Origin of the sequence: Pantoea sp. FN0305, assembly GCF_050113845.1 — a bacterium.
Lineage (GTDB): Bacteria > Pseudomonadota > Gammaproteobacteria > Enterobacterales > Enterobacteriaceae > Mixta > Mixta alhagi.
Genome location: NZ_JBNJSN010000002.1, coordinates 337412 through 395082 on the forward strand (window position 1 = coordinate 337412; position 57671 = coordinate 395082).

The following is a 57671-nucleotide window of genomic DNA, read 5'->3' on the forward strand; positions in this document are numbered from 1 at the left end:
CCGGCGAAGAGATCCGTAGCTTTAACCCGCAAACGCTGCGACGACGAATGGGGTATGCCATTCAGTCGATAGGGCTGTTTCCGCACTGGACGGTTGAAAAAAATATCGCCACCGTACCGGGATTGCTGAGGTGGCCGCAGGCGAAGAAACAGGCGCGAATAAGTGAGCTGCTGACGCTGCTTAACCTGGATGAGGGCTTGCGTCAGCGCTATCCGCATCAGCTTTCCGGTGGGCAGCAGCAGCGGGTGGGTGTAGCGCGGGCGCTGGCGGCCGATCCTGAGGTGTTACTGATGGATGAGCCGTTCGGCGCGCTTGATCCGGTCACGCGCGGCGCGCTGCAGCAGGAGATGCTGCGTATTCATCGGCTCTCCGGACGTACCATTGTGCTGGTAACGCATGATATTGATGAGGCGCTGGCGCTGGCGGATAACATTGTGCTGATGGATAACGGACGCATCGTACAGCAGGGCAGGCCGGTGGAGCTGTTAACCCGTCCCGCCAACGATTTTGTCCGTGACTTTTTTGGCCGCAGCGAGCTGGGCGTGCGCCTGCTCTCGTTGGGCAGCGCGGGCAGCGCGGCCAGGCGCGGCGAATGGCTGGAGGAGGAGTCGGTGTCGGCGGCGATCTCGTTACGTGAGGCACTCTCGCTGTTTATCGCCCGACAAACCGATAAGCTGCCGGTAACCGATGCGCAGGGCGTGCCGCTGGGCGTGCTGCACTTCAGCGATCTGTTGCGTCAGCGGGAGGGTGCATGAAACGACTAACGCGCGATCCGCTGCTGTGGCTGATTGCGCTTTTTATCGCGCTGCTGTTGCTGATGCCCTGGAGCGGGCCGCTTTTCGCCCACTGGTTCCCTGAGCTGGAGCGTCCGGTCTATCAGCAAGAGCGTTTTTTCCAGCTGGCGCTGGCGCATCTGCAACTGGTGGCGATCTCCAGCCTGGGCGCGGCGTTGACAGGGCTGGGCGCAGGCATTGCCGTGACGCGCCGTGGCGGACAGGAGTTTCGTCCGCTGGTGGAGACGCTGGCTGCCGCCGGGCAAACCTTTCCGCCAGTAGCGGTGCTGGCGGTGGCCGTGCCGGTAATCGGCTTTGGCGAGCAGCCAGCGATTATCGCGCTGATGCTGTATGGAATTTTACCCGTGCTGCAAGGCACCCTGGCCGGGATCGAATCGGTGCCCTCCAGCGTTAAAGAAGTGGCGCAGGGGGTCGGGATGAGCAACTGGCAGCGTTTAACCCGTGTAGAGCTGCCGCTGGCTGCGCCGGTAATTATCTCCGGGATGCGCACCTCGGTGATCATCAATATTGGCACCGCCGCCATCGCCTCTACGGTAGGCGCGAAAAGCCTGGGATCGCCGATTATTATCGGCCTGAGCGGGTTTAATACGGCGTATGTGATTCAGGGAGCGTTGCTGGTGGCGCTACTGGCGTTGGTGGTGGACCGGCTGTTTGAGCGCCTGCAGCGCTGCTTTAGCGGGAATGTAAGATAATGGTATAGCCCACCAGCATCAGGCCGCCGGTACCGCCGACTGCCATAATGAAAAAGAGGGTGCCAACCAGAAATTTTTGCCAGTTCATAATACTGCCTGTAACGATCAAACAAGAGAGCGGATCATAACCCGATCCGTGCCTGGCGACCAGGCAATTTACGCCATTTTTAACTCGGCCCGTGCAGGCTGATTGAGAAGCCCTGCTCATGCCAGTGAGTAAACTGCTCTGCTTGTCGGCGGGTCAGTTTTTTACCCGTCCAGACAAAAATTTGCTGACCCGGAAAGAGTTCCGGGCGGGGGTTATCCAGCGGTTCTGCCAGCACGTCGACACGCCAGCCCTGCTGACACAAACGCCAGGCTTCCAGCCAGATACGGGTACGGTCTTCCACCCCCCAACCGAGCAGCAGCGCATCCTTTCCTGCCTTTTTACGTACGCTGCTCAGGTAAAAGGCGACATAATCGATCAGGGCGCCATCCAGCAGACTGCACATGGTTTTCGCCGTGTTTTGATCAAGCCCAAGCCGCTGACGAACCGGCACAAACACATGATCAATTAACGCATCTACAGAATGCTCACGACCGATATTGGCGATTTTAGCCCGTAGTTTCGCCGGACGAACGTGGCGTAGCACGCTCATTACCTCTTCCTGCAACGCCAGCCAGCCGTCGTGCGTATCAATATTTTCGCCTTCCAGCAGCGATTTGACTTTGCCTACCGGTACGCCGCTCTCTATCCAGCGCTTGATCTCTTCGATACGCTGAACATCTTCCTCATCAAACTGTCGATGCCCGCCTTCGGTGCGCTGTGGCTTAAGCAGCCCATAGCGACGCTGCCATGCGCGTAACGTTACAGGGTTTATACCACAGCGTTCGGCGACATCACCGATGCTGTACAGGGCCATTGACTGCCTCAACTTGCATTTTAAATACATTATCTGCGTTAACCTTAGCGGAGCTGAGTTAACGTGTACATAGTTTTTTTAGTTGTACAACTTGATCCAGACCGCAAAGCCGGTAACTCTCAGAGACACATTTCCTGTTTCTGAACGTTACGCGCCAGAGGCCAAACAGGCGCATCATTTACTGGTGGAGCAAAGATGATTGAATATCAAATTATTAATCGGCAGCAGGCGATAAACGAGCTGGAAGCATTAACCGATGTTCTGCAGGGGTGCGTCAACGCAGGTGCCAGCGTGGGATTTATCGATCCTGACGATCGACAAGTGATGAGAAATTTCTGGCAGGATAATTTTAATGGCCTCGAACAGGGCGATCGGCTGCTGCTGGTGGCGCGTCAGCAACAGCAGATTGTCGCCACGGTGATGGTGTTATGGAATATGATGCCCAACGGACGCCATCGCGCTGAAATCAGCAAGCTGCTGGTACATCCGGCGGCGCGGCGGCAGGGCATTGCGCGTGAGTTGATGGAGCGGGCGGAGCAACTGGTTAAACAGGCAGGGCGCAGCCTGATGGTGCTGGATACTCGCAGCGGCGATATCGCCAGTCTGCTTTACCTGTCGCTGGGCTGGGAAGTTGCCGGAGCTATTCCTTATTACGCGCAGTCAACGGAAGGCGCGATGGATGCCACCACCGTGATGTATAAGCGGCTGGCCTGATTTTACGCTTGGCGGCTGAACGCAACGCCGCTGCTGTGCAGCTATAAATGCCGGAAGCGCTCTTCCATATTCGCTGATAAGCGGCTGACGCCAGCGTCATACTGTGTAAAAATACAGGTTATCAACGCAGGAAGAGAGCAAGATGGCATTAACCGCAGCGTTAAAAGCGCAGATTGGCGAATGGTATAAAGCGCTGCAGCAGCAGGTTCCCGATTTTATTCCACGCGCGCCGCAGCGGCAGATGATTGCCGAAGTGGCAAAAACCCTGGCCGGTGACGATGGGCGTCATCTGGCGATCGAAGCGCCGACCGGGGTGGGCAAAACCCTTTCCTATTTGATCCCGGGCATTGCCGTTGGCCGTGCCGAAGAGAAACCGCTGGTGATCAGCACCGCGAACGTCGCGCTGCAGGATCAGATTTTTAGTAAAGATCTGCCGCTGCTGCGAAAAATAATCCCCGATCTAAAATTCACCGCCGCCTTTGGGCGCGGGCGCTATGTTTGCCCGCGTAACCTGAACGCGCTGGCGACCGACAGCGAAAAGCAGGGCGATCTGCTGCTGTTTCTCGATGACAATCTGGTGGCCAACAAAGATGAGCGCAAGCTCTGTACCAAACTGGAAAAGTCGCTGGATCGGCATCAGTGGGACGGCCTGCGCGATCACTGCGAAGAGGCGATCGACGATACGCTCTGGCAGCGCTTAAGCACCGATAAGGCTAACTGCCTGGCGCGCAACTGCCACTGGTATCGCGAATGTCCCTTTTTTGTCGCCCGGCGGGAGATCGAGCAGGCGGACGTGGTGGTGGCTAACCATGCGCTGGTGATGGCGGCGCTGGAGAGCGAATCGGTGCTGCCACCAGCGAAGCATTTGCTGCTGGTGCTGGATGAAGGCCACCATCTGCCGGAAGTAGCGCGCGATGCGCTGGAAACCAGCGCTGACATCACCGCCGCCTGGACCAGCCTGCAACTTGATCTGTTTGTGCGCCTGGTGGAAACCTGTATGGCGCAGTTTCGGCCAAAATCACCGCCGCCGCTGGCGAATCCCGAGCGGTTAAAAACCCACTGTGACGAATGGCGCGAACATCTCGCCAGCCTGACGCGTATTCTGGCGCTGTGGCTGCCGCCAGAGCCGCAGGAAGGTGAACATCGCTTTGAAATGGGGCAACTGCCGGAAGAGATGCAAACCTTATGCGCCCGCCTTTTCAAACTGAGCGACGGGCTGCGCGGGCTGGCGGAAGGGCTGTTAAACGATCTCAGCGAAAAGAGCGGACAATACGATGTGGTGCGCCTGCACCGTACGATGCTGCAGATGAACCGCGCTTTCGGCTGGTTTGAAAGCATCAGCAAACTGTGGCGGCTGGCGTCGATGGAGCAGGCCTCCGGCGCGCCGGTTTCGAAATGGGTCAGCCGCGAACTGCGGGAAGGCCAGCCACACCTCTTTTTCCACTGCGCCGGTATTCGCGTGAGTGAACAGCTGGAGAAGCTACTGTGGCGAAAAGTGCCGCATGTGGTGCTGACTTCGGCAACGCTGCAATCGCTGAACAGCTTTAACCGATTACAGGAACTTTCCGGGCTTAACGAAAAGGTGGGAGATCGCTTTGTGGCGCTCGGCTCGCCGTTTAATCATGTTGAGCAAGGCAAGCTGATTATCCCCCAGATGCGCTTTGAGCCGCTGATGGCAAATGAGGCGCAGCATATCGCTGAAATGGCTCATTTCTTTCGCCATCAGGTGAAAGCGGGCCAGCACAAAGGCATGCTGGTGCTGTTTGCCAGCAACCGCGCCATGCAGCAGTTTTTGACGCACCTGAGCGATCTGCGGCTGATGCTGCTGGTGCAGGGCGATCAGCCGCGCTACCGGCTGGTAGAGCTGCATCGCAAGCGGGTAGAGCAGGGCGAGGCGAGCGTGCTGGTGGGCCTGCAATCTTTTGCTGAAGGGCTGGATTTAAAAGGCGAGCTGCTTTCTCAGGTACATATTCACAAAATCGCTTTTCCACCGGTGGACAGTCCGGTAATTTTAACCGAAGGGGAGTGGCTGAAGAGCCTGAAGCGCTACCCGTTTGAGGTGCAAAGTCTGCCCAGCGCCTCATTTAGTCTGATCCAGCAGGTGGGGAGATTGATCCGAAGCCATCAGTGCTTTGGTGAAATTGTGATTTACGATCGGCGGCTGATCACCAAAGCATACGGTGCACGCCTGTTAAAAGCCCTGCCGGTTTTTCCCATAGAGCAGCCGCCGATGCCTGAAGGCACCATAGCACCGGTAAGCACCAGCAAACCCAGGCCCGTACCGGCGGCGCGGCGTCGAAAAAAGGAAAAGCATTAAATGTTGCAGTACAACAAACTGATTAAAGAAGTGGGCCGTGGCAAAAACCATGCGCGCGATCTGGATGAAGAGAGCGCGTATCAGCTTTATCGCGCCATGCTTAACGACGAAGTGCCGGATCTGGAGCTGGGTTCGCTGCTGATTGCGATGCGTATCAAAGGGGAAGGCGAGGCGGAAATGACCGGTTTCTATCGCGCCGTACAGGAGCGAGTGCTTTCGCTGACGCCACCGGCGGGCAAGCCGCTGCCCATCGTGATCCCCAGCTACAATGGCGCACGCCGTCAGGGCAATCTGACGCCGCTGCTGGCGCTGCTGCTCTCTCGTCTTGGCTTCCCGGTGGTGGTACATGGCGTCAGCGACGATGCCACGCGCGTGACCAGCGAGACCGTTTTCCAGGCGCTTGGCATTGCTGCCGTCAGCGATGCGCAAAACGCGCAGGCGAAACTGGAGCAGGGCGAGCCGGTGTTTATCACCGTAGACAATCTTTGTGCGCCGCTGGCCAAACAGCTGGGGCTGCGCTGGCGTCTGGGCGTGCGTAACAGCGCGCACACGCTGGCTAAGCTGATTACCCCTTTTGACGAGGCCGCAGCGCTGCGTTTCGCCAGCGTTTCCCATCCCGAATATATTCCACGCGTGGCAAAATTTTTCAGCGCGCAGGGCGGCAGGGCATTACTACTGAACGGCACGGAAGGGGAAGTTTACGCCAATCCGCTGCGCTGCCCCGCTATTAACCTGATCCACGGTGCGGCGGCGGAACCGCAAGAGCTGGTGGCGCGTCAGCCGGAGTGCACCTGCGATCTGCCGGAAAGCAAAGAGGCGACAGTCACTGCCGCCTGGATCCAGCAGGTGCTGGAAAAATCTCGTCCGGTACCGCAATCATTACGGCTGCAGATCGCCTGCTGCTATCTGGCCAGCGGTCGCAGCGCCTCGCTGGATGAGGGCCTGGCGGCGCTGGCAGCGGCGGGCTACTGAGCCGACGCTAGCGTTGATTTACCGGCAGCGGCAAATGGCTCTCAACCAGCCGCTGCCAGAAGGCGATAGCCGGTTCAATCAGCGCATCGTTAAAGTCATAGCTGGCGTTATGTAGCGCACGGGACGGCGTATCGCCATCGGCACCGATCCAGAAATAGGCGCCGGGGCAGGCTTCCAGCATGCAGGCGAAATCTTCTGACGCCATTGAGGGATCCACCTGCCAGCGTACCTGTTCCGCGCCGAACAACCCGATAGCCGCCTCGCGCACGCGTGCGGCGGGCAGAGCATGATTTTGTGTCACCGGATAGCCGGGATACCAGCAAATCGTTCCCTCAACTCCCAGCGGCTGCGGCAGAACCTCCACAAACGACCCGATAAGCCCGCGTACTTTCTCCCTGACCTCGCTTTGTAAACAGCGCACGGTACCGCGCAGCGTCACCGCCTCCGGGATCACATTAATGGCTTCTCCGCCCTGGATCTGGGTAACGCTGACCACGGACGAGGCCAGCGGTGACAGCCGGCGCGCAGGAATCGTTTGCAATGCCAGAATCAGCTGGGCCGCCGCTACAATGGGGTCGGCACCGCACTCCGGCATGGCGGCGTGACAGCTTTTGCCGGTAAGGGTTATTTCAAACGAATCGAGGGAGGCCATCATTGCGCCATCGTTGACCGCCAACGTGCCTAACGGCAGGCCAGGCCAGTTGTGCAACGCATAAACGGCGTCCATCGGAAAGCGCTGGAACAGCCCTTCCTCCACCATTTGACGTGCGCCGCCCAGATTCTCTTCGGCAGGCTGAAAAATAAAATGCACCGTGCCGCTGAAGCGGCGCGTCTGCGCCAGCCACCTCGCGCTGGCCAGCAAAATAGCGGTATGACCATCGTGACCGCAGGCGTGCATAGCGCCGGGGCGCTGCGATCGCCAGGGCTGCTCTCCTCGTTCCGTAATGGGTAAAGCATCCATATCGGCGCGCAGGCCAATCGTAGGGCCAGGACCACACTCCAGGGTGCCAATAACGCCGGTTTTGGCGATGCCGGTCGCCACTTGTAAGCCAAAACTGCGTAGCTGTTCGGCAACAAAATGGGCAGTATGCTGTTCCTGGTAGCCCAGCTCTGGCTGAGCGTGCAGCTGACGGCGCCATTGCACCGCCTCTTCAATTAACGCTGCGGGTAAACTCATAACGGTCCTCTCTTCGAGCCGCGCCTGTTTGCGCAGCGGAATAACTTCACTCTAGAAGAGAGAACCGGTGCAGTCTATCGGTTGCGACGTAAAACAGTCGTGGTTATTTAATGGCTAAATCGCGGCGCTGGGTAGTTACTTTTTGCGCGCGTCCGGGCGTTGCAGCTCAAAGCGCTGGGCTTCGCTGATGCCGTACCAGGCGCTGGGGCCACCGGCGCGCAGAACCGGTTGCGCTTTGCTGGTCTGATAAATGCCCTCTTCCAGCAGCGCATCATCAATATGTACCGCAACCACCTCGCCGAGGATCAGCCAGCTATCCAGCGGCGCGCCGTCGGCATTCTGTAACTGCAGATGCTGCGTCAGGCGGCATTCAAAGTTAACCGGACTTTCCGCCACCATCGGCGCCCTGACCAGATCGCCGCTGATGGGCGTCACGCCTGCTAACATAAACTCATCTACCTCCTGCGCCACCGAAGCGGAGCTTTCATTGGCCGCTTCCGCCAGCGGGCGCGTGACCAGATTCCAGACAAACTCTTTGGTTTCCAGAATATTGCGCAAGCTGTCTTTTTTACCGAGACTGGCGAAACCAATAATCGGCGGCTGATAGTTAAAGCTGTTAAAAAAGCTGTAGGGAGCCAGGTTGCGCACGCCAGAAGCGCTGAGTGAACTGATCCAGCCAATAGGACGCGGCGCAACGATCGCATTAAAGGGATCGTGCGGCAGACCGTGGCCCGCACGGGGTTGATAGGAGTAACGTTGACGAGACATAATTATCCTTAGAGTTAAGCGACAGCTTCATCTTAGCCGCTTCGGCGTGAAAAAATGCACGTCAATTGTTTACGGTTTTTTCCGGAGCGGGTATCTTACGCGCCGTTACCCAAGAGAGAGCCTGATGAAACAGCCCGCCACTAAAAACCAACTGCATCCCCGAAACCGTCATCGCGAGCGCTATGATTTTGCTGCGCTGAGCGCGGCCCATCCGCCGCTGCAGCCCTTTATTATCACCACGCCGCGCGGCGACAGCTCGATCGATTTTGCCGATCCGCAGGCGGTGAAAACGCTGAATCAGGCGCTGCTAAAACATTTTTATCAGATCCACAGCTGGGATATCCCGGATGGCTTTTTGTGTCCGCCGGTGCCGGGACGTGCAGATTATCTGCACTGGCTGGCCGATCTGCTGGCCCAGGATAATGCACAGCAGGTGCCGCGCGATATTAACGTGCTGGATATTGGTTGCGGCGCGAACTGCATCTATCCGCTGATTGGTTTCCGTGAATATGGCTGGCGCTTTACCGGTTCTGAAGTGAACGCGCAGGCGATGAAGGCCGCTGGGGCGATCCTGGAAGCTAACCCAGCACTGCGTCGCGCCATTCGCCTGCGTCGTCAGCCAAACAGCGATCGGATGTTCCAGGGCATTATTCATAAAAATGAGTTCTATCACGCCGTGGTCTGTAATCCGCCGTTCCACGCCTCCAGCGAGCAGGCTGCGGAAGGCAGCGCCCGCAAGGTGCGTAATCTGGGCCTGGCGAAAGATGCGCCGCTCAATTTTGGCGGCCAGCAGGCGGAGCTGTGGTGCGAAGGCGGTGAAAAAGCCTTTATCGGTCAGATGATCAGCGAAAGCGTGAGTTATGCGCGCCAGGTAATATGGTTCACCTCACTGGTGTCACGCCGCGAGCATCTGCCTGCGCTGCGCCAGGCGTTAACCGACGCAGGCGCGCACGAGGTACGAATTGTTGATATGGCGCAGGGGCAGAAGCAGAGCCGCTTTATCGCCTGGACCTTTCAGGAGAGCGCGGCGCGGACGCGACTGATGAAGCCGCGTCCCTGAGGCACTTAGTCCGGCGCCGGCAGGCTTTTTATTGCCGCCGCGTCGGTGCTGTCGCCGCCGGATGGGACAACCTGTACCGTCTGGCGCGGCGCCTTAATGCCTGCCGCATCAAAATGTTTTTTCACCAGTTCATCCAGCGCAAAGCGCACCGTCCACTGCTTTAACGGCTGAGTGGTAATTGATACGCGCACGGTAAAGGCGCGCTCGGTTAGACCAACCAGCCCGGCAAAATTTGGCTCGCCAATAATAAAGGCGTGGATATCTTCACGCGCCATCAGTTCATTCACGGCGGAGCGCAGCGCGGCATTAGCGCGATCGCTATCTTCGCTGCGATCGACATCGTAATTCGCCACAAAGGAACCAATGCCACGGACAAAGTTGGCGAAGGTGGTGATCGAAGACCAGGGAATAATATGATACGCCCCGGTATCCTGGCGCACCCCAACCGAGCGGATCGACATACGTTCCACGGTGCCGGTTAGCGGCCCGATGGTAACCAGATCGCCGGTATTCATACCATTTTCAAACTGAATAAAAATCCCGGTAATAATATCTTTGACCAGCGTTTGCGAGCCAAAAGAGACCGCCAAACCCAGCGCGCCGGCCCCCGCCAGCAGCGGCGCGATATTAACGCCGATTTCCGATAACAATATCATGATGGTAATGGTGCTGATGACCACCGCCAGCGCGTTGCGAAACAGCGTGAGCAGCGTACGCGTGCGTGCGCTGGGCATCGGACGACCGTGAATATCAGAAGAGAGACGGCTTTCTATCAGGCTGGCCAGTAAGGTCCAGCCTACGGCAGAGAAGAGCAGGATCATAAATACCCGGATCAGCACATCCACCAGCTGTTCACCCGCGCCCACGGTAAGCCAGTACCAGAGGTCGAACAGCTGCCAGGCATTCAGCAGCAGCAACAGCACGGCGAAGACCGTGAGAATACGCGCGGCTTTCAGCATAAAGGAGATCCAGCTATTGACCCGTTTTTGTAGCTCTGGATAGTTGCGGCGCAGCTCAGGCGAAAGGGTAATGGTTTTACTGATCCAGCGCGTCAGCATGCCGGACACCACGGCACCCAGGCCGATAATTACCAGGCTGCGCAGCGTCGCCGACATCATGAATTTCAGGCTGCCGCCGGGGTTAAAGATGGAGAAGAAGAACAGCACAATAAAGTAGGCGCTGGCGATCCAGTGCCAGACAAAGGCGAAGGCGCGAATAAACAGCGTAAAAAAGGATAACGAGCGTTCGGAAAGCGCAATGAGTTCGCGCTGTATGCTGCGGCGGTTATGAAATATCAGCCACAGCGCCCAGCCGGTCATTAACCCCATAATAATGACGTTGACCAGCGCGCCGGTTTGCACATTGACCCGATTAGAGACAATCGGCACTACCACCAGTAAGCCATAGCCAATCACGCCGCTGAGCCAGCTAAGGCGGGTATGCCAGTAGCGTGCCCGCATATCGTTAAATGAAAACGGGCGTAGTTCAGGAAAGCGCGGACAGAAGATCATGCGCAGCACTGTCTTAAAGAATTCAATTAACGCAAAGGCATTCAGAAACAGGCCCTGCTGATAGGCAATGGTGCGGCTGCCCGCATTCAGATTGTTGCTAAGGATTTGTCCAACAAACAGCGCCAGCGCCAGCAGCAGCAGGTCAATCGCAAAGGCGCCGATAATGGTTAACGGCAGATGCAGCCAGCTGTCTGGCTGATTGCTTTTTTTGCGGCCCCAGCGGCCCATCTGGCGGTAAAGCGGCGTGACCAGCATGCGTATCGCCCAGTAAAAGGCGAACAGCGCCACGGCCAGCATCAGGAAGTGGTTAAACGCGTTAAAGAAGGTGGCCTTGTTAAAGGCTTTCTGCGGCGCGGAGAGGATATTGTTATAAAGACGAATAAAACTGCCGGCGAACTGTCCGCCATATTCGCGCGTGACGTCGGTAATGCTTTGCAGAACGGTTTTATCTTCCTGCTCTTCGGCGGCGTTCGGCGGCGTTAGCGCTGGCTCGTTAGTGGTGGAGGGGCTGGCGGCGGCTTCGCGCAGCTGTTTAATCAGCGCCTGACGCGACTCATCGTTTTCCAGAATGGTTGCCAGAGCAAGCCAGGCCGCTTTTTTCTCTTCGATGGTTGGTTCATGCGTTGCCGCTTCGCTGGCGGGTTTCTGAGCCTGCTGGCTGGCAACGGCGGCAGCGGGCAGCGACACGGCCTGTGCTGCCGATATCAGGCATAGCAGTAATACACACAGAACCCCCTGACGCAGACGACACCACACGACGTTTATTCCCAACATCTTTCTCCCCAATAGCAACCGGTACGGCAGAAGCCTCTGAAAAGTATAGACGCTGATGCTGAGGCAATAGTCTGAATCCTGAGGTCAGACTGGCGGAGAAAATGACTTTTATGGTTGCAGGGGAAGGGCATGCAGAGGGTTAATTCTCCCCTTTACACGGCTTAGTAGCCAGGGCAGAACCATCAGCAGATGAGTTATGTAGGGTAATAACATCGTGCCTGCGCAGAGAGCCCAGGCCGATCGTAAAGACGCAAAAAACGTCATCCCTGACAGCTCGGCCCGCGCCATCCATGGCGCGGGACGCTTTACTCTTCTGCTCGGGCTCCCCGCGCCTCAGCTGCTCAGTTGTCTGACAGGCCAGACCCAGGGGGCGATTAAGAAACGTGCTGTAAAAACTCGCGCAGACGTTCGCTGGGTGGATTAGAGATCAGCGTATCGGGCGGGCCATCTTCCGCAATGCGACCCTTATCAATAAAGATCAGTCGTGAAGCCACCTGTTGTGCAAAGCCCACTTCATGCGTCACGATAACCATCGTCATCCCTTCCTCAGCCAGATTCTGCATGACCTTTAACACCTCATGACGCAGCTCTGGATCGAGCGCTGAAGTCGGCTCATCAAACAGCATCATCTTGGGCTTAACCGCCAGCGCACGCGCAATAGCGACGCGCTGCTGCTGACCGCCCGATAGCTCGGAAGGATAGTGGTGAGCGCGCTCCGCCAGGCCAACCTTCGCCAGCAGCGTTTTCGCCAGCTGATGCGCCGCCTCTTTTTTGGTGCCGCGTACCCGGATTGGGCCGAAAGCGACATTTTCCAGTGCGGTCATCTGCGGAAACAGATGAAACTGCTGGAAAACCATGCCCGCTTCCTGACGAATCAGACGCTCATCCACTTTGGGATCGTTAACCTTTAAACCATCGACGATCAGCTCGCCGCTGGTGATCTCTTCCAGCTTGTTGATACAACGCAGCAGGGTAGACTTACCCGAGCCGGATGGGCCAATAATCACCACCACTTCGCCCTGATTAATCTTCAGATCGATATTGTGCAGCACCTGAGTTTGTCCAAAGTGCTTGGAAACGTTTTTAAATTCAATCACAGGATTTTCATCCTTTTTTCAAGGCGACGCAGCACGAAGCTCAACACCAGCGTAATAACCAAATAGATAATCGCCACCGCGCTCCAGATTTCCAGCGCGCGGAAGTTACCGGCAATAATTTCCTGCCCCTGACGGGTCAGCTCGGCAACGCCGATAACGATAAACAGCGAGGTATCCTTGATACTGACAATCCACTGATTGCCCAGCGGCGGCAGCATACGGCGCAGCGCCAGCGGCATAATCACATAGCGCAGGGTTTCCCGGCGCGACAGGCCAAGCGCCAGACCCGCTTCACGGAATCCTTTGTTAATCGACAGCACCGCGCCACGGGTAATTTCCGCAATATAGGCGCCGGAGTTGATGATAATCGTCACTACCGCCGCAGTGAAGGGATCAATACGCAGGTCAGGTATGGCCATTGGCAGGGCGAAATAGATAAACATCACCTGCACCACAATCGGCGTACCGCGAATCAGCTCAATGAAAACCAGCGCGATATTATTGGTCAGCCAGCCGCCGTAAGCGCGGGCGAAACCGGCGATAACGCCGATAACCAGGCCGCCAATCAGGCCAAGCACTGAGATCAGCAGGGTCATTTTGGCCCCTTCCAGCAGAAGGGGAATGGCTGGCCAGATCACGCTCCAGTCAAATTCCATGGTGTTTTCTCCGGAAAAAATCCGTCATTGTTGCAATAAAGAAACGCAGGGATGCGTAGGCATCCCTGACGTGGCTAACGCTTTCAGGCTTCAGGTTTATTTCGGCTCGCTGCCGAACCATTTTTTATAGATGGTATTGTAGGTGCCGTTGTCACGCAGCGTTTTCAGCGCGCCGTTAATCTTCTCGCGCAGTTCATCGCTTCCTTTCGGCAGGGCGATGCCATATTGCTGTGCTTCAAGAGAGTCGCCTACTGCTTTAAACTGTCCACGGCCTGCGGTGTTGATAAAATAGAGGATGTTTGGCGTATCGTGCAGCACGGCATCCGCACGGTTGGTGCCCAACTCCATGTAGGCGTTATCAATGTTCGGGAACTGGCGCAGATCTTTGGTTTTAATATGCTTTTTCGCATAGTCAACCGAGCCGGTACCGCTCTTCACGGCAACCACTTTGCCGTTAAGATCGTTGATGCCTTTTACTTCATCATTGTTGGCTTTCACCATCACCAGCAGACCGCTTTTGTAGTAGCCATCAGAAAAATCGATCGCTTTTTTACGCTCGTCGGTAATGGTAATGCCCGCCAGTGCGAGATCGACATTACGCGTCTGCAGGGCAGGAATAATACCGCTGAAATCCATCGGCTTCAGGCTATAGGAAAGGTTGAGCTGTTTTGCGATGGCATCCCACAAATCAATGTCGAAACCGACATACTTGTCGCCCTGCTTAAACTCAAACGGGACGAACGCTGTATCGGTTGCGACAACCAGTTTTTTCTCCGCCGCGGTGGCGGAAACGGCAAACGTTAACGCTAAAGCAGCAAGGGAAAGCTTAAAAACAGACTTCATCATTTTATCCTTATTACCGATGCGGTACCTGTTGCACCGCTGTTGCTGATGGTCATATGAAAAATCTATGCCAACTTTACATAACTGGAAGAAACCAGTGCTTAACGGACAGGATAAGCCCAAAGATTCAGATAATTCTGCCAATGCACTAAAGTTGTGACCCTTTTTGGTGCATTGCCGTAATTTGGTGCAATGCCCTCAGGGATTGAGCCAGAAAAAGAGCGGAAGGTGAACCTTGAAGTGTTTATATTGTTAAATATGTCATAAATATATGTTAAAAATGCAAAAAAAAAGCGGATGGCAACCATCCGCTTCTTTGCTAAATCAATGTCAGATTATTCGATGTTTGATTCGATAAACCACAGGAATTTGTCCAGATCGCGTGACGCTGCGGTAAGAATATCCGCTGTGTCTTCATCTTTAACTTCGCCGATGGCTTTACGCACGTCGTTAGCTACCAGACCGTAGCGATCTGCCAGCGCTTTCAGATGATCCTGTACGCTATGAATATTCAGCGGGTAGCTCTGCAGCGGCGTCTTATCTACCACTACCTGTGCGGTACCCAACGCCACGCCGCCCAGCTGTACCACACGTTCTGCCATGGTATCCTGGTGGTCGGTGATCGTAGTACGGAAGCCGTCCAGCATCTCGTGTACGCCAATAAAGTTAGCGCCACGCATATTCCAGTGCGCCTGCTTAGTGATCAGCGACAGGTCGATGAATTCAACAACCAGACGATTAAGTACCTCGATGGTGGCTTTTTTCTCACTCTCTGCCACGTCATTACGGGTGTAGATCAGATCGGAAGATGTGTTTTTTACCAGTTTTGCGGTACTCATCATTAATATCCTCTAATGTCGTATGTCCTAATTAAGCACGGAATTAAGTATAGCACCGGATTTAGAGGCTGCAGGAAAGTTACTGCCTATTGAACAGATAGCGCTTATCAAACTGTTGGGTAAAGAAATTTTTTAGCGCTTTCGTCAGAGAACCAGCAAAGAAAATGGCGGGCACAAAAAGTTAATTATTTAAATTTATGAATTTAAATATTTATTTTTCATTACTGTACAGATGGAAAATATTGATAATAAATTTTATGAAATATAACAAAATATAAACAAGCCAATATCATTACGGCGTTAAGAATATTACAAAATAATAAAAAAGCGCTTATTCAGCCTGTTAAGTCAGGCTGAATAAGAATATTCGTAATCACACTACTCTGTTATTTTTCCGCTTTCCGTTACCACGGCATGACGCGGGCGGCTGGTAATAGTAGAACCCGCCGAGGCAATGATAATTGCCAGTAACCCCATCCACTGCATCAGCGTCAGTAATTCGTTAAGAAACAGCATGCCGGAGATTGCTGCCATTGCTGGCTCCAGGCTCATCAGAGTACCGAAAGTGCGCGCAGGCAACCTTGTCAGCGCCACCATCTCCAGGGAATAGGGCAGGGCGCTGGAAAGTACCGCTACCGCAAACGCCATCGGCAGGATAGAGAGTTGCCAAATGGTGTCGGCGGCAAAGGTTAATCCCAGCGGAACAAAAATCAGCGAGCCAATAATCGATCCCATCGCCACCGTTGCCGGACCGTGATCTGCGCCAGCGCGCTGGCCAGCCAGAATATAAACTGCCCAGCAGGCGCCGGCAGCGATGGCCAGCGCTGCGCCGAGCGGATCAACATGGCTAAAGCTATGGCCCAGCGGCAGCAGCCACCAGAGCCCGAGCACTGCCAGCAAAATCCAGATAAAATCAGTCGCCCGGCGCGAACCAAACAGCGCCAGCGTCAGCGGACCGGTAAACTCCAGCGCAACCGCCACGCCAAGCGGAACAGTACGAATAGAGAGATAGAACAGATAGTTCATGGCACCCAGCGCAACGCCATACAAAATCAGCGCCTTGCGCTGCTGTGGGGAAAAGCGTAAACGCCAGGGTTTAAAGATCAGGCTAAGAATAAGCGTGCCGATACCCAGACGCAGCGCGGTAATACCGGTTGCGCCCGCGGTGGGAAACAGCGTCTTTGCCAGCGCCGCACCGCACTGTATAGAGATCATGGCGATCAGAATCACCATTATCGGCATGATAGTTTGTGAAGAAACAAGGTTTTTTTGCAAAGCGCGCAAAGACATCCTGTAATCCGCCTTAAATATCCATCAGATGTTAAAAGTCCACAGTGTACAGTCAGGCTAAAAAAAGTCATCGACGAGAGGAAATTTTGCGCTTTACGTCTAAAAGTAAGCGTGCGAAGCGGGTGATTGTTAACCAGAAAGGGCGTTTTTACGTAAAGAAACGTCAGGTTTATTTAAGAACAATCTTAATGAACCTTTTTTTGATCAGAGAATTCAGAGGGTTTTAAAGGTAAAATTCATAAGAAAAAAGAATGACATACGAAATTTCATTAACTTTCTGTTACACCAAACTATCGGTTAGACAACCATTTCGAGGCAGAGTTTCCCGCTAAGTTTTGTTATATTTTCAGCGTTGTCAGGAGAGAAGTACTATCACATTTGAGGTGGTTATGAAAAAAATTGCATGTCTTTCAGCACTGGCTTGTGTACTGGCTGTATCTGCCGGTTCCGCAATGGCTCAAAGCACCGTTACTGGCGGTTACGCTCAGAGCGATATGCAGGGCGTTGCTAATAAAGCTAACGGCTTCAACCTGAAATATCGTTACGAAGATGGCTCTAACCCGCTGGGTTGGATCGGTTCTTTCACCTACACCGAGAAAGACCGTAGCGAAGATGGCTTTTACAACAAAGGCCAGTACTACGGCATCACCGGTGGTCCGGCTTACCGTCTGAACGACTGGGCCAGCATCTACGGCGTAGTAGGTATCGGCTACGGTAAATTCCAGCAGAACGAACAGGCTGTACGTAACAAGTCCGACACCAGCGATGTTGGCTTCTCTTACGGTGCTGGTCTGCAGTTCAACCCGTATGAAAACTTCGCTATCGACGTAGGCTACGAGCAGAGCCGTATCCGCAACGTTGACGTTGGCACCTGGATCGCAGGCGTTGGCTACAGCTTCTAATCTTGCCGCTGGCAGGATAACAAAAACGGCCCTCTGAAGGGCCGTTTTTTTATGGCTGTTACCTACAGAAATATTCTTTTCAGATAAAGCCGGTATGTACAGCGAACCGCCGCGCGTTTAACCGCGCCAGATTAAACGTGGACAGTTAGCGCTTTGCGCGCATTCGCCTGTGAGACGTTCCAGCAGCATCAGGCGCAGACGAAAAGGCGATTGCGTCAGCAAGCAGAGAATACCTCTCCAGCTTATATTCGCCTGGTGCGTGCGCTGAACACATCTGCCACAGTCCAGACAGTGTTTTGTTGTGTTCATGGGAACCTCCCGATTAACGTCTGACAATTAAGAGACACAGCCCTGCGATAAACAGCAGAAAAATTAACAGCAACAGGTAAGGCTCGTTCATTTTGGCTCCTCCGCTGTTAATACTGGCTGACTACTTTATCTACAAATATAGCACTGGCTATATCCTTTAGCCAATGCTAATCAGCTAAAATTTGTGCTTCTTTGCTGATGGTTTACAATGATGCGCCAACACGCCGGCAGGGCCTGATAATGACCGGTTGAAGAATAAGAGGAAGCTGAATGAGTCGTCGCGCAAAGCCCGCTCCTGCCAGGATAAATGGGCCGTTAAAAGAAATTGAAGAACATGTCGAAGGGTTTCGACAGGTTCGCGAGGCGCATCGCCGTGAGTTGATTGATGACTATGTTGAGCTGATTTCAGATTTGATTCGCGAATTTGGCGAAGCGCGTCAGGTTGATATGGCGGCACGCCTGGGCGTATCGCAGCCTACCGTGGCGAAAATGCTGAAACGCCTCGGAAGCGTAGGCCTGGTAGAGCAGGTGCCCTATCGCGGCGTCTTTTTAACCAGCGAAGGGGAGAAGCTGGCTGAAGAGAGTCGGGCGCGTCATCATGTGGTTGAGACGTTTCTGCTGGCGTTGGGCATTAGCCCCGATACCGCACGACGCGACGCCGAAGGAATTGAACACCACGTCAGCGATGAAACCCTGACTATTTTTCGTGAGTTCTACGAGAGCCGTCAGTAACTTTCCTGCCAATACGACCAGCCAGGCGGCAATTTTCGTTGGTATCGCCTTATCCAGGGCCACCCTGACCGTATGCTTTTCTGCGGCGCGTTTTCAGCGCCGCGCTTGATTAGACGCTCCGCTACCTGTTTTTCTGCCGATCACTAATGCGGCTTCTTTCCTTTATCCCTGCCCATTTCCCGCTACACTCAATTTGTCAATTAATCCTGGCATTTGTAATTTTTACTTCTACGGCTAATCTCAAATCGTAAGTTCAGGATTGGTACTGCAGGAAAATGGAACCTATGACTCATTCAAACGATACGCCGGGCAGTGATGATAAAACGCATCAGGACCCTGACGAAGGCCAGCAGGAACAAGAACAACCGCGTAAACGCCCTGGTAAAAAACCGCTGATTGTTTTAGGCGTGGTGGTCGTGGTGATGATTATCGTTGCGCTTTTCTTCTGGCTATCCACGCGAAATGAAGAGACCACAGACGATGCCTTTACCGAAGGCAATGCGGTCACCATTGCGGCCAAAACCTCCGGTTATGCGGTGAAACTGCTGGTTAACGATAACCAGCGGGTTAAAAAAGGCGATCTGCTGTTGTTGATTGACCCGCGTGATACGCAGGCGCAGCGCGATCAGGCAAAAGCACAGCTGGGACTGGCGCAGGCGCAGTTGCATCAGGCTGAAGCACAGCTGGCGCTGGCAAAAGTACAGTATCCGGCGCAGCGCGATCAGGCGCTGGCGCAGCAGGCGCAGGCCGAAGCCAATCTGCTCAATGCTCAGTCAGACTATCGTCGGTTGCGCGGCGTTGATCCACGGGCGACGTCACAACGTAATATTGATACCGCCAGCGCTCAGCTACGTTCTGCTCAGGCGCAGCTGCAAAGTGCGAAGGCACAGGTCGAAGTGGCTTCGCAGGTGGCATTACAGATTCGTCAGCAGGAGACCAATGTTGAAGCGCGACGTCGTCAGGTTGAGCAGGCACAGGCACAGCTCAATGTTGCCGAGCTGAATCTCTCTTATAGCGAAGTACGGGCGCCTTATGATGGCTTTGTGACCAAACGTAATGTACAGTCCGGATCGTTAGTGCAGGCGGGTAGCGCGCTCTTTTCACTGGTTTCGCCGGATATCTGGATAACCGCTAACTTTAAAGAGTCACAGCTTGAGCGCATGAAACCTGGTGACAGGGTCACTATTAGCGTGGATGCCTGGCCAGACATGGAGCTGGAAGGGCACGTAGACAGTATTCAGATGGGCTCCGGATCACGTTTCTCTACCTTCCCGGCGGAGAACGCCACCGGCAACTTCGTGAAAATCGTACAGCGCGTGCCGGTTAAGATTGTCATTGATAAAGGGCTTGATCCAAACAGGCCTCTGCCGCTGGGACTCTCCGTGGTGCCTAAGGTTACGGTGGAATGAGCCAGAGCCAAAGCTGGCAGCCGGCCAGTAATCCCTGGCTGGTGGCGGTAACGGTAACGCTGGCGGTATTCATGGAAATCCTGGATACCACCATCGTTAACGTGGCGCTGCCGCATATTGCCGGCACGCTCTCCTCCAGCTACGACGAATCAACCTGGGTACTCACCTCCTATCTGGTGGCCAACGGCATCGTGCTACCGATTTCCGCATTCTTTTCCCGCCTGTTTGGACGCAAACAATACTTTCTGATCTGTATTGTGATGTTCACCGTTTGCTCGTTTCTGTGCGGCATCGCCACGGAGCTGTGGCAAATTATTCTGTTCCGTATTCTGCAGGGCTTTTTTGGTGGCGGACTGCAGCCGGTACAGCAGTCGGTGCTGCTCGATTACTTTAAGGCGGAAGATCGCGGTAAGGCGTTCGGCCTCTCCTCCATTGCGATTATTGTGGCGCCGGTGATAGGGCCGACGCTGGGCGGCTGGATTACGGATAACTACAGCTGGCGCTGGGTCTTCTTTATTAACGTGCCGGTGGGCATCCTCGCTACGCTGGCGATCTATCAGCTGCTGGAAGATCCGCCGTGGGAGCGGCGCTGGGCCAAAGGTAAATTAACCATCGATTATATCGGCATCAGCCTGATTACATTGGGTCTCGGCTGCTTACAGGTCATGCTGGATCGCGGCGAGGATGAAGACTGGTTCGCCTCGCATTTTATTCAGTTTTTCGGCGTGATGACCCTGATTGGCCTGACCGGCGCGATTTACTGGCTGATGTATGCGCGTAAGCCGGTGGTGGAAATCGGTGTGTTACGCGATCGTAACTTCTGGGTTTCCGGCCTGCTGATGGCGGGTATGGCGATGATCCTGTATGGCAGCTCCGTGGTGCTGCCGCAGCTGGCGCAGCAGGATCTGGGCTATACCGCGACCTGGTCCGGTCTGGTGCTGTCGCCGGGCGCGATCCTGATCGTGCTCACCATTCCGCTGGTACTAAAGCTGATGCCGATAGTGCAAACGCGCTGGATTATCGCTTTCGGCTTTACCTGTCTGGCGGTGTCGATGTTCTACTCTTCTGGTTTAACGCCGCAGGTTGACTTCGCGACGCTGGTGCTGATGCGCAGCGCCCAGTCTATCGGCCTGGGGTTCCTGTTTGTGCCATTAACCACTATCGCCTTTGCCACCATTCCGCAGCGGCTGAATGCCGACGCCTCGGCGCTGTTCACCATGTTCCGCAACGTCGCTGGATCGATTGGCATCTCGCTCTCTACCGCAGCGATAACCGAGCGCGAACAGGTACGTAGCGCGCATCTGGTGCATAACATGACGCCACTGAATGAGCAGTTCAATATCACCGTTGAACGCTGGGCGCAGAGTATCCGCGACTTTACCTCGGCCGCTGGCGATCCGCTGACGCTGGCTACCGGTCAGCTCTATCAGGAAATGATTGTGCAGGCGCGTATCCTGGCCTATGTCGATGTATTTGTCGGGTTGGGTATTGTCGCGTTTATTTTGATTCCTTTATGTTTCCTGCTTTCGCCGGTCAAGAGCGAAGGCAGCGCAGGAGCACACTGACATGAACGTTACTCAGGGGATAATGCGTTCGCGCCCTGGCCTGCTGGCTTTATCATTGCTACTGGCGGGCTGCGCTGTGGGGCCTGATTACCAGCCGCCCCGGCCTCAAATGCCTGTGAGCTGGCGCGATCTCTCTTCAACGGCAGCGTCAAAGCCGCAGCCCCGCGCCATCGATCTCAGCTGGTGGCGCAGCTTTAACGACCCGCAGCTAAATAGCCTGATCGACCGCGCCATTGCCGGTAATCTCTCATTGCAGCAGGCGGTACTGCGCATTGCCGGCGCGCGGGAGCAGCTGGCGCAGGCGCGCGGCGCACTGTTGCCTGCTGTTAACGGCAATCTATCCGCAAGACGTCAGCAGCTGGGCGCAAAAGGCGTGCTGGAAGCCAACGGCGCATATGATCAGCTGGATGCGAACGCACCGGAGTTGCGCTCCTCGCTGGATAGCCTGACGCAGCCGATTAATCTCTACCAGGGCAGTTTTGACGCCTCCTGGGAGCTGGATCTGTGGGGCAAAGTACGCCGACAGGCAGAAGCCGCCCGTGCGCAGCAGCAGGAGTCGATAGAGAGCCGCAACGATGCGCTGGTTTCGCTGCAGGCTGAAGTCGCGCGCGCTTATCTGCAGCTGCGCGGCGCGCAGTCGGTAACGCGCACGCTGCAAACCCAAATCGATGTGGCGCAGCAGACGCTGGAGCTGACGCAAAGCCAGCAGCGTAACGGCCTTGCGCCGCAGCTGGATGTGGAAAACGCCCGCGCGCAGCTTAGCTCGCTACGCGCTCAGCTGCCGCAGTATCAGGCGCAGGCGCGTCAGGCGATGAACGGGCTGGCGGTGCTGATGGGCAAACCGCCCGGCGCGCTGGATAGCGAGCTGAGCGCCGAAAAAGCGCTGCCCGCGCTGCCTGCTGCCGTGCCGGTAGGCATTCCCTCAACGCTGGCGCGTCGTCGTCCCGATATTCGTCAGGCGGAAGCTAACCTGCATGCCGCAACGGCAAATATCGGCGTGTCGGTTGCGCAGCTTTTCCCCAGCCTCTCATTAACCGGCCAGCTGGGCGTGCGCAATACGGACGCCAGCTATCTGGATAACTGGAGTAGCCACTTTTACAGCTATGGTCCGGCGCTGTCGATTCCCATTTTTCAGGGGGGCAGGCTGGTCTCCAGCGTGAAGCTTACCCGTGCCCAGCAGGCCAGCTCTGCATTAAATTATCGGCAAACGGTGCTAACCGCGCTGCAGGATGTGGAAAATGCGCTGGTCAGCTACCGTACCGATCAGGAGCGGGCAACGCAGATGGATGAAACCGTTAGCGCCCTGCAGAGCAGCTTTGATCTGGCCAGCGACAGCTATAAAAAAGGTCTCTCTACCTTCCTTGAGGTGCTGGATGCGCAGCGTCAGCTGGCGCAGGCAAAACAGCAGGCGGAGCAGGCGCGCGTACAAAGCAGCCTGGATTTGGTCGCGCTCTATAAAGCGCTTGGCGGCGGCTGGGAAAATTATCAAAACGTCGCCTTGCCGCAATTTAACCTGTTTGGTCCGGCGACGCCCGCCGGTTAACCGCTTAACGCGCAGGGATAAAAACAAAGGGGTGTCGTCGCCTGCGTTATGCATCTCAAGCCGTCAGTACGCTACTGGCGGCTTTTTTTTTGCGCGGTTTGTACCTGGCCCGCCGCACAGCATAATTTAAAATAAAAATTTCCTTTTATTCTGAAAACGAAACGTATGCCGTTAACGCCTGTAACGGGTTTTGTGGCGATTTAACAACCCTGCAAACGGAATAGTGTGACCAGGATCAGCCTTCAGACCGAAGATTATGACTCTCTCCACAAAATTGATATTTCACTATTATTTTAAATGAAAAAAATAATCTATGTTGTGCTGTGAAAGGTTTGTGTTCTGTCAGCAGGGCGCAGATCGGATTTCCACTTCAACCAGGTTGCTGGAGTCACTATGCCAAAAGAACAATACATTACGCTGAGCAAAGCCTCCGGGCCAAACAGCAGCACGCCCGCTGAACCCTTCGTTAAAGTGATCGCGGTGGTCGCAACGCTGGGCGGATTGCTGTTTGGCTACGATACCGGGGTTATTTCGGGTGCGCTGCTGTTTATGGGCGACGAACTGCATCTCACGCCTTTCACCACCGGGCTGGTGACCAGTTCGCTGCTGTTCGGCGCCGCCTTTGGCGCGCTGCTGGCCGGGCATTTTGCCTCTGCCGCCGGACGCCGGAAAATCATTCTGGTGCTGGCCGTGATCTTCGCCATTGGCGCTCTGGGAACCTCGCTGGCACCAGACGTTAACTGGATGATCTTCTTCCGTCTGGTGCTGGGCGTAGCGGTCGGTGGCGCGGCGGCGACGGTGCCGGTTTATATTGCTGAAATCGCTCCGGCGAATAAGCGCGGTCAACTGGTAACCTTACAGGAACTGATGATCGTTTCCGGTCAGATGCTGGCCTATATCTCTAACGCCTCCTTTGACGCTATCTGGGGCGGGGCGGATACCTGGCGCTGGATGCTGGCTGTGGCTACCTTACCGGCGGTACTGCTGTGGTTCGGCATGATGTTTATGCCCGATACGCCGCGCTGGTATGCCATGAAAGGTCGCCTGGCGGAAGCGCGCCACGTGCTGGAGCGTACCCGTGCCAAAGAGGATGTTGAATGGGAACTCACCGAAATCGAGGAGACGCTACAGGAGCAGGAGAATCAGGGAAAACCACGGCTGCGCGAGCTTAAACAGCCCTGGCTGTTTAAGCTGTTTCTGATCGGTATCGGCGTGGCGGTGATCCAGCAGCTGACCGGCGTCAATACCATTATGTACTATGCGCCGACGGTATTAACCAGCGTCGGCATGAGCAACAGCGCCGCGCTGTTTGCCACTATCGCCAATGGCGTGATTTCGGTGTTGATGACTTTTGTCGGCATCTGGCTGCTGGGGAAAATCGGCCGTCGCACCATGACCATGATCGGACAGTTTGGCTGTACCGCCTGCCTGTTCTTTATCGGCGCGGTAAGCTGGCTGATGCCGGAAACCCTTAACGGCCAGCCCGATATGCTGCGTAGCTATATGGTGCTGCTGGGCATGCTGATGTTTCTTTGTTTCCAGCAGGGAGCGCTGTCGCCGGTGACCTGGCTGCTGCTGTCAGAAATTTTCCCGACGCGCCTGCGCGGTATTTTTATGGGCGGCGCGGTATTCGCCATGTGGATCGCCAATTTCCTTATCTCGCTGATGTTCCCGGTGATGCTGGCATCGGTGGGGCTGGCAGGCGCTTTCTTTATCTTCGGCGCTATCGGCATCGGCGGTGCGATCTTTGTGCTTAACTGTATCCCGGAAACGCGCAACCGCAGCCTGGAGCAGATTGAGCACTATCTGCGCGACTGGCTTTCACCCGATCGTGAAACGCCTCCACTGCCTGCGCCGCTCAAACACAAGACGGAACAGCACGGTAGCTGATGGGGTTACGCAAGGCTGGCGGTATTCGCCAGCCTTTTTTTATGGCACAATGCCCGCCAAATTTCGTTATTCCCTGAAATAATTCAACAGCAGGCAGGCGACGAACCGGCGCATCTCAGGCACGGCCCGAGTCAGCGCATAGCGTTAACGCCCCTGTTATGTGAACTATAACGGGACTCTTCCCCGCATAAGTAAGGCAATCCCTGTGCTAGTTTCCAGCAATGTTACCATGCAGTTTGGCAGCAAACCGCTGTTTGAAAATATCTCCGTTAAGTTTGGCGGCGGCAACCGTTACGGTCTGATCGGCGCGAACGGTAGCGGTAAATCAACCTTTATGAAGATTCTGGGCGGCGACTTAATGCCGTCCGCCGGCAACGTCTCTTGTGACCCGAATGAGCGTATCGGTAAGCTGCGCCAGGACCAGTTCGCGTTTGAAAAATTCAGCGTGCTGGATACTGTGATTATGGGACACGATGAGCTGTGGCAGGTAAAGCAGGAGCGCGATCGTATCTATGCGCTGCCGGAAATGAGCGAAGAGGATGGCTATAAAGTCGCCGATCTGGAAGTGCTGTATGGCGAAATGGACGGATACACCGCCGAAGCGCGCGCCGGTGAGTTGCTGCTGGGCGTGGGGATCCCGCTTGAGCAGCATTACGGTCTGATGAGCGAAGTGGCACCGGGCTGGAAGCTGCGCGTACTGCTGGCGCAGGCGCTGTTCTCGAACCCGGATATTCTGCTGCTGGATGAGCCAACCAACAACCTGGATATCGATACTATCCGCTGGCTGGAGCAGGTGCTGAACGACCGCAACAGCACGATGATCATCATTTCGCATGACCGTCACTTCCTGAACATGGTCTGCACCCATATGGCGGATCTCGATTACGGCGAGCTGCGTATCTATCCTGGCAACTACGATGAATATATGACCGCCGCCACCCAGGCGCGTGAGCGTCTGCTGTCTGATAACGCCAAGAAAAAGGCGCAGATCGCCGAGCTGCAGTCATTTGTCAGCCGCTTTAGCGCCAACGCCTCTAAATCGCGTCAGGCCACTTCACGCGCCAAACAGATCGATAAAATCAAGCTGGACGAGGTCAAAGCCTCCAGCCGTCAGAACCCGTTTATCCGTTTTGAGCAGGATAAAAAGCTGTTCCGCAACGCGCTGGAAGTGGAAGCATTGACCAAAGGCTTCGACAACGGCCCGCTGTTCCGCGATCTGAATCTGCTGCTGGAAGTCGGCGAAAAGCTGGCGGTACTGGGCACCAACGGTGTGGGTAAAACCACGCTGCTGAAAACCCTGGTGGGCGATTTGCAGCCTGACAGCGGTACGGTGAAATGGTCTGAGAACGTGCGCATTGGTTATTACGCGCAGGATCACGCGGAAGAGTTTGATACCGATCTGAATGTATTTGACTGGATGAGCCAGTGGAAGCAGGAAGGCGACGATGAGCAGGCGGTGCGCAGCGTGCTGGGCCGTTTGCTCTTCGGTCAGGATGAGATCAAAAAGCCGGTGAAAGTGCTGTCGGGTGGTGAAAAGGGCCGTATGCTGTTTGGCAAGCTGATGATGGAACGCCCCAATATCCTGATTATGGATGAGCCGACTAACCACCTGGATATGGAATCGATCGAGTCGCTGAACATGGCGCTGGAGATCTATCCGGGCACGCTGATCTTTGTTTCTCACGACCGTGAATTTGTTAGCTCGCTGGCGACACGCGTGCTGGAAATTACACCGGAGAAAGTCATCGACTTCAGCGGCAGCTATGAAGATTATCTGCGCAGCAAAGGCGTTCAGTAAGCGCTGACGCGCCAGCTGGTGTCAAAATGCCAACCCAGGGCCGCCGTATGGCGGCCTTACTTTTATCCTGCCGTCGGCGGCATATTGCTCATCCAGACCCGGTTTTTCCCCCGACGTTTCGCCTGATAAAGGGCTTCGTCTGCCTTGTCGATAAATTCCGCAGGTAAAACCCCGGCGAACACCCGTGGCTGCCAGTGCATGCCAATGCTGATGGTGACGACCTTCTCCTCCACGCTGCTTGCCTGATGCGGCATCCTGAGCGACGCTACCGCACGCACCGCCTGCATTGCAATAAGGTGCGCTTCCGGCTGTGTTTTATCCGTCAGTACCAGCATGAATTCTTCGCCACCGTAGCGGGCAATCAGCTCATCATGACGCAGCGGCAGGCGGTTTAAACAATCGGCTACGTTACGCAGGCATGCATCGCCCGCCTGATGACCATAGGTATCGTTATAGGCCTTAAACGAATCGACATCGATAAGCACAATCGTTAACGGCGTATGCAGCTTTATCGCGCGCTCCATCGCTCTGGGGATAAACCAGTCCAGCTGACGGCGGTTTGCCAGCCCGGTGAGCCCATCCACCAGCGCCATGTTCTGTAGGGTGCGGTTCATATGGGTGAGCTGATCGTGCACCCGGGTTAACTCCATCTGGTTATGCAGGTTCAGGCGGATATGGTGCAGTACGATAAAGCCGAGCAGAAACAGCAACGCCAGCAGAACCAGGTTGAGCAAAACAAAGCCGATAGAATCCGCGATCCAGTCCTGTCGCACCTCCTGCAAATCGTAGCCTGCGGTCACGACCAGCGGATAATTGGTCAGCCGGGCATAGCCAAAAATGCGTGGCCTGCCGTCAACTGCCGCACGATAAATAGCGGCCCCGCTGGCGGTCGTGGTTAACAGCTGGGTAAACAACGGGCTAAGGGAAATATTGCGATTAATCAGCGCTTCGCTGTAGGGGCGAATATAGACCAGGTTAGCGTTTGCCTTCATGAGCGCCATCAGATCGCGTTCGCCCAGGTTGTAGTAATCATAAACCTGGCGGAAATAATCGAGGCGAATCGAGGCCATCACCACGCCGCGAAAGGTGCCGTCGGGATTACTCAGGCGTTCGGTCACCGGGATCACCATATTGCCGCTAACACGACTGCGCACCACGTCGCCGATATGCAGTTTGCTGTCGGGAGAACGTTGATGAAAGCGGAAATATTCCCGATCGGCGACGCTGGTTTTCGACAGCGTCGCCAGGGAGGAGGAGAGCGCGGGGTAGCCGGAAGCGTGATAAATGATAATGCTGTCCAGGGGAGGCAGAGCGGCTTTTCGCGCCATCAGCAGCTGATGCAGATTAGCGGCCTGTTGCTCAATCCCGTCCTGGTTAATGCGATCGCGCACATCCTGCAGGGTCAGGTCAATTTGCAGAAAGGTATCTTCTGCCTGACGTGCAAGCGACACCGACAGGTTACGTGCGTTTTCCTCGGTAAGGTGGAGCGTTCGTTGCCAGCTGCTCCACAGGCTCCAGCCGTTGATGGCGATTACCGCGCTGCTGATAACCAGCAGAAAGACCAGCATCATCTGACGCAGCACTGGTTTTGCAGCACGGCTTTCGCTGTCTGCTTTATTCAACGCCTGCGCCTGGGGCGCATTTCCATTTTCCATGTTTCAACTATAGCCAGGGAAAGGGAAGCTGCTGAATAACCAACTTTAATTAACCGGAAGCGGTGCCGCAAACTTCACAGGCAGGATCTTTGGCCACCTTCATTTCACGGAACTGCAGCGTCATGGCATCATACATCAGCAGCTTACCGGAGGCGGCCGCCCCGTAATGCGTTAGCAGACGAATCGCTTCCATCGCCTGCAGCGAACCGATTACGCCAACCAGCGGGGCCATCACCCCCGCTTCGACACAGCTCAGGGTATCGCTGCCGAACAGGCGACTGATACAGCGGTAGCAGGGCAGGGTTTCATCCTGCCAGCTAAAAACGCTGATCTGGCCTTCCATACGTATTGCGGCCCCCGACACCAGCGGGATCCGTCGCTGCCGACAGAGGCGATTCAGCTGTTCGCGCGTGGCGACGTTATCGCTACAGTCCAGCACTACCTGATGCTGCGCCACCAGCGCATCCAGTGCCGCATCATCCAGCCGGGCATTGACGGTGCGTAGCTGGGTCAGCGGATTAATTTGCGCCAGCCGCCGCCGGGCCGACTCGACTTTTACTTCGCCGATCTCTGCATCGCTGTGCAGCACCTGACGCTGCAGGTTAGAGAGGGAAACGACGTCAAAATCGAGCAGCGTCAGCGTGCCGATGCCCGCCGAGGCCAGATAAGGGCTGGCGGCGCAGCCCAGACCGCCCAGACCTACTACCAGCGCGCTCGATGCTTTCAGCCGCTCCTGTCCATCAAAGTCAAAGCCGCGCAGCACGATCTGCCGGTTATAACGCAGGGTTTCGCTATCGCTCAGCTCCGGCAGCATGTCAGCCTCCCAGCAGGTGATTAAATGGCTCGATCTCTACCCATTCGCCCGGCTCGACATGGCCGCGTTCGCGCTCCAGCACAATAAAGCAGTTGGCCTGGCTGAAAGAGCTGAATACGTGCGAGCCCTGATGACCGGTGGTGACCACCTGTAGTTCGCCATTTTCGCCACGGCTGACGATACCGCGCTGGAAGTCGAGGCGGCCAGGCGTTTTCTTCAGGCGCGTAGCGGCGCGAGCGCGCTGACGCGGCGGCAGAGCGGCGCGCTGCTGACCGCTCAGCTTCGCCAGCAGCGGCTGTACCAGCTGATAGAAGGTCACGGCGGCGGAAACCGGATTGCCTGGCAGGCCGCAGAACCAACTGTTGCTCAGCCGCCCAAAGGCGAAAGGTTTGCCTGGCTTAATCGCCAGCTTCCAGAAAGTGATAGCGCCCAGCTCGTCCAGCATCGCTTTGGTGTAATCTGCTTCACCTACCGAGACGCCGCCGCTGCTGATCACCACATCCGCCGCGCGATCGGCCTCGATAAAGGCAGCGCGCAGCGCCTGTGGATCGTCACGAATAATGCCGAGATCGATCACCTCGCACCCCAGCTGGTCCAGCATCAGCCGTACGGCAAAGCGGTTAGTGTCATATATTTGTCCGGCCGCCAGCGGCTGACCTGGCGGCTGTAGCTCATCGCCGGTAGAAAAAATGGCGACCCGCAGCCGACGCACCACCTCAACCTCGCCGATGCCCAGCGACGCGATCAGCGGCAGCTCCGCTGCGCCGAGGCGCACGCCCGCCGCCAGCACGCTGTCGCCCTGACGAATATCTTCTCCGGCGCGACGAATGTTTTGCCCCGCTTTAACCTCAGCGGTAAAGCGGATACGTTCGCCTTCCGTTGTGGTCTGCTCTTGCATGACCACCGCCTCCGTGCCTTCCGGCACCGGCGCGCCGGTCATAATGCGAATACAGCTGCCTGCGGGCCATTCGCCGCTAAAGGGATCGCCGGCAAAGGCTTTGCCAGCCAGCGGCAGCGCTTCGCCGCGTGCAATATCCGCCATACGCACCGCATAGCCATCCATCGCCGAATTATCGAATGGCGGAACGTTGAGCGGTGAAATAACCGGAGCGGCGGTAATCCGCCCGGCAGCAGCGTAGACACTCAGGGTTTCGCTCTCGCTAAGCGGTGAGAGCCGATCCAGCATTTTTTGCCGGGCCTCTTCAAGGGAGATTAATCCCGCAGTAAAACTTTCCATTTGGCCTCCGGCCAGAACCTACAGATAGCGCCTATTATGGCGCGAAATGCCCTGACAATCACCCCGCCAGCGCACCAGAGGCTTATGATGTGCTTTTAGTTATGAGATATAACGCTTTGTTATTAAACCTTACCTGGCTTTACGCTTTACATCACCCCGGCGGCTACCTATAGTCAAAATTTGCCGAAAAATCATAACATCACATCCATTCAGCCGTTTCCGGCGGTTTCAGAACACAGGGTAAATAATGATGGGCAGAGCAGCCATTGCCATTCACGGCGGCGCGGGCGCGATTGCACGTTCGGCGCTGAGCGCGGAGCAGGAGCAGCGTTATCTCCAGGCGCTAAGCGAAATTGTCGCCAGCGGCCAGAGGATCCTTGCCGCTGGCGGCAGCGCGTTAGATGCGGTTACCGAAGCGGTGCGCCTGCTGGAAGAGTGTCCGCTGTTTAATGCCGGGAAAGGCAGCGTCTTTACCCATCAGGGCACGCATGAGCTGGACGCCTGCATCATGGACGGGCGCACTCAGGATGCCGGTGCGGTGGCTGGCGTAGCGCATATTCGTAATCCGATCCTGGCGGCGCGCGCGGTACTGGAGCACAGCCCGCATGTGTTGCTGTGCGGCAGCGGTGCAGAGCAGTTTGCCCAGGAACAGGGCCTGGCGCCGGTTGCGGCGGACTTCTTCTCCACGGATGAACGCTGGCAGCAGCTGGAGCGCGCCCGCGCCAGCCAGCAAACGCTGCTGGATCATGATGGAGCGGCGCAGGGATCCGCACCGCTGGATGCCGACCGCAAACTGGGTACGGTCGGCGCGGTAGCCTGCGACAGCGCGGGCAATCTCGCTGCCGCCACCTCAACCGGCGGCATGACCAATAAACGGGTCGGGCGCATTGGCGATTCGCCGTTACCGGGCGCAGGCTGTTTCAGCAATCGCCGCGTAGCGGTCTCCTGTACCGGCACCGGGGAAGTTTTTATCCGCACCCTGGCGGCTGGCGACGTCGCCGCGCTGATGGAGTATGGCGGGCTCAGCCTGCAGCAAGCCTGCGAACGGGTTATTTTCGATAAAATTCCAACGCTGGGCGGCAACGGCGGCCTGATTGCTGTCGACGCTGAGGGAAACATTGCGCTGCCGTTCAATACTGAAGGCATGTATCGCGGCTACGGTTACGCGGATCAAGGCCCGGTAGTCGCGATTTACCGGCAAGATTAAGGAGCCAGCATGCAACAGTCATCCTCTTTACCGCTGGCCGAAGAGTGCGTGCTGGCGGTACGTAATCTTAGCGTCAGCTTTAACCAGCAGGGCCATATCATTCAGGCGGTACGTCAGCTCTCGCTGGAGGTCCGACGCGGTGAAACCCTGGCGTTGGTGGGCGAGTCCGGCTCAGGAAAATCGGTGACCTCGCTGGCGCTGATGCGTCTGATTGAGCAGAGCGGCGGCCGTCTGGATAGCGGTGAGCTGTGGCTGCGGCGGCGTGATAACGCGCTGGTGGATCTGGCGCAGCTGCGACAGTCGCAGATGCGTACCATTCGCGGCGCGGATATGGCGATGATTTTTCAGGAGCCGATGACCTCGCTGAATCCGGTGTTTACGGTTGGCGAGCAGATCGCTGAATCGGTGCGGCTTCATCAGGGCAAAAGCCACCAGCAGGCGCTGGCGGAGGCGCGGCGAATGCTCGATCTGGTACGCATTCCCGAAGCGCAAAATGTCATGACGCGCTATCCCCATCAGCTTTCCGGCGGCATGCGCCAGCGGGTGATGATCGCCATGGCGCTCTCCTGTCGTCCGGCGCTGCTGATTGCCGATGAGCCCACTACCGCACTGGATGTCACTATCCAGGCGCAGATTTTACAGCTGATCCGCGTGCTGCAAAAAGAGATGGCGATGGGGGTGATCTTTATTACCCATGACATGGGTGTAGTGGCGGAAATGGCCGACCGGGTGCAGGTCATGTACCGTGGCGCCGTGGTCGAAAGCGCCGATACCGCCACGCTGTTTAGCGCGCCGCAGCAGCCCTATACCCGTGCGCTGCTGGCAGCGGTGCCGCGTCTTGGCGCTATGCAGGGGCAGCCCCTGCCGCGTAAATTTCCGCTGCCGGGCGAGCAGGAGAACAGCGGGGCGCAGGTGGATACGGTAAAGCATCATGAAGCGCCGATCCTGGAAGTGCGTGATTTAGTCACGCGTTTTGATGTTCGCGCCGGTCTGTTGAACCGCGTGAAGTGGCGGGTGCATGCGGTAGAAAAGGTGAGCTTCAGCCTTTATGCCGGTGAAACGCTGGCGCTGGTGGGGGAGTCGGGCTGTGGTAAATCCACTACCGGCCGCTCGCTGCTGCGGCTGGTAGAGAGCCAGGGCGGCAGCATTACCTTTAACGGGCAGCGTATCGATCGTCTGAAGGCGCATCAGTTGGCGCATTTACGGCGCGATATTCAGTTTATTTTTCAGGATCCTTATGCTTCACTCGACCCGCGTCTCACCATTGGTTTTTCCATTATGGAGCCGCTGCTGATCCACAAGGTCATGTCACGCGCTGAAGCGGAAAAACGAGTCGCCTGGCTGCTGGAAAAAGTGGGGCTGCTGCCGGAACATGCCCAACGCTATCCGCATGAATTTTCCGGCGGCCAGCGCCAGCGCATCTGTATTGCCCGCGCGCTGGCACTGAATCCCAAAGTGGTGATTGCCGACGAATCGGTCTCGGCGCTGGATGTCTCTATTCAGGCGCAAATCATCAATCTGATGCTGGATTTGCAGCGCGAATTTGGTATCGCCTTTCTGTTTATTTCACACGATATGGCGGTGGTGGAACGCATCAGCCATCGTGTGGCGGTGATGTACCTGGGGCAGATTGTAGAAATCGGTCCGCGCCAGGCGGTATTTGAAAATCCCCAGCATCCCTATACGCGCAAACTGATGTCAGCGGTGCCGGTTGCCGATCCGGGCCACCGCCGCCGCGAGCGAGCGCTGCTGGCGGATGAGTTGCCCAGCCCGCTGCGCACGCCCGGCGATGAGCCGGTGGTTGCGCCATTAATTCAGGTTGGGGCAGATCATTACGTGGCCCGGCATATCATCAGCGGCGCCTGACGGCCCGGCTTTTGCACAACCCGCAAGGGACTAAGGAGAACAAGCATATGACCAAACTCACGACCCGCAGTTGGCTGATAACCGCCGGCCTGCTTAGTAGTTTCGCCGCTGCGCCCGGCTGGGCAGCAAAGGATGCCGTGATCGCCGTAGGCTCTAACTTCACCACGCTCGACCCTTATGATGCCAATGACACCCTGTCGCAGGCGGTGGCGAAATCCTTCTACCAGGGGCTGTTCGGCTTTGATAAGGACATGAAGCTGGTAAACGTGCTGGCGGAAAGCTATCAGGCCAGCCCCGACGGCCTGACCTGGACCATCAAGCTACGCTCCGGTATTAAGTTTCAGGACGGCACCCTGTTCAACGCCGAGGCGGTAAAGGTGAATCTCGATCGCGCCAGCGACGAAGATAACCATCTGAAGCGTTATAACCTGTTTAAACATATCGCCACCACCGAGGTGCTCGATCCCACTACGGTGAAGATTACCCTGAAGCAGCCGTTCTCCGCCTTTATTAATATTCTGGCCCATCCGGCGGCGGCGATAATTTCCCCTACCGCGCTGAAAAAATATGGCAAGGAGATCGGCTTCCATCCGGTCGGCACCGGTCCTTATCAGTTTGTGACCTGGAACCAGACCGATTTTGTGAAGGTGAAAAAGTGGGACGGCTACTGGAAGCCGGGCTATCCGAAACTCGACAGCATCACCTGGCGACCCATTGTGGATAACAATACCCGCGCCGCGATGCTGCAAACCGGTGAAGCCAATTTTGCCTTCCCGATCCCTTATGAGCAGGCGAAACGGCTGGAGCAAAACAGCAAGCTCGATTTAGTCAGCACGCCGTCGATCATGCAGCGCTATATCAGTTTTAACGTCACGCAGAAGCCGTTCGATAACCCGAAAGTGCGCGAAGCGATTAACTACGCGATTAACCGCGAGGCGCTGAGCAAAGTCGCCTTTGCCGGTTACGCCACGCCAGCAACCGGCATCGTGCCGCCGTCGATTGCCTTTGCGCAAAGCTATCCGGCGATGGAGTACAATCCGGCGAAAGCGCGGCAGTTGCTAAAAGAGGCGGGCTACCCGGACGGTTTCAGCACCACGCTCTGGTCTTCTCACAACCACAGCACCGCGCAGAAAGTGCTGCAGTTTACTCAGCAGCAGCTGGCGCAGGTGGGCATTAAAGTCAAGGTCACGGCGATGGATGCCGGGCAGCGCGCGGCGGAAGTAGAAGGGAAAGGGCAAAAAGAGAGCGGCGTACGGATGTTCTATACCGGCTGGTCCGCCTCGACCGGTGAAGCTGACTGGGCGCTGACGCCGCTGTTTGCCACCGGCTCCTGGCCGCCAGCAATCTTTAACACCGCCTTTTACAGCAATGAACAGGTGGATAAAGATCTGAACGACGCGCTGAAAACCACCGATACGGCGAAAAAAGCGCAGCTGTATAAAGATGCGCAGGACCGTATCTGGAACGATCGCCCCTGGGCGCCGCTGGTGGTGGAAAAGCTGGTGTCGGCTCATAGCAAATCGCTGAGCGGTTTTTACATGATGCCTGACACCTCTTTTAATTTTGATGAAGCCGATCTGAAGTAATGTCCGCGCCGCCAGCCGCTGAGGCTGGCGTCTGCGACGCAGGGAAACGCATGCTGAACTATTTCCTTAAACGCCTGCTGGGATTGATACCTACGCTGCTGATCGTGGCGGTGCTGGTCTTTCTGTTTGTTCATTTACTGCCAGGGGATCCGGCGCGACTGGTGGCCGGGCCTGAAGCAGATGCCAGCGTGGTTGCGCTGGTGCGTCAGGATCTGGGACTGGATAAGCCGCTGCCGCAGCAGTTTTTGCATTTTATGGTCAACGCGCTCCAGGGGGATTTTGGCACGTCGATGGTATCGAAAAGGCCGGTATCGGAGGAGATCGCTTCACGCTTTCTGCCGACGCTGTGGCTGACATTGACCAGTATGATCTGGTCAGTAATTTTTGGCATGGGGATTGGGATTATCTCCGCCGTGTGGCGTAATCGCTGGCCGGATCGTATCGGCATGACGCTGGCGGTATCGGGCATCTCTTTTCCCGCTTTTGCGCTCGGCATGTTGCTGATGCAGGTTTTCTCCGTGGAGCTGGGCTGGCTACCGACCGTCGGCGCGGAGAGCTGGCAGCACTATATTTTGCCCTCTATTACGCTGGGCGCGGCGGTGGCGTCGATTATGGCGCGCTTTACCCGCGCCTCTTTTATTGAGGTGATGCAGGAAGACTATATGCGCACCGCACGTGCCAAAGGAGTGCGCGAGTCGAAGGTGCTGATTAAACATGGCTTGCGCAACGCCATGATTCCGGTAGTCACCATGATGGGCTTGCAGTTTGGCTTTCTGCTGGGCGGCTCGATTGTCGTGGAAGTGGTGTTTAACTGGCCAGGCCTGGGACGCCTGCTGGTGGATTCGGTGGAGATGCGCGACTATCCGGTGATACAGGCGGAGGTACTGCTGTTTTCACTGGAGTTTATCCTGATCAACCTGATCGTGGATATGTTGTATGCCGCCATTAACCCGGCGATACGGTACAAATAAGGAGCTGCGATGAAAAACTGGCGACGAGAGGCAGCTCTGAAGGCGATGCCCCTGCAACAGAACGAGCGGGTACGTACACCGTGGCGCGAATTCTGGCGACGTTTCCGCCGTCAGCCTGTGGCGCTGGCGGCTGGCGTTTTTGTGTTATTGCTGATTGTGCTGGCAATATGCGCGCCGTGGATTGCGCCATTTGATGCTGAAAATTACTTTGATTATGACCGGCTGACAGAAGGCCCTTCCGCGATGCACTGGTTCGGCGTGGATTCCCTTGGCCGCGACATTTTTAGTCGGGTACTGGTGGGCACCCGCATTTCGCTGCTGGCGGGCTTTTTTTCCGTCGCTATCGGCGGAGCGATCGGCACCGCGCTTGGTCTGCTGGCAGGTTACTATGAGGGCTGGTGGGACCGTATTATTATGCGCATCTGCGATGTGCTGTTCGCCTTTCCGGGGATTTTGCTGGCGATTGCGGTCGTGGCGATCATGGGCAGCGGTATGTCCAACGTTATCGTGGCGGTAGCAATTTTCAGCGTGCCCGCCTTTGCCCGTCTGGTGCGCGGCAATACGCTGGTGCTGAAGCATCAAACCTTTATCGAGTCGGCACGTAGTATCGGCGCATCGGACTGGACTCTGATGGTGCGCCATATTCTGCCCGGCACGGTCTCATCGATTGTGGTCTATTTCACCATGCGCATTGGCACCTCGATTATCACCGCTGCCAGCCTGTCGTTTCTGGGGCTGGGCGCGCAGCCGCCTACGCCGGAGTGGGGCGCGATGCTCAACGAGGCGCGAGCAGATATGGTGATGACGCCGCACGTGGCGATTTTCCCCAGCCTGGCGATTTTTCTGACGGTGCTGGCCTTTAACCTGCTGGGCGATGGCCTGCGCGATGCGCTCGATCCGAAACTGAAAAGCTGAAAACTGCCCGCGACGGGCAAATTCACCCGTCGCGCCTTTCGCTGTCTACACTTACCCTTCGGACAGCAAAAAGAGAGGAAAAATGAAGCCGTTAACATGGGCAATTATTGGACCGGGCGCCATTGCGCATCAGTTTGCCGCCGCTCAGGGCGCAATGGACAGGCAAATTTATGCGGTAGGCACCAGAAGCCGCGAGAAAGGTGAAGCGTTTGCGCAACGCTACGGTATTGAGCGGGTATTTGATGATATTCCCCAAATGCTGGCCGATCCGCAAATAGACGCGGTCTATATCTCTACGCCACACGCCAGCCATTTCAGCTGGATGAAGCAGGCGCTGGAGCAGGGCAAGCATCTGCTGGTGGAAAAGGCGATAACCGTCAGCAGCGATGAGCTGAGTGAGATTAACCAGCTGGCGGCAGAGAAGAAGCTGATCGTAGCCGAGGCGATGACGCTGTTTCATATGCCACTGTTTCATCAGCTAAAAACGCTGATTGAAAGCGGAAAACTGGGCAAGCTGAAAATGATTCAGGTCTCTTTTGGCACCGTTAAAGAAGCCGATCCCAATAACCGTTTCTTTAATCCGCAGCTGGCAGGCGGCGCGTTGCTGGATATCGGCACCTATGCGCTCTCGTTTGCCCGCTTTTTCCTGAGCGAGCAGCCGAACCAGCTGTTTACCACAGTGGCTAAATTCAGCACCGGCGTTGACGAACAGTGCGGCATTCTGCTGCAAAACAGCCAAAACGAAATGGCCACCATCTCGCTGGCGTTTCGCGCCAAAATGCCGAAGCGCGGCATTATCGCCTGCGAGCATGGTTTTATTACCGTTGATGATTTTCCGCGCGCGCAGCAGGCGCAGTTAAGCTGGGCGGATGGCACCACGCAAACCCTTGAAGCGGGGCAAAGCGGGCGTGCGCTACAGTATGAAATTCTGGCGCTGGAAAAATATGCCGCCGAAGGCGTAAATCCGCTGCACTATCTCACCAATGATGTGGTGGCCCTGATGACGGAGATTCGTCAGCGCTGGGGGATCCGTTACCCCTTTGAATCCTGAGTACATTGCGGCACCGATTGAGGCAATCAAATGAAGTTAACCGCATTAGTACTGCTGTCGCTGACCTTTCCCGTGGTTGGCCTGGCGGCAGAGCCGGGCGAGGAGATTGATCAGCAGCTGTTGGCGTGTAAGCTGCATGCCAACAGCACGGCCGATAATGCGCAGTGCTACAGCAGTGCCATTCAGCAGTGGGATGGTGAGCTGAATAAGCAGTATCAGCTATTACTTAACGCGCAGCCGCAGAGCGTCAGGCAGAAAATAACCGCAGCGCAGCGTAGCTGGTTACACTATCGCGACAGCTATAACGCGGCGATTTCCGCCTATTATCAGCAGCAGCAGGGAACGGTATGGCCGCTGGTGGCGGCAGAATTAAAACTAAAAGTGATCCGGGATAAAGCGATCGATTTATATAAATTGCGCGTGAGCACCGATTTAGCCGCAGAGCAGGAATAGAGCCGTTGCAGGATAAAAAAAAGCCCGCCAACAGGACGGGCCAAACACCAGGGAAACTAAATATTAACGTTAGTTAAAAGATTAGTTAACTTTGACTTTTTGGCGAATTTTTAGCTTTTTTAAGCGCCAAAGCGTGAAAATAATCACAGTTTACTCTCTGATTCCTGAAGGAGTGCATGATGTCTCGTCCATTAATCTCTCTGGTATTAAGCGGGGCGCTGCTGTTTTCAGCCTCCTCTCTGGCGGCGCAGGTTACGGTGCAGCAGCTGCAGGACAAACTCGATCACCCCTGGTCACTGGCTTTTTTACCCGATAATAAAACCATTCTGTTGACCGAGCGGTCAGGCTCACTACGCCTGTGGCAGCCGGAAAAAGGGCTGTCGCAGCCTGTTGAAGGCGTGCCGGAGGTATGGCATCAGCGTCAGGGCGGCCTGCTGGATGTGGCGCTGGCGCCCGATTTTGCCCAAAGCCGCCGCGTCTGGCTCAGCTATACCGAAGCGGATAAAAGCGGGCGCGCCGGAGCGGTGGTTGGCTACGGCAGGCTGAGCGAAGACGGGCGTCGGCTGGCGGATTTCAGGGTAGTGCTGCGTCAGCAGCCCAGGCTTTCCGGCGGTGCTAACCTTGGCACCCGTCTCGCCTTTGACCGCGAAGGGTATCTGTGGATCGCCTTTGGCGATAATTTCCAGAGCGCAACCGCGCAGGATCTGGATAAGCTCACCGGCAAGCTGGTGCGCCTGAAAGGCGATGGTACGGTACCGCAGGATAACCCTTTTGTTACGCGGCCCAATGCGCGCCCGGAAATCTGGGCCTATGGTCTGCGTAATCCACAGGGGCTGGCGCTTAACCCCTGGACGCAGGAGATGTGGGAAAGCGAGCATGGCCCTCGCGGCGGTGATGAGGTCAATATTCCGCGAAAAGGCAAAAACTATGGCTGGCCGCTGGCTACCTGGGGCGTTGACTATAGCGGCGATAAGGTGCCTGAATCAAAAGGCGGCGAAGCGCCGGGTACAGAACAGCCGGTTTACTGGTGGAAAAATTCACCCGCCATCAGCGGCATGGCCTTTTACAATAGCGCACGTTTTCAGCCCTGGAAAAATTCGCTGTTTATCGGCGCACTGAAAGAGAAAAATTTGATTCGTCTGAGTCTGAATGGCGACAAGGTGATTGAAGAAGAGCGTTTGTTGCAGGATCGCGGCGAGCGGATCCGTGATGTGCGTCAGGGACCGGACGGTTATCTCTATGTGTTGACCGATGAGAGCAATGGCAAGCTGCTGAAGGTGGGTTTGCAGCCCTGAGCCAACAGACGGGATCCAGCCTGACCCTGTGGCATGCGGGTCAGGCTGGCGGGATTATTTTTCCCAGTGTGTGACTTCCCAGCCGCGCTGCCGCGCTTCCTGCAATAGCTGAATATCAGGGTTGATAACGCAGGCGTGATCCGCCTGTTCCAGCAGCGGGAGATCGGTAATCGAATCGCTGTAGGCCCAGGTATGCTGAAAACGTTTCTCATGTTGCAGCGATCGCCAGTCAGCCAAATGAGGCGCTTTGCCTGCTCGCCCGTTTAGGGTGCTGCAAGGCTGGCCGCTGTAGCGATCGTTGATAATCTCCACGCCCACCGCCAGCGCGCCGTGTAGCCCAAGCCGCTGCGCTATGGGCGTTAACAGATGCTCGCCTCCGGCGGAGACCAGCATAATGGTGTCGCCGCGCTGCTGATGCCAGGCAAGCCGTTCACGGGCGGCGGGGTAGACGCGCGGCACAATATCACGCTGTATAAAGCGGCGAACCCAACCGCTGACGGTTAGCGTCGCCATCCCGGTTAACGGTGCCAGCGTCCTGTTCATATAGGTTTCCAGCGGGATCTCTCCCTGACGATACTGCGCCATTAATCTCTGCTCTTCAACAATTAAGCTTTCAGGCGCGTAGCCTTGCGATGCCAGCCAGCGCATCCACAGGCTGTTGCTGTTTGCACAAATCAGCGTTTCATCAAGATCGAAAAGCGCTAAATCCATGGTGATTCTCCTCGGAGCGGGTTTAATCAGATTAGCGGAATTTTGTGATCGTCTTACTTGATTTATGCAAAATCAGAATCAACCCTGGTCTGTGTGATTTGTGTTAAGGCACAGGATAAGGTTTATCTAATAAACTCTAAGAAACTTTACGATGCAGCCGTTTTAATCAGCGCGCCGACAGGTTAGCGTAAGACGCTGCGTTTCATATCCTAATGAAACTTATGATATTTTTTACAGGTTATCTGATTCCATCATGAAAAAATTGCGTCTTCACGCCGGCGTTGGTTCGCTGGCGCTCTGCGGCACGTTGTTGCTGCTTCCCGTTGTTGTTAATGCCGTACAGGCGCCTGCTGCGCCACAGGTTGAGGCTAAAGCCTGGGTACTGATGGATTACGCCAGCGGCCAGGTGCTGGCGGAGGCCAATGCCGATCAGCGTCTCGATCCCGCCAGCCTGACGAAAATTATGTCCAGCTATGTGATTGGTCAGGCGCTTAAAAGCGGCAAGATTACCCGCGACGATATGGTTACCGTAGGGCAGGATGCCTGGGCGACCGGTAATCCGGTTCTTAAGGGATCGTCGCTGATGTTTCTCAAGCCCGGCGACCGGATTCCGGTGTCGGAGCTGAATAAAGGCATAGTGATTCAGTCAGGTAACGATGCCAGTATTGCGCTGGCGGATTACGTGGCGGGCAGTCAGGATGCCTTTGTCGGGCTGATGAATAATTATGCTAACGCGCTGGGGCTGAAAAATACCCATTTCAAAACCGTTCACGGGCTGGATGCGGAAGGTCAGTACAGTACCGCGCGCGATATGGCGTTGCTGGGGCAGGCGCTGATTCGTGATGTGCCGGAAGAGTATGCGTTGAATAAAGAGAAGTCGTTTACGTTCAATAATATTACCCAGCGTAACCGCAATCGTCTGCTGTGGAGCAGCAATTTGCATGTTGATGGGATTAAAACCGGTCATACGTCAGGCGCAGGCCATAATCTGGTGGCCTCGGCTACCGAAGGGGATATGCGTTTGATTTCCGTGGTTATGGGCGCGGAGACCGACAGTATCCGTTTTCGCGAAAGTGAAAAGCTGTTGACCTGGGGCTTCCGTTTTTATGAAACGGTCACGCCGGTTAAGGCCGATGCGCCTTTTACTCAGCAGCGCGTCTGGTTTGGCGATCGCAATGAGGTTGCGCTTGGCGTGGCAAAAGATGCTGCCCTGACTATCCCGAAAGGGCAAATGAAAGATTTGAAAGCCAGTTTTACCCTGAGTTCGCCGCAGCTGGAGGCACCGCTGAAAAAGCATCAGCAGGTGGGAACGATTAATTTCCAGCTGGATGGCAAGACGATTGCGCAACGGCCGCTGGTGGTACTGGAGCCGGTGCAGGAGGGCAGTTTTTTTAGCCGGATGTTTGATTTTGTGATGATGAAGCTGAACGGCTGGTTTGGTCAGTGGTTCTCGTAGGCGCGTTTGCCGCCGGCGAGAGAAGTTCAGGCCGTTCTGTGTCTGTTTGAAGTCTGAGTTTTCGGTGTCAGCACGGAAAGTCCAGATTGATAGACGCCTGCGTGAAAAGTTCAGGTCGATCGTAAAAACGCAAAATATGTCATCCCTGACAGCTCGACCCGCGCCGCCCATGGCGCGGGACGCTTTACTCTTCTGTCTGGACTTTCTGCGCCTTGTGCTCGCGATAGCTGTGGCCTGAACTTTCCACGCTTTGTGTTCCGGAGATAGTTGAGGCCTGGACTGCCGTAGAAAATAAGGAAGGCCAGCAGTGTGCTGGCCTGGCTTGTAGCGAATTAACCCAGAAGGGAAAAGACGATAGCGGAGATGGAGATCAGGCCAATAAGCGTGACAAAGATATTGCTCAGCGCACCGCTGTAGCGACGCATCGCCGGTACTTTATTGATAGCGTACATCGGCATCAGGAACAGCAGGACCGCAATAATCGGACCGCCCAGCGTTTCAATCATGCCAAGAATGCTGGGGTTCCAGGTCGCCACCAGCCAGGTGGTCAGCAGCATAAACAGGGCGGTAAAGCGGTTCAGCTTCTTCTCATCCATGCTTTTGCCGCGACTGCGCAGGCTTTTGATAATTAACCCATTGAAGCCTTCGCGCGCGCCAAGATAGTGGCCCAGAAACGATTTGGTGATCGCCACGATAGCCACAATCGGCGCCATCCACGCCATCATCGGCGTATTAAAGTGGTTAGCCAGATAGGAAAGAATCGAAATATTTTGCGCTTTGGCTTCCGCCAGGTTGGCTGGCGACAGTGACAGCACGCAGCTAAAGACGAAAAACATTACCGTCAGCACCATCATCATATGGCTGAGCGCCAGAATGCGTGAGCATTTTGCTTCAGCCTCTTCGCCATATTCCTGACGTTTAGCTACGGCAAAGGCGGAGATGATCGGCGAATGGTTAAAAGAGAAAACCATTACCGGCAGCGCCAGCCATAAGGTCATTCCCAGGCCGCTACCGCTGCCGCTTAATGAGGCGTGCTGGAAAATCGCTGTGCTCCAGTTAGGGATTAACCACAGCGCCAGCAGCATCAGCACTCCAACAAACGGGAATACCAGCATGCTCATGGTTTTCACAATCGCCTCTTTACCGAAGCGCACAATCATCATCAGGCCGACAATCAGCAGCAGAGCCAGCAGCGCGCGCGGCGGTGCCTGCATGTGCAGCTGGTGGGTCAGAAAGCTTTCTACGGTATTGGTGATCGCCACGCTGTAGACCAGCAGGATAGGGTAAATCGCGAAGAAGTAGAGCAGGGTAATGACTTTACCGGCGCCTACGCCGAAATGTTCTTCCACTACCTCGGTGATATCTTCGCCTGGCTTGCTGCCGGAAAGCACAAAGCGGCACAGGCCACGGTGCGCATAATAGGTCATTGGGAAGGCCAGCAGGGCCATGATGATCAGCGGAATTAGCCCACCAATGCCGGCATTAATCGGTAAAAAGAGGACACCCGCGCCAATGGCGGTGCCGTACAGTCCTAACATCCACATGGTATCGGTTTTACGCCAGCTGCTAACGCGTGCTGCCGTCCGCCCGTTCTGGATTGCGGTTTGCTGTGAAGCCATTACCATCTCCATGAGTAACGTATGAATATAAAACCGCCAGCGCTCAGTTAAATCCTGCGAAATTTCCGCCGTCGGCAAACAGAATGAATATTGGAATTCTCCATTTTCGCGGCACACTCTACCACCATCTAAATAAGTTAAAAGTGCCAGCAGAGCGCTATCAGGTGATAACGATCACAATACAAAGAATAAATTAGGCTTGATAAGCTGGATGTTTAATTATTTTTAATTTAATTGTCTAAGTTTGTTGTGAAACATAGAGGATAAGGCTGAACTCTTATCTTTTTAGCGGTAGCAAATAGCGTCTCCTTTTGTCCGATTTTTAAGCGCTTAAGATTTTATTTCTATTTAAATCAATCAATTAAAATATCATTTGTTTAATATTTATCCCTTTTGCGCAACCTATTTAATTAGAAAAGGCATCTTTTGCGCAATAAGAACGGGCAAAGATACAACTGGCGATAAATAAAAAGAGATAAAAAAAGGCCTGTTAAACAGGCCTGTGAAAGAAGGTAAATTAATTGCGCACCCAGCCTTTTCTGATCGGCAGGGAAAAAAGCAGGCGATAAATCTGATGCAGTAATTTCATTAGCGGCTCGCCGTACCACGGCCAGGCCAGTTGCGAGAACAGGCAGCCCAGCAGGCCTACCAGCAGTCCGCCCAGCATATCCATCGGCCAGTGTACGCCCAGATAAATTCGTGACCAGGCGATAGCTAAGCCGATCGCCATCAGCACCATGCCAGACCAGATGCGATGCCAAAAGATAAAGGCCAGGGCAAAAGTAAAGATGGTGGTGCCGTGGTCGCTGGGGTAAGAGTCATCCGGCGCATGCGACAGAAATTGATGGCCCAGTCCAATGGCGAAAGGACGTGGATGCGGAAACAGCTGTCCCACGCACCAGGAGATCGCCAGCGCATAAAGCAGAGCGATACCGGTTTTCAATACCAATGTCCGAATGCCAAGGTGCGGCCCCCATAGCCACAGCACGGCGATCAGCAGCGGGACGATAGCGATTAAGTCTTTGGCGATAAAGATCGCCAGTTCCAGTAACCAGGCCGCTGACTGCGGCGTGGCGTTGATCCAGAGAAACAGCATCCGGTTCAACTCTTCCATCATTATTTCTTCCTCATCTTATTCATCAGGTACGTTACACACCCGTAAGTCAACAGCTGCGCCAGCCAAACCCACCAGCCTGCCCATAAATTATGAGTAAGGAAGTGCGCGCCGCGCATCATTTGCCCGTAACCCATCACTAAGCCCAGCACTACGGCTCCGCTCCAGCACAGCCAGGCAAGGCGTCGGCGCGTCGGCCAGTAAAGGAAAAACAGCGCCATTAAACTGAAGCCGCTTGAAGCATGACCACCCGGAAAACAGCGGCCAGGCCCGCTATCTGGCGGCACAACGCCAAACAGCGGCCAGGCAACGGCCTTGCCGCCGAACATCACCAGATCCCACGGACACGAATGCGCGCTGGTCGCTTTGAGCACGCCCACCACCAGCGGACCGATACCTGTCAGCAATGCCACCAGAATCCAGCGAGGCTGGCGACGCAGCAACCCGGCGATCAACAGCGTAACGCCGGTCGCGATCACCATATCCTTCAGCAGCCGGTGATTGATAAGATCCAGCCAGCGATTATCTTTCCATGGAAAGCGCTGCGTCAGTGGATCGAACCAGTAACCGGCTAGCGCATTGTCCAGAGTGCCGTCACGAGCGAGCCATAAAAACAGCAGGCCAAAAACTGCCAGTAAAACAGCGTGGATAGCGTAAAAGCGTGCGGATAAAGGGTAAAGCGCGTTAATCCTAATCGGGGGTAATGTTTCGTGTTGGTTTAACTTTGAAGAAAGTTGCATGACAGTGTCCATAGCTCATTACAGACAGGCTATAGTGCGCAGCGGCGCTTAGGAAAACATTAAGAGGCAGGGAAACAGCCATAAAAAAACCCGCTAATCATTGATTAACGGGCTCCACAATTTGGGATTTCAAAGAAAAGCAGTGGCACTTATTCAGACTGTCTCTCGCTAAAGAAGTTCGCAGCCGAATTCAAATATTTTTTAACCACCCAGCGCCGGCCAGATAATCACGATAAGCGTACCCGCCAGCGTCAGCAAAACGTTGGCGATGGCATAGGTGCCGGCATAGCCCAGCGCCGGTATATTACTGCGCGCCGTATCGCTGATGATCTCCATCGCCGGGGCGCAGGTACGCGCGCCCATAATCGCTCCGAACAGCAGCGCGCGGTTCATGCGCAGCACGTAGGCACCAAACAGGTAGCAGAGCACCACCGGCAGCAGGCTGACCAGCAGCCCGCTCAGCAGCATCAGCAGACCGGTTTCGCCCAGCCCGTGGCCGAGACCGCTGCCAGCGCTCAGGCCGACGCCCGCCATAAATACCATCAGGCCAAACTCTTTAACCATGGTTAACGCGCCCTGCGGGATATAGCCGAAAGTAGGGTGGTTGGCGCGTAAAAAACCCAGCATGATGCCCGCAAACAGCAGACCGGCCGCGTTGCCAATGCCAAAGCTAAACGCACTGAATTGAAAGCTCACCATGCCAATCATCAGGCCGATAATAAAAAAGGCGCAGAAGGCCAGCAGATCGGTGACCTGACTGTGAATAGAGATAAAGCCGATGCGATCCGCCAGGCTTTTCACTCGACGGGCTTCGCCGCTTACCTGTAGCACGTCGCCTTTGTTCAGCATAATGCTTTCATCAATCGGCATTTCAATTTGGCTGCGAATAACACGGTTAAGAAAACAGCCGTGATCGGTGAGCTTCAAATGGCTCAGGCGTCGGTTCACCGCATTGTTATTCTTGACCACGATCTCTTCCGTTACGATGCGCATATCCAGCAGGTCACGATCGAAAACCTCTTTACCGTTACGGAAGCTGGGGTCGAGCCGCGCGTGGGCATCGGGATAGCCCACCAGGGAAATTTCGTCGCCCAGCTGCAGCACCGCATCGCCGTCAGGGCTGGCCAGGATACCGTTACGACGAATACGCTCAATATAGCAGCCGGTCTGACGGTAAATGCCCAGCTCACGCAGGTTTTTTCCATCCGCCCAGGCGACCAGCTCCGGACCTACGCGATAGGCGCGGATCACCGGCAGATAAACTTTGCGCTGGCTGTCGGTGTCCAGACCGCGCTCACGCGCGATTTGCTGGGCGCAGGTCGGCAGGTCCTGATGCTGCAGGCGCGGCAGATAGCGCGCGCCAAAAATCAGACTGACCAGGCCAACCAGGTAGGTCAGGGCGTAGCCAAGACTGAGGTGATCCTGCATCTGGTCAAGCAGATGGCTGTCGCTCATTGACTGTCGCAGCGTATCGCCCGCGCCCACCAGCACCGGGGTTGAGGTCATCGCGCCCGCCAGCATGCCCGCCGTCAGGCCAATATCCCAGCCGAAGGCTTTGCCCAGCGCCAGCGCTAACAGCATGGCGCTGGACACCATCACTAATGCCAGCATCAGATAGTTTTTACCGTCGCGGAAAAAAATAGAAAAGAAATTGGGACCGGCTTCCACTCCCACGCAAAAAATAAAAAGCATAAAACCCAGGCTAAGCGCATCGGTATTAATTGAGAAATGCTGCTGGCCCAGTAATAGTGAAACCACTAAAACACCAATGGAATTACCCAGTTGCACTGACCCCAGACGTAATTTGCCCAGGCACAGTCCTAAAGCCAGCACAACGAATAATAACAATATATCATTCCGACTTAACAAATCTGCGACGTTTATATTCACGTATTAACTTCTTGTTTACCAGTAACTTGTTGAAATTCATGGCATTCCAGGCTAACGTTTATTCCTGTGGCCGCTATGGTAAGCCAGACAGGTTAGCGTCTGGAAAGCTGTATTCAGGAGTAAGTATAGAGTGGCATTCATTTTATTCATTTATTCAGCAGACCTCCAGCAGAAAGCCGCAGCAAAACAAAATATTTATTAACTTTTACTCGTTAATTTTTTAACAGCCTTTGGCGTGAATAGTTATTTTGACAATCCTGGTTCGCACAAATAAACGAGGAAAGATTATGCTGTTGTATAGCGTCCGTTGGCCGGGCGTCGTAATTTGTATGACGCTTTACTGCGCAACATTTTTCGTGACTCGTTATGGCGGCGCTGAAGAGACGCCAGGGCAAACCTCTGAGCAAACCGGTCTGCTGCTGTTTATGTTGCCAGGCCTGATTGCCGCGATGATCAATCGTCATACGCCGCTGGCACAGGCTTTAATGGCCGCGGTAGCCGCAACGCCCTTCTGCATGCTGATGGGCATCAGCGGCACCTTTATGCCTTTTCCGCTGCTGCAGGAGCTGGCATGGATGACCAGCGCCATCTTTTGGTGCGGCTTTGGTGCGCTGCTGGTGATGCTGTGGCGTACGCTGGCGGCTTCGCGCATTACACGCTAACCGCCATAAAAAAACCGACGCGCTCTGTAGCGGGCCGGTTTTTTTATGCCTGTAATTTACAGTGCGACGCCCAGGTTCGCTTTGCTCCAGGCGTTGAAGTCAGTGAAACCGCCGAGATGCTGCTGATCAACAAAAATCTGGGGGACGGTTTCTACCGGTTTGCCCACGGTTTTTTCCAGGTCCGCTTTGGTAATGCCTTCGGCCTGAATATCAACGTAGCGGAAATTAAAATCGTCACGCTCTGCGGTCAACTTCTCCGCCAGTTCTTTTGCACGCACACAGTAAGGGCAGCTGGGGCGACCAAAAATGACTGCAAGCATCGTTATCTCCTTTATGTCACATTTTTGTGTGAATTATGTCACACTTTTAAGCTCAGTAAACGCATCATGAACCGCAACCTTCACCATTGTAAAGAAGGCTCTGCCTGTTGGTACAATGTGCAGAGGCTATGCGCCAGAACGGGAATGACGTTTTACTATTAAGCCCCGTGCGCTTATTTTAAGCGTATCGTCCTGATGTGTCCGCCGCCATCGCGCTGATGCGCTGCCCTAAGCAGGCGATGGCGCCTGACGTTTTTGGCTGCAGTGGGGACGATACTTCATCAAAAAATTCCGGAGATTTACATGACGCCGACTATTGAACTGTTACGTACGCATCGTTCGATTCGTGCTTTTACCGATCAACCGATTAGCGATGAACAGCGTGAGGCGATTATCGCCGCTGCGCAGTCGGCTTCTACGTCCAGCTTTTTACAGTGCTCTTCTATTATCCGTATCACCGATAAAGCCTTACGGGAACAGATGGTGACGCTCAGCGGCGGTCAGCAATATGTGGCGCAGGCGGCGGAGTTTTGGGTTTTCTGCGCCGATTTCCAGCGCAATCTGCAAATTTGTCCCGAGGCGCAGCTGGGCCTGGCGGAGCAGCTATTGTTAGGCTGCGTTGATACCGCCATCATGGGCCAGAATGCGATGGTGGCCGCCGAGTCGCTGGGGCTGGGCGGCGTCTATATCGGCGGGATCCGTAATAACATTGAACAGGTCACAGAGTTGTTGGGCTTGCCGCAGCATGTGCTGCCGCTGTTTGGCATGTGTCTGGGTTGGCCGCAGCATGAACCCGATGTGAAACCGCGTATGCCCGCCACGATGCTGGTGCATGAAAACCGCTATCAGCCGCTGGATCGTCACCAGCTTGATGAGTACGATCGTCAGCTGGAGGCTTACTATCAGCAGCGTGACAGCAATCAACGCAGCGATAATTTCAGCAACCATATTCGACGCACTATCGTGCGTGAAAGCCGTCCTTTTATTCTGGATTACCTGCATAAGCAGGGTTGGGCAACGCGATAACTGGATGCGGAGACCGCTGGGTGAAAATTGCCATCCTTTCCCGTGATGCAACGCTTTACTCCTGTAAGCGGCTGCGCGAGGCCGCGCTGGCGCGCGGTCATCAGGTTGATACCATCGACCCGCTTTCCTGTTATATGAATATCAATCCCGCTTCGGCGGCGGTGCACTACCGTGGCGAACTGCTGCCGCATTACGATGCGGTGATCCCCCGTATCGGTCCGGCAACCACCTTTTACGGCACTGCGGTGCTGCGTCAGTTTGAAATGTGCGGCAGCTATCCGCTGAATGAATCGGTGGCGATTACCCGGGCGCGCGACAAGCTGCGTTCGCTGCAGCTGCTGGCGCGCCAGGGCATCGATATGCCGGTTACTGGTTTCGCCCATTCTCCCGACGATACCCACGATCTGATCGAGATGGTGGGCGGCGCGCCGCTGGTGGTAAAGCTGGTAGAGGGGACCCAGGGCATCGGCGTGGTGCTGGCAGAAACGCGTCAGGCGGCGGAAAGCGTGATTGACGCCTTTCGCGGTCTGAACGCGCATATTATGGTGCAGGAGTTTATTAAAGAGGCGCAGGGGCGTGATATTCGCTGCCTGGTGATCGGCGATGAAGTGGTGGCAGCCATTGAGCGCGAAGCGAAAGAGGGCGATTTCCGCTCTAATTTACATCGTGGCGGCCGCGCTCGCTGCGTCGAAATTACGCCGCGTGAACGGGAGATTGCGGTCAGGGCGGCGGCCACGCTTGGGCTGGACGTAGCGGGGGTGGATATTTTGCGCGCCCGGCGCGGCCCGCTGGTAATGGAAGTTAATGCCTCGCCGGGTCTGGAAGGCATTGAAAAAACTACCGGGTTGAATATCGCGGCGATGATGATTGACTGGATAGAGCAACATGCTCGCCCCGGTTTCAGTCTGAAAACCGGCGGGTAACCCGCCTTTTTGACCCTCGGACGTGGTTTTCAGGTTGCTTTTTCCGTAAGCTATTGCGCTTATTTCATCGCGGTATTATAGGGCAGTAGCATATGGATTCACTCGTCGTTCCAGACTTAGACGTATTACGACGTTGGCTGGATCAGCAGAGCATTACCTGGTTTGAATGTGACGCCTGTCAGGCGCTACATTTGCCGCACATGCAGAATTTTGATGGCGTTTTCGATGCCAAGATCGATCTGGTAGATAACGTCATTCTTTTCTCCGCCCTCGCCGAGGTTAAACCAACGGCGCTGATCCCGCTGGTAGGCGATCTTTCACAAATCAATGCCGCCTCGCTAACCGTAAAAGCCTTTCTTGATATTCAGGACGATAATTTACCCAAGCTGATTGTTTGCCAGTCGTTAATGACCAATGCGGGCATTACCTATGGCCAGTTTGTGCATTTCCTGCGCCAGAGCGAAGAGCAGATCTCAATGGTGATTATGGAAGCCTTCGCCAATAATCTGCTGATAAACGGCGAGGCTGAAGAAGACGATCTGGTGGTTCCCGGAAACCGCCTGCCGGTGCTGCACTGAGTTCTGTTCACACCCCACTTTCCCTTTTTGTACCGCTTCCCGATATTCTTACCGGGCAAGCGGCGCAATTCACATTTTTATTCTGCAGTTTGCCCTTTAATGCCAGATATTTATCGCCGTTTATGCCCTGTCTGGCGTATCACATAGATGAAACATGCATAAATAATCGATAAAAGGCGTTTTTTACTCTGAGGTATAGCCTGAAGGGCACGCTGCGGCTATGCTTGCGAGGCTGCATAAGAAGTCTCTTAAACCACACTGAGCAATACGCTTTTCCTGTTATGCCTGTGGTGAATAATGATTCATTCTCTGTTTTACACGCAGGAAGCCATCCGGTTTCTTTTGTTCTGCATCGTTGAGATTGACCCCGTTTCTGGAGGAAGGAAAACATGTTAAACAACCACAGCAAAAAATGGTTGTCTGGTGTGATAGCTGGTGCGCTGATGGCGGTTTCCGCCGGCACGATGGCGGAGCAGAAAACGCTGCATGTCTATAACTGGTCAGATTATATTTCGCCGGATACCGTACCGGGATTTGTAAAGCAGACCGGAATCAAAGTGGTTTACGACGTTTTCGATTCCAACGAAGTGCTGGAAGGCAAACTGATGGCGGGCAGCACCGGCTATGATGTTGTGGTGCCGTCGTCCAGCTTCCTGGCGCGTCAGCTGCAGTCCGGCGTGTTTCAGGAGCTGGATAAAAGCAAACTGCCCAATTATAAAAACCTTGATCCTGAGCTGCTGAAAAAAGTTGAGCAGCACGATCCGGGCAATAAGTATGCGATCCCTTACCTCTGGGCAACCACCGGTATCGGCTACAATGTCGAAAAAGTGAAAGCGGCGCTGGGCAAAGATGCGCCAGTTGACAGCTGGGATCTGGTGCTGAAACCGGAAAATCTTGCGAAGCTGAAAAGCTGCGGCGTTTCTTTCCTGGATGCGCCAGAAGAGATTTTCGCTACCGTGCTGAACTATCTCGGCAAAGATCCCAACAGCAGCGATGCGAAAGATTATTCAGGTGCGGCAACCGATCTGCTGTTAAAGCTGCGACCCAATATCCGTTATTTCCACTCTTCTCAGTACATTAACGATCTGGCCAACGGCAATACCTGCGTGGCGATCGGCTGGGCCGGAGATATTCTGCAGGCGAAAGAGCGTGCGGTGGAAGCGAAGAACGGCGTTGATATCGCCTACAGCATTCCGAAAGAGGGCGCGCTGGCCTTCTTTGATATGATGGCGATTCCAAAAAATGCGAAAAACCTGGATGCCGCCTATCAATGGCTGAACTACATCATGGATCCGAAAGTGATTGCGCATATTTCCGACAAGATGTTCTACGCTAACGGTAACAAGGCCTCGCTGCCGCTGATTAGTGAAGAAATACGCAATAACCCAGGCATCTTCCCTGGACCGGAAACCATGTCCAAACTGTTCGTGCTGAAAGTACAGGAACCTAAACTTGATCGTGTGCGTACCCGTGCATGGACCAAAGTGAAAAGCGGTAAGTAATTCGACTAACAAGAATCATCATCGCAGGTTAACGACAACAGAGGCGCGGTATCGGCCTCTGTTGTCTCATTTGTGCGGCTGCGTGCCGCGAGTTTCCGCTAATTGCCGGAGAGAGATGTTAGTGAACGACGCGATCCCCCGTCATCCCCAAAAAACGGCAAAGGCCCTGACGCCGCTGCTGGAAATCCGTAATCTGACCAAGTCATTTGATGGACAGCACGCCGTAGACGATGTCAGTTTGACCATTTATAAAGGCGAGATTTTTGCGCTGCTTGGCGCATCAGGCTGTGGTAAATCCACCCTGCTGCGTATGCTGGCGGGATTTGAAGCACCGACTCAAGGGCAGATTCTGCTGGACGGTCAGGATCTCTCCCACGTGCCGCCTTATCAGCGCCCCATTAATATGATGTTTCAGTCCTATGCGCTCTTTCCGCATATGACGGTAGAGCAGAACATCGCCTTTGGTTTAAAGCAGGACAAGCTGTCGAAGAGCGATATCGCCGAGCGCGTGGCGGAGATGCTGGCGCTGGTGCATATGCAGGAATTCGCCAAACGCAAACCACACCAGCTTTCCGGCGGCCAGCGTCAGCGCGTGGCGCTGGCACGTAGCCTGGCAAAACGACCGAAGCTGCTGCTGCTGGATGAGCCGATGGGCGCGCTGGATAAAAAGCTGCGCGATCGTATGCAGCTTGAAGTAGTGGATATCCTGGAGCGTGTCGGCGCTACCTGCGTCATGGTAACGCACGACCAGGAAGAAGCGATGACCATGGCTGGCCGTATCGCCATTATGAATCGCGGCAAGTTTGTGCAAATCGGCGAGCCGGAAGAGATCTACGAGCATCCCACCAGTCGCTACAGCGCAGAATTTATTGGCTCCGTGAATGTGTTTGAAGGCCTGCTGCGCGAACGCCGCACGGACGGGCTGGTGATCGACAGTCCCGGACTGGTGCATCCGCTGAAAGTGGCTTCGGACGTCTCTGTGATGGATAACGTCCCGGTTTCCATCGCGCTGCGTCCGGAAAAGGTCATGCTGTGCGATCAGGTACCGGCGGACGGTTGCAACTTTGCCGTGGGTGAAGTGGTGCATATCGCCTATCTGGGCGATCTGTCGATTTATCATGTGCGGTTGCATAGCGGACAGATGATCAGCGCGCAGCTGCAAAACGCGCATCGTTTCCGCGAAGGCGCGCCGACCTGGGGCGATGAAGTGCGCCTTAGCTGGGACGCCAACAGCTGCGTCGTGCTGACAGTATAAGAGAGCCGATATGAAACAACCTGCTGCCGCTGCGCATTCCGGCAACCTGCGTCGTACGCTGACCCGGCTAAAAACCGCTCACGGGCGCAAACTGGCGATCGCGCTGCCTTATCTTTGGCTGACGCTGTTTTTCCTGCTGCCGTTTCTGATCGTATTGAAAATCAGCTTCGCTGAGATCGCGCGCGCGATCCCGCCCTACACCGAGCTGCTCTCCTGGGCGGACGATCAGCTGACGCTGGTGTTTAATCTGGCGAACTATCTGCAGCTGACGGACGATCCGCTCTATATCGAAGCCTATTTGCAGTCGCTGAAGGTGGCGGCGATCTCCACGCTAATCTGCCTGCTGGTGGGCTATCCGCTGGCCTGGGCGGTGGCGCACAGTAAACCTTCGGTGCGCAATATTTTGCTGCTGCTGGTGCTGCTGCCCTCCTGGACCTCCTTCCTGGTGCGCGTTTATGCCTGGATGGGGTTACTGAACAGCAACGGTATCCTTAACCGCTTTTTGCTGTGGCTGGGCGTGATCGATCATCCGCTGGCGATCCTCTATACCAATACCGCAGTCTATATCGGTATCGTTTACTGCTATCTGCCATTTATGGTGCTGCCGATCTACACCGCTTTGACGCGCATCGACTATTCGCTGGTTGAGGCGTCGCTCGATCTGGGCGCGCGCCCGTTAAAAACCTTTTTTAGCGTGATTGTGCCGCTGACCAAAAACGGCATCATTGCCGGTTCGATGCTGGTGTTTATTCCGGCGGTGGGGGAGTACGTGATCCCCGAACTGCTGGGCGGACCGGATAGCATCATGATTGGCCGGATCCTGTGGCAGGAGTTTTTCAATAACCGTGACTGGCCGGTCGCGTCGGCATTGGCGGTCATTATTTTGTTGATCCTGATCCTGCCGATTATCTGGTTCCATAAGCATCAAAATAAGACTCTGGGAGAAAAAGCATGAGTAATCTGCCCGCGGTTCGCTCTCCGTGGCGGCTGGTGATCCTGCTGCTCTGCTTCAGCTTCCTCTATGCGCCGATGCTGCTGCTGGTGATCTATTCCTTTAACAGTTCGCAGCTGGTTACCGTCTGGGAAAGCTTTTCGCTGCACTGGTATCAGGTGCTGTTTCAGGATAGCGCGATGATTAGCGCGGTCACGCTCAGCCTGACTATTGCTGCGCTCAGCGCCACCATGGCCGTGGTGCTGGGCACTATCGCGGCGGTGGTGATCGTGCGTTTTGGTCGTTTCAAAGGCTCAACCGGCTTCGCTTTTATGCTGACCGCGCCGCTGGTAATGCCGGATGTGATCACCGGCCTGTCTTTGCTGCTGCTGTTTGTGGCGATGGGGCATGCAATCGGCTGGCCCAGCGATCGCGGCATGCTTACCATCTGGCTGGCGCACGTCACTTTCTGTACCGCTTACGTTGCGGTGGTGATTAATTCGCGTCTGCGCGAGCTGGATCGCTCTATTGAGGAAGCGGCGATGGATCTTGGCGCAACGCCGCTGAAGGTATTTTTCGTGATCACCGTACCGATGATCGCGCCAGCGCTGGTGACCGGCTGGCTGCTGGCCTTTACGCTATCGCTGGATGACCTGGTGATTGCCAGCTTCGTTACCGGACCTGGCGCTACAACGTTGCCGATGGCGATTTTCGCTACCGTGCGGCGCGGGGTGAACCCGGAAATTAACGCGCTGGCGTCGCTGATTTTGTTTGTGGTCGGGCTGGTGGGCTTTATCGCCTGGCGCTTTATGGCCCATGAAGAAAAACAGCGGGTGCGGGATATTCAGAAAGCGAAACGTAGCTAAAATCCGAAACCTTTGCCACTATAACAACAGGCTGTACAGGCGGTTAGTCCGGTCCGGTTTTCTTTATGGAGCGGATTTCCGCCGTTTTAGTCGCCTTGTCGCAATGGGAGGAGTTCGGTGAATGTCGGAAGTGTTCAGATTCGGTAAGGCGGCAGTTCGCCCGCAGCAGGCACCGGTGCCGGTCATGATTGCCGGTCAGGCGATTATCGCCACTCGCTGTATTAGCGTGCTGTTGCTGGTTAATGAACTGGGGTATGACGGCATAGCCGATTTTATTCATCGTAGTGCCCAGGCCTGGGACTCCACGCTGATTTTTGTCGCCAGCCAGATGCTGTTTTTTATCGAACTGCGCTGCGCGCTGACGCTGATGCGTGGCTCGCGCCGTGGTCGCCTGCTCTATGCGCTCAGCCAGGCAGTTGTGCTGCTCTATTTGTGGGCCGCTTCTATAGGCTGGATCTACCCAGAGATTTTCAGTATTAGCGGCGCCAGTAATGGAGAGATCTTTCATCGCCTGATTCTGCATAAGTCGCCCGATCTGCTGGTGCTGCTGCTGCTGTTTCTTCCCGCCAGCAGTCGGCAATTTTTCCAGCGCCGCTGAGCGCTGGGTGCTACAATCCAGCCCCGCAACTGGCACCACCATACATTACAGGCTAAATCATGCATTGCGCACTTTACGATGCAGACCGCTGTCGTTCCTGTCAGTGGCTGACAACACCTTATTCTCAGCAGCTGCAGATGAAACAGACGCATTTGCAGGCGCTGCTGCAGGCATTTTCCGTTGACGACTGGCGGCCGCCGGTCGATTCCGCACAGCAGGCCTTTCGCAATAAAGCCAAAATGGTCGTGAGCGGCAGTGTGGAGCGTCCGGTGCTGGGCATTATGCAACCTGACGGGCCGGTGGATTTAACCGCCTGTCCGCTTTATCCCGCCAGCTTTGCTCCGGTTTTTGCGCTGTTGAAGCCGTTTATTGCGCGTGCTGGCCTGACGCCCTATAACGTGGCGCGCCGCCGTGGCGAGTTGAAATTTCTGTTGCTCAGCGAGAGTTCACTGGATGGCAAGCTGATGCTGCGCTTTGTGCTGCGTTCGACCGCCAAGCTGGAACAGCTGCGCGCGGCGCTGCCGTGGTTACAGCAACAGCTGCCGCAGCTGTCGGTGATTTCTGCTAATATCCAGCCGGTGCCAATGGCGATCCTCGAAGGAGAAGAGGAGATTGCGCTAACGGAAAATCAGCTATTGGCAGAACAGCTTAATCATGTTCCGCTCTATATTCGACCACGCAGCTTCTTTCAGACCAACCCCGGCGTAGCGGCGCGGCTGTATGATACCGCACGTCAGTGGGTCTGCGAGTTACAGGTCGCGTCGATGTGGGATCTCTTTTGCGGTGTGGGTGGCTTTGGCCTGCACTGCGCCACGCCAGAGATGCAGCTGACCGGCATTGAGATCAGCGCTGAGGCGATTGCCTGCGCACAGCGTTCAGCGCAGCAGATTGGGCTGGAAAAGGTACAGTTCGCGGCGCTGGATTCGACGCGCTTTGCCACAGGAGAAGGAGATGTGCCGGAGCTGGTGCTGGTGAATCCGCCGCGTCGTGGCATTGGCGCTGAGCTGTGTCTCTATCTGAACCGCATGGCGCCTTCATGGCTGCTCTATTCCAGCTGTAATGCCGAAAGCATGGCACAGGATATTGCGCGTCTTGAACATTACCAGATTCGGCGGATACAGCTGTTTGATATGTTTCCCCATACCGCGCATTACGAAGTGCTGACGCTGTTACAGCGGCGTCAGTAGCAGATCGGAGACGCTTTCCCGACTCCCGGGAGCGTGCAGAACCCACGGGAAAGAGCTCTCCGATCCGCATATTTTATGCTTACCGGGCAAACCACTTATCGTTAATTTTTTGCAGCGTGCCGTCTGCTTTCGCCTCTGACAGCGCGGCGTTCAGTTTGGACAGCAGCGCCTGGTTGTCCGGGCGCACCGCGATACCCAGGCCGGTACCGAAATAGTCCGGATCGGTGATGGCCTGGCCAACGGTACCCAGCTGTGGATTCGCTTTCAGCCACTCATTGACCACTGCCGTATCACCAAATACGCCGTCGAGACGGCCATTCTTCAAATCGAGAATGGCATTCTGATAGCTGTCGTAGGACACGGTTTTTACCTCCGGGTGCTTATCCTGAAGATAACGCTGATGCGTGGTACCGTTTTCCATACCGATGCGTTTCCCTTTCAGCGCCGTGATATCGGCATATTTTCCTTTCTCTGCGATCACTACCGCCGAGTTGGCATAGTAGGGCTGGGTAAAGGCGACCTGCTTGCTGCGCTCTGGCGTAATATCCATGCCGGAAATTACTGCATCATAGCGACGAAATTTCAACGCCGGGATCAGGCTATCGAAAGGGTTGTTGGTAAAAGTACACTCCGCTTTCATTTTTTCGCAGAGCGCCTGCGCCAAATCGATATCGAAGCCGACGATTTTG

The 57671-nt window shown here is 55.3% G+C and carries 51 protein-coding genes (2 of these 51 running past the window's edge); 32 read left to right on the forward strand and 19 right to left on the reverse strand.

Going from position 1 to position 57671, the window contains the following annotated elements; all coding sequences use genetic code 11:
- Both ACQE3Y_RS05710 and ACQE3Y_RS05715 read left to right on the forward strand, forming a co-directional pair.
- Positions 1-755, forward strand: the 3' portion of a protein-coding gene (locus ACQE3Y_RS05710) for an ABC transporter ATP-binding protein (RefSeq protein WP_426981057.1). It extends 181 nt beyond the left edge of the window; 755 of the gene's 936 nt are visible here — the last part of the coding sequence; the start codon falls outside the window, past its left edge; it ends in the stop codon at positions 753-755.
- Complete coding sequence (locus tag ACQE3Y_RS05715) at positions 752-1486, forward strand: ABC transporter permease (RefSeq protein ID WP_426981058.1); 735 nt, start codon at positions 752-754, stop codon at positions 1484-1486. The genes ACQE3Y_RS05710 and ACQE3Y_RS05715 overlap by 4 nt, the downstream gene beginning before the upstream one ends.
- Before the next feature lie 167 nt (positions 1487-1653).
- Here the strand turns inward: ACQE3Y_RS05715 and ACQE3Y_RS05720 are convergent, their stop codons facing one another.
- A complete protein-coding gene (locus ACQE3Y_RS05720; protein ID WP_426974185.1) occupies positions 1654-2388 on the reverse strand; it encodes a MerR family transcriptional regulator in 735 nt (244 codons plus the stop codon).
- Positions 2389-2583: 195 nt separating this feature from the next.
- Here ACQE3Y_RS05720 and ACQE3Y_RS05725 point away from each other — a divergent pair, with 195 nt between their 5' ends.
- The 3 genes from ACQE3Y_RS05725 (at position 2584) to ybiB (ending at position 6391) form a co-directional block, all read left to right on the forward strand.
- Positions 2584-3102 carry an N-acetyltransferase family protein gene (locus ACQE3Y_RS05725; protein ID WP_426974186.1) on the forward strand — a complete coding sequence of 173 codons (519 nt, stop codon included), beginning with the start codon at positions 2584-2586 and terminating at the stop codon, positions 3100-3102.
- 142 nt (positions 3103-3244) lie between these two features.
- Positions 3245-5419: an ATP-dependent DNA helicase DinG gene (dinG, locus tag ACQE3Y_RS05730; RefSeq protein ID WP_426974187.1), complete on the forward strand. Its 2175-nt coding sequence runs from the start codon at positions 3245-3247 to the stop codon at positions 5417-5419.
- Between the two features lie 3 nt (positions 5420-5422).
- Positions 5423-6391 (forward strand): DNA-binding protein YbiB, encoded by a 969-nt coding sequence (gene ybiB / locus ACQE3Y_RS05735; RefSeq protein WP_426974371.1) that lies wholly within the window; start codon positions 5423-5425, stop codon positions 6389-6391.
- Positions 6392-6398: 7 nt separating this feature from the next.
- Here ybiB and ACQE3Y_RS05740 read toward each other — a convergent pair whose 3' ends face one another.
- Both ACQE3Y_RS05740 and ACQE3Y_RS05745 read right to left on the reverse strand, forming a co-directional pair.
- Entirely contained in the window at positions 6399-7568 is a 1170-nt protein-coding gene (locus tag ACQE3Y_RS05740) for a M20 aminoacylase family protein (protein WP_426974188.1), read from the reverse strand.
- A 135-nt stretch (positions 7569-7703) separates the two neighbouring features.
- Positions 7704-8336, reverse strand: a complete 633-nt coding sequence (locus ACQE3Y_RS05745; protein WP_426974189.1) for a flavin reductase family protein — start codon at positions 8334-8336, stop codon at positions 7704-7706.
- Positions 8337-8460: 124 nt separating this feature from the next.
- Between ACQE3Y_RS05745 and rlmF the strand changes: the two genes are divergently transcribed.
- On the forward strand, positions 8461-9396 hold the full coding sequence (gene rlmF / locus ACQE3Y_RS05750; RefSeq protein WP_426974190.1) for a 23S rRNA (adenine(1618)-N(6))-methyltransferase RlmF: 936 nt from the start codon (positions 8461-8463) through the stop codon (positions 9394-9396).
- Between the two features lie 5 nt (positions 9397-9401).
- Here the strand turns inward: rlmF and ybiO are convergent, their stop codons facing one another.
- The 6 genes from ybiO to rhtA all read right to left on the reverse strand — a co-directional run bounded on the left by ybiO (position 9402) and on the right by rhtA (position 16406).
- Positions 9402-11681: a mechanosensitive channel protein gene (gene ybiO, locus ACQE3Y_RS05755; protein ID WP_426974191.1), complete on the reverse strand. Its 2280-nt coding sequence runs from the start codon at positions 11679-11681 to the stop codon at positions 9402-9404.
- A 374-nt stretch (positions 11682-12055) separates the two neighbouring features.
- On the reverse strand, positions 12056-12778 hold the full coding sequence (gene glnQ / locus ACQE3Y_RS05760; RefSeq protein ID WP_426974192.1) for a glutamine ABC transporter ATP-binding protein GlnQ: 723 nt from the start codon (positions 12776-12778) through the stop codon (positions 12056-12058).
- The gene (gene glnP / locus ACQE3Y_RS05765; protein ID WP_085067490.1) at positions 12775-13434 is read right to left on the reverse strand and encodes a glutamine ABC transporter permease GlnP; all 660 of its coding nucleotides are present in this window, start codon (positions 13432-13434) and stop codon (positions 12775-12777) included. The genes glnQ and glnP overlap by 4 nt, the downstream gene beginning before the upstream one ends.
- 96 nt (positions 13435-13530) lie before the next feature.
- Positions 13531-14277, reverse strand: coding sequence for a glutamine ABC transporter substrate-binding protein GlnH (gene glnH / locus ACQE3Y_RS05770; protein ID WP_085067489.1), 747 nt, complete (start codon positions 14275-14277; stop codon positions 13531-13533).
- Positions 14278-14612: 335 nt separating this feature from the next.
- The gene (gene dps, locus ACQE3Y_RS05775; protein ID WP_085067488.1) at positions 14613-15116 is read right to left on the reverse strand and encodes a DNA starvation/stationary phase protection protein Dps; all 504 of its coding nucleotides are present in this window, start codon (positions 15114-15116) and stop codon (positions 14613-14615) included.
- Between the two features lie 378 nt (positions 15117-15494).
- Positions 15495-16406, reverse strand: a complete 912-nt coding sequence (gene rhtA / locus ACQE3Y_RS05780; protein WP_426974193.1) for a threonine/homoserine exporter RhtA — start codon at positions 16404-16406, stop codon at positions 15495-15497.
- A 389-nt stretch (positions 16407-16795) separates the two neighbouring features.
- On the opposite strand from rhtA, the gene ompX reads away from it, so the two are divergent.
- From ompX to ACQE3Y_RS05815, 7 genes are all read left to right on the forward strand, one after another.
- Positions 16796-17308, forward strand: a complete 513-nt coding sequence (ompX, locus tag ACQE3Y_RS05785) for an outer membrane protein OmpX (RefSeq protein ID WP_426974194.1) — start codon at positions 16796-16798, stop codon at positions 17306-17308.
- A gap of 579 nt (positions 17309-17887) precedes the next feature.
- Positions 17888-18349, forward strand: coding sequence for a manganese-binding transcriptional regulator MntR (gene mntR / locus ACQE3Y_RS05790; protein ID WP_426974195.1), 462 nt, complete (start codon positions 17888-17890; stop codon positions 18347-18349).
- A gap of 284 nt (positions 18350-18633) precedes the next feature.
- Entirely contained in the window at positions 18634-19758 is a 1125-nt protein-coding gene (locus tag ACQE3Y_RS05795; RefSeq protein ID WP_426974196.1) for an HlyD family secretion protein, read from the forward strand.
- Positions 19755-21323 (forward strand): DHA2 family efflux MFS transporter permease subunit, encoded by a 1569-nt coding sequence (locus ACQE3Y_RS05800; protein ID WP_250652217.1) that lies wholly within the window; start codon positions 19755-19757, stop codon positions 21321-21323. Before ACQE3Y_RS05795 ends, ACQE3Y_RS05800 begins: the two co-directional genes overlap by 4 nt.
- Position 21324: 1 nt before the next feature.
- Positions 21325-22866: an efflux transporter outer membrane subunit gene (locus ACQE3Y_RS05805; protein WP_426981059.1), complete on the forward strand. Its 1542-nt coding sequence runs from the start codon at positions 21325-21327 to the stop codon at positions 22864-22866.
- Positions 22867-23259: 393 nt separating this feature from the next.
- On the forward strand, positions 23260-24756 hold the full coding sequence (locus tag ACQE3Y_RS05810; protein WP_426974198.1) for a sugar porter family MFS transporter: 1497 nt from the start codon (positions 23260-23262) through the stop codon (positions 24754-24756).
- 205 nt (positions 24757-24961) lie between these two features.
- Positions 24962-26554, forward strand: coding sequence for an ABC-F family ATPase (locus ACQE3Y_RS05815; protein ID WP_426981060.1), 1593 nt, complete (start codon positions 24962-24964; stop codon positions 26552-26554).
- Positions 26555-26616: 62 nt separating this feature from the next.
- Here the strand turns inward: ACQE3Y_RS05815 and ACQE3Y_RS05820 are convergent, their stop codons facing one another.
- From ACQE3Y_RS05820 to moeA, 3 genes are read right to left on the reverse strand one after another with little or no spacing between them, the layout of a single operon-like run.
- On the reverse strand, positions 26617-28209 hold the full coding sequence (locus tag ACQE3Y_RS05820; RefSeq protein ID WP_426974200.1) for a sensor domain-containing diguanylate cyclase: 1593 nt from the start codon (positions 28207-28209) through the stop codon (positions 26617-26619).
- Between the two features lie 49 nt (positions 28210-28258).
- On the reverse strand, positions 28259-29023 hold the full coding sequence (gene moeB, locus ACQE3Y_RS05825) for a molybdopterin-synthase adenylyltransferase MoeB (RefSeq protein WP_426974201.1): 765 nt from the start codon (positions 29021-29023) through the stop codon (positions 28259-28261).
- Position 29024: 1 nt separating this feature from the next.
- Positions 29025-30260 (reverse strand): molybdopterin molybdotransferase MoeA, encoded by a 1236-nt coding sequence (moeA, locus tag ACQE3Y_RS05830; protein WP_426981062.1) that lies wholly within the window; start codon positions 30258-30260, stop codon positions 29025-29027.
- 250 nt (positions 30261-30510) lie between these two features.
- Between moeA and ACQE3Y_RS05835 the strand changes: the two genes are divergently transcribed.
- The 8 genes from ACQE3Y_RS05835 to ACQE3Y_RS05870 all read left to right on the forward strand — a co-directional run bounded on the left by ACQE3Y_RS05835 (position 30511) and on the right by ACQE3Y_RS05870 (position 39604).
- Positions 30511-31467, forward strand: coding sequence for an isoaspartyl peptidase/L-asparaginase family protein (locus ACQE3Y_RS05835; RefSeq protein WP_426981189.1), 957 nt, complete (start codon positions 30511-30513; stop codon positions 31465-31467).
- Between the two features lie 9 nt (positions 31468-31476).
- Positions 31477-33333 (forward strand): glutathione ABC transporter ATP-binding protein GsiA, encoded by a 1857-nt coding sequence (gene gsiA, locus ACQE3Y_RS05840; protein ID WP_426974203.1) that lies wholly within the window; start codon positions 31477-31479, stop codon positions 33331-33333.
- 47 nt (positions 33334-33380) lie between these two features.
- Positions 33381-34919, forward strand: coding sequence for a glutathione ABC transporter substrate-binding protein GsiB (gene gsiB, locus ACQE3Y_RS05845; protein ID WP_426981063.1), 1539 nt, complete (start codon positions 33381-33383; stop codon positions 34917-34919).
- A 50-nt stretch (positions 34920-34969) separates the two neighbouring features.
- Positions 34970-35890, forward strand: coding sequence for a glutathione ABC transporter permease GsiC (gene gsiC, locus ACQE3Y_RS05850; RefSeq protein ID WP_085067474.1), 921 nt, complete (start codon positions 34970-34972; stop codon positions 35888-35890).
- Between the two features lie 9 nt (positions 35891-35899).
- Complete coding sequence (gsiD, locus tag ACQE3Y_RS05855; RefSeq protein ID WP_426981064.1) at positions 35900-36805, forward strand: glutathione ABC transporter permease GsiD; 906 nt, start codon at positions 35900-35902, stop codon at positions 36803-36805.
- Positions 36806-36887: 82 nt separating this feature from the next.
- Positions 36888-37856 carry a Gfo/Idh/MocA family protein gene (locus ACQE3Y_RS05860; RefSeq protein WP_426981065.1) on the forward strand — a complete coding sequence of 323 codons (969 nt, stop codon included), beginning with the start codon at positions 36888-36890 and terminating at the stop codon, positions 37854-37856.
- Positions 37857-37886: 30 nt separating this feature from the next.
- The gene (locus tag ACQE3Y_RS05865; protein WP_426981066.1) at positions 37887-38309 is read left to right on the forward strand and encodes a lysozyme inhibitor LprI family protein; all 423 of its coding nucleotides are present in this window, start codon (positions 37887-37889) and stop codon (positions 38307-38309) included.
- A 179-nt stretch (positions 38310-38488) separates the two neighbouring features.
- Positions 38489-39604: a PQQ-dependent sugar dehydrogenase gene (locus tag ACQE3Y_RS05870; RefSeq protein WP_426974207.1), complete on the forward strand. Its 1116-nt coding sequence runs from the start codon at positions 38489-38491 to the stop codon at positions 39602-39604.
- Positions 39605-39658: 54 nt separating this feature from the next.
- Here the strand turns inward: ACQE3Y_RS05870 and ACQE3Y_RS05875 are convergent, their stop codons facing one another.
- On the reverse strand, positions 39659-40315 hold the full coding sequence (locus ACQE3Y_RS05875; RefSeq protein WP_426981067.1) for an HAD family hydrolase: 657 nt from the start codon (positions 40313-40315) through the stop codon (positions 39659-39661).
- 253 nt (positions 40316-40568) lie between these two features.
- Here ACQE3Y_RS05875 and ACQE3Y_RS05880 point away from each other — a divergent pair, with 253 nt between their 5' ends.
- On the forward strand, positions 40569-41771 hold the full coding sequence (locus ACQE3Y_RS05880) for a serine hydrolase (RefSeq protein WP_085067468.1): 1203 nt from the start codon (positions 40569-40571) through the stop codon (positions 41769-41771).
- A 332-nt stretch (positions 41772-42103) separates the two neighbouring features.
- On the opposite strand, the gene ACQE3Y_RS05885 is transcribed toward ACQE3Y_RS05880, so the two are convergent.
- The 4 genes from ACQE3Y_RS05885 to ACQE3Y_RS05900 form a co-directional block, all read right to left on the reverse strand.
- Positions 42104-43390 (reverse strand): HAAAP family serine/threonine permease, encoded by a 1287-nt coding sequence (locus tag ACQE3Y_RS05885; protein ID WP_426974209.1) that lies wholly within the window; start codon positions 43388-43390, stop codon positions 42104-42106.
- Positions 43391-43907: 517 nt separating this feature from the next.
- Complete coding sequence (gene ybjG / locus ACQE3Y_RS05890; RefSeq protein WP_426974373.1) at positions 43908-44504, reverse strand: undecaprenyl-diphosphate phosphatase; 597 nt, start codon at positions 44502-44504, stop codon at positions 43908-43910.
- A 2-nt stretch (positions 44505-44506) separates the two neighbouring features.
- Positions 44507-45244, reverse strand: coding sequence for a phosphatase PAP2 family protein (locus tag ACQE3Y_RS05895; protein WP_426981068.1), 738 nt, complete (start codon positions 45242-45244; stop codon positions 44507-44509).
- Positions 45245-45445: 201 nt separating this feature from the next.
- Positions 45446-47134 (reverse strand): aspartate:alanine antiporter, encoded by a 1689-nt coding sequence (locus ACQE3Y_RS05900; protein WP_250652232.1) that lies wholly within the window; start codon positions 47132-47134, stop codon positions 45446-45448.
- Between the two features lie 287 nt (positions 47135-47421).
- Between ACQE3Y_RS05900 and ybjM the strand changes: the two genes are divergently transcribed.
- A complete protein-coding gene (ybjM, locus tag ACQE3Y_RS05905) occupies positions 47422-47796 on the forward strand; it encodes an inner membrane protein YbjM (protein ID WP_426974211.1) in 375 nt (124 codons plus the stop codon).
- Between the two features lie 56 nt (positions 47797-47852).
- Here the strand turns inward: ybjM and ACQE3Y_RS05910 are convergent, their stop codons facing one another.
- Positions 47853-48116 carry a GrxA family glutaredoxin gene (locus ACQE3Y_RS05910; RefSeq protein ID WP_085067463.1) on the reverse strand — a complete coding sequence of 88 codons (264 nt, stop codon included), beginning with the start codon at positions 48114-48116 and terminating at the stop codon, positions 47853-47855.
- Between the two features lie 303 nt (positions 48117-48419).
- Here ACQE3Y_RS05910 and nfsA point away from each other — a divergent pair, with 303 nt between their 5' ends.
- The 9 genes from nfsA (at position 48420) to rlmC (ending at position 56982) form a co-directional block, all read left to right on the forward strand.
- Positions 48420-49142 carry an oxygen-insensitive NADPH nitroreductase gene (gene nfsA / locus ACQE3Y_RS05915; protein ID WP_250652234.1) on the forward strand — a complete coding sequence of 241 codons (723 nt, stop codon included), beginning with the start codon at positions 48420-48422 and terminating at the stop codon, positions 49140-49142.
- A 20-nt stretch (positions 49143-49162) separates the two neighbouring features.
- Positions 49163-50065, forward strand: a complete 903-nt coding sequence (rimK, locus tag ACQE3Y_RS05920; RefSeq protein ID WP_426981070.1) for a 30S ribosomal protein S6--L-glutamate ligase — start codon at positions 49163-49165, stop codon at positions 50063-50065.
- 92 nt (positions 50066-50157) lie between these two features.
- Positions 50158-50643 carry a YbjN domain-containing protein gene (locus ACQE3Y_RS05925; protein WP_426974213.1) on the forward strand — a complete coding sequence of 162 codons (486 nt, stop codon included), beginning with the start codon at positions 50158-50160 and terminating at the stop codon, positions 50641-50643.
- Positions 50644-51032: 389 nt separating this feature from the next.
- Entirely contained in the window at positions 51033-52145 is a 1113-nt protein-coding gene (potF, locus tag ACQE3Y_RS05930; RefSeq protein WP_426981071.1) for a spermidine/putrescine ABC transporter substrate-binding protein PotF, read from the forward strand.
- Positions 52146-52266: 121 nt separating this feature from the next.
- Positions 52267-53400, forward strand: coding sequence for a putrescine ABC transporter ATP-binding subunit PotG (gene potG / locus ACQE3Y_RS05935; protein ID WP_250652693.1), 1134 nt, complete (start codon positions 52267-52269; stop codon positions 53398-53400).
- Positions 53401-53410: 10 nt separating this feature from the next.
- The gene (gene potH, locus ACQE3Y_RS05940) at positions 53411-54355 is read left to right on the forward strand and encodes a putrescine ABC transporter permease PotH (RefSeq protein WP_426974215.1); all 945 of its coding nucleotides are present in this window, start codon (positions 53411-53413) and stop codon (positions 54353-54355) included.
- Positions 54352-55197 (forward strand): putrescine ABC transporter permease PotI, encoded by an 846-nt coding sequence (gene potI / locus ACQE3Y_RS05945; RefSeq protein ID WP_085067456.1) that lies wholly within the window; start codon positions 54352-54354, stop codon positions 55195-55197. The genes potH and potI overlap by 4 nt, the downstream gene beginning before the upstream one ends.
- Positions 55198-55318: 121 nt before the next feature.
- Entirely contained in the window at positions 55319-55795 is a 477-nt protein-coding gene (locus ACQE3Y_RS05950; protein ID WP_085067455.1) for a YbjO family protein, read from the forward strand.
- Positions 55796-55854: 59 nt separating this feature from the next.
- Positions 55855-56982 (forward strand): 23S rRNA (uracil(747)-C(5))-methyltransferase RlmC, encoded by a 1128-nt coding sequence (gene rlmC / locus ACQE3Y_RS05955; protein ID WP_426974216.1) that lies wholly within the window; start codon positions 55855-55857, stop codon positions 56980-56982.
- Positions 56983-57061: 79 nt separating this feature from the next.
- Here the strand turns inward: rlmC and ACQE3Y_RS05960 are convergent, their stop codons facing one another.
- Positions 57062-57671: the 3' portion of an arginine ABC transporter substrate-binding protein gene (locus tag ACQE3Y_RS05960; RefSeq protein ID WP_426981072.1), read on the reverse strand. 122 nt of this gene lie beyond the right edge of the window; 610 of the gene's 732 nt are visible here — the last part of the coding sequence; the start codon falls outside the window, past its right edge; the stop codon is at positions 57062-57064.

What these genes read in the sequence shown, in the direction of transcription:
- ACQE3Y_RS05880 (WP_085067468.1), top strand. Translation starts at nt 40,569, where the DNA reads ATGAAAAAATTGCGTCTTCACGCCGGCGTTGGTTCGCTGGCGCTCTGC.
- ompX (WP_426974194.1), top strand. Translation starts at nt 16,796, where the DNA reads ATGAAAAAAATTGCATGTCTTTCAGCACTGGCTTGTGTACTGGCTGTA.
- ACQE3Y_RS05740 (WP_426974188.1), bottom strand. Translation starts at nt 7,568, where the DNA reads ATGAGTTTACCCGCAGCGTTAATTGAAGAGGCGGTGCAATGGCGCCGT.
- ACQE3Y_RS05715 (WP_426981058.1), top strand. Translation starts at nt 752, where the DNA reads ATGAAACGACTAACGCGCGATCCGCTGCTGTGGCTGATTGCGCTTTTT.
- ACQE3Y_RS05865 (WP_426981066.1), top strand. Translation starts at nt 37,887, where the DNA reads ATGAAGTTAACCGCATTAGTACTGCTGTCGCTGACCTTTCCCGTGGTT.
- gsiB (WP_426981063.1), top strand. Translation starts at nt 33,381, where the DNA reads ATGACCAAACTCACGACCCGCAGTTGGCTGATAACCGCCGGCCTGCTT.
- ACQE3Y_RS05745 (WP_426974189.1), bottom strand. Translation starts at nt 8,336, where the DNA reads ATGTCTCGTCAACGTTACTCCTATCAACCCCGTGCGGGCCACGGTCTG.
- gsiC (WP_085067474.1), top strand. Translation starts at nt 34,970, where the DNA reads ATGCTGAACTATTTCCTTAAACGCCTGCTGGGATTGATACCTACGCTG.
- nfsA (WP_250652234.1), top strand. Translation starts at nt 48,420, where the DNA reads ATGACGCCGACTATTGAACTGTTACGTACGCATCGTTCGATTCGTGCT.
- ACQE3Y_RS05885 (WP_426974209.1), bottom strand. Translation starts at nt 43,390, where the DNA reads ATGGCTTCACAGCAAACCGCAATCCAGAACGGGCGGACGGCAGCACGC.
- ACQE3Y_RS05875 (WP_426981067.1), bottom strand. Translation starts at nt 40,315, where the DNA reads ATGGATTTAGCGCTTTTCGATCTTGATGAAACGCTGATTTGTGCAAAC.
- ACQE3Y_RS05895 (WP_426981068.1), bottom strand. Translation starts at nt 45,244, where the DNA reads ATGCAACTTTCTTCAAAGTTAAACCAACACGAAACATTACCCCCGATT.
- ybjM (WP_426974211.1), top strand. Translation starts at nt 47,422, where the DNA reads ATGCTGTTGTATAGCGTCCGTTGGCCGGGCGTCGTAATTTGTATGACG.
- potH (WP_426974215.1), top strand. Translation starts at nt 53,411, where the DNA reads ATGAAACAACCTGCTGCCGCTGCGCATTCCGGCAACCTGCGTCGTACG.
- ACQE3Y_RS05835 (WP_426981189.1), top strand. Translation starts at nt 30,511, where the DNA reads ATGGGCAGAGCAGCCATTGCCATTCACGGCGGCGCGGGCGCGATTGCA.
- potF (WP_426981071.1), top strand. Translation starts at nt 51,033, where the DNA reads ATGTTAAACAACCACAGCAAAAAATGGTTGTCTGGTGTGATAGCTGGT.
- mntR (WP_426974195.1), top strand. Translation starts at nt 17,888, where the DNA reads ATGAGTCGTCGCGCAAAGCCCGCTCCTGCCAGGATAAATGGGCCGTTA.
- ACQE3Y_RS05925 (WP_426974213.1), top strand. Translation starts at nt 50,158, where the DNA reads ATGGATTCACTCGTCGTTCCAGACTTAGACGTATTACGACGTTGGCTG.
- ACQE3Y_RS05870 (WP_426974207.1), top strand. Translation starts at nt 38,489, where the DNA reads ATGTCTCGTCCATTAATCTCTCTGGTATTAAGCGGGGCGCTGCTGTTT.
- ACQE3Y_RS05725 (WP_426974186.1), top strand. Translation starts at nt 2,584, where the DNA reads ATGATTGAATATCAAATTATTAATCGGCAGCAGGCGATAAACGAGCTG.
- ACQE3Y_RS05805 (WP_426981059.1), top strand. Translation starts at nt 21,325, where the DNA reads ATGAACGTTACTCAGGGGATAATGCGTTCGCGCCCTGGCCTGCTGGCT.
- rlmF (WP_426974190.1), top strand. Translation starts at nt 8,461, where the DNA reads ATGAAACAGCCCGCCACTAAAAACCAACTGCATCCCCGAAACCGTCAT.
- ACQE3Y_RS05820 (WP_426974200.1), bottom strand. Translation starts at nt 28,209, where the DNA reads ATGGAAAATGGAAATGCGCCCCAGGCGCAGGCGTTGAATAAAGCAGAC.
- ACQE3Y_RS05910 (WP_085067463.1), bottom strand. Translation starts at nt 48,116, where the DNA reads ATGCTTGCAGTCATTTTTGGTCGCCCCAGCTGCCCTTACTGTGTGCGT.
- glnH (WP_085067489.1), bottom strand. Translation starts at nt 14,277, where the DNA reads ATGAAGTCTGTTTTTAAGCTTTCCCTTGCTGCTTTAGCGTTAACGTTT.
- moeA (WP_426981062.1), bottom strand. Translation starts at nt 30,260, where the DNA reads ATGGAAAGTTTTACTGCGGGATTAATCTCCCTTGAAGAGGCCCGGCAA.
- dinG (WP_426974187.1), top strand. Translation starts at nt 3,245, where the DNA reads ATGGCATTAACCGCAGCGTTAAAAGCGCAGATTGGCGAATGGTATAAA.
- potI (WP_085067456.1), top strand. Translation starts at nt 54,352, where the DNA reads ATGAGTAATCTGCCCGCGGTTCGCTCTCCGTGGCGGCTGGTGATCCTG.
- moeB (WP_426974201.1), bottom strand. Translation starts at nt 29,023, where the DNA reads ATGCTGCCGGAGCTGAGCGATAGCGAAACCCTGCGTTATAACCGGCAG.
- ACQE3Y_RS05795 (WP_426974196.1), top strand. Translation starts at nt 18,634, where the DNA reads ATGACTCATTCAAACGATACGCCGGGCAGTGATGATAAAACGCATCAG.
- glnP (WP_085067490.1), bottom strand. Translation starts at nt 13,434, where the DNA reads ATGGAATTTGACTGGAGCGTGATCTGGCCAGCCATTCCCCTTCTGCTG.
- ACQE3Y_RS05860 (WP_426981065.1), top strand. Translation starts at nt 36,888, where the DNA reads ATGAAGCCGTTAACATGGGCAATTATTGGACCGGGCGCCATTGCGCAT.
- ybjG (WP_426974373.1), bottom strand. Translation starts at nt 44,504, where the DNA reads ATGGAAGAGTTGAACCGGATGCTGTTTCTCTGGATCAACGCCACGCCG.
- gsiA (WP_426974203.1), top strand. Translation starts at nt 31,477, where the DNA reads ATGCAACAGTCATCCTCTTTACCGCTGGCCGAAGAGTGCGTGCTGGCG.
- gsiD (WP_426981064.1), top strand. Translation starts at nt 35,900, where the DNA reads ATGAAAAACTGGCGACGAGAGGCAGCTCTGAAGGCGATGCCCCTGCAA.
- rhtA (WP_426974193.1), bottom strand. Translation starts at nt 16,406, where the DNA reads ATGTCTTTGCGCGCTTTGCAAAAAAACCTTGTTTCTTCACAAACTATC.
- rlmC (WP_426974216.1), top strand. Translation starts at nt 55,855, where the DNA reads ATGCATTGCGCACTTTACGATGCAGACCGCTGTCGTTCCTGTCAGTGG.
- ACQE3Y_RS05800 (WP_250652217.1), top strand. Translation starts at nt 19,755, where the DNA reads ATGAGCCAGAGCCAAAGCTGGCAGCCGGCCAGTAATCCCTGGCTGGTG.
- ACQE3Y_RS05720 (WP_426974185.1), bottom strand. Translation starts at nt 2,388, where the DNA reads ATGGCCCTGTACAGCATCGGTGATGTCGCCGAACGCTGTGGTATAAAC.
- ACQE3Y_RS05950 (WP_085067455.1), top strand. Translation starts at nt 55,319, where the DNA reads ATGTCGGAAGTGTTCAGATTCGGTAAGGCGGCAGTTCGCCCGCAGCAG.
- ybiO (WP_426974191.1), bottom strand. Translation starts at nt 11,681, where the DNA reads ATGTTGGGAATAAACGTCGTGTGGTGTCGTCTGCGTCAGGGGGTTCTG.
- ACQE3Y_RS05810 (WP_426974198.1), top strand. Translation starts at nt 23,260, where the DNA reads ATGCCAAAAGAACAATACATTACGCTGAGCAAAGCCTCCGGGCCAAAC.
- dps (WP_085067488.1), bottom strand. Translation starts at nt 15,116, where the DNA reads ATGAGTACCGCAAAACTGGTAAAAAACACATCTTCCGATCTGATCTAC.